We start from the raw sequence: 56,777 nt of genomic DNA on the forward strand, positions 1-56,777 counted from the left end.
CGAGAGATTCGGAACAAGGCGCTTCGCGTTAAGGGGCTGAAGACGCAGATTGAGACGAAGCTCGGGATTGTCTCCGTCGAAAAGCTCCAGAATCTCCAGGAGCTTATCGGCAAATCGAACGCCGCGAAGAAAGTCGCTGACACTGCCGCGGAAGCGTTCCAAAGTGAACCGGGTCAGTTGCCTGGCACTGGTGGCGAGGAGTGGAAGACGCTGTTCGAAGCGGCTCGTGACTTCGCAGCCATCTCCCACGCTGGCCACGAGATTTTTGCTCTTCCGGACGATGCGAAGTGTCCTCTCTGCCAGAACGAGCTGGGCGCAGAAGGTGTAAGCAGGCTCGGTCGCTTCGACGCTTTTATCAAGGACAGGGTCGAGCAAGCAGCGAGGGACGCGCGAAATCTGGCGAAGGAAGCGTACAACGCGATAAAGACTGCGAAGTTCGACTTCTCGATTGACGCTGCCATGAAAGAAGAGCTGAACACGCTGGACGCGCAACTGTTGCCGCTCTGCGAGCAATCGGAAGCCAGTTTGAAGACCCGACAATCCGAAGCGTTGCTCGCTTCCGGCGGCACCCTGCCGTGGGAAAACGTGTCCGCGGCGCAGAACGACGCTGCTGTCCGACTCGGAGAGGTAGCCGACGAGCTGGAAACCCAGGCAAAAACTCTCGAAGCATCAGCCGACGAGGCCGCTCGCGCAAAGCTTGTAGCCGAACGAGCGGAGCTCGACGCAAGGCATAGGCTTGGCGAGGTGAAGGAGGCCGTGCTCGATGCGATTTCGAAGTACGGGTATTGCGCGAAGTTGCAAAAGTGCATCGATGGGACGGATACGCGTGGGATTTCCCGAAAGTCCACCGAGCTGTCCCGAACCCTTGCGAGTAAGGAGCTGGCCGATGCACTGAACGAGGAGCTCAAGAGACTTAAGTGTCATGAACTGCAAGTCTTCATGAAGCCCGAATCGCCCGGCGGCCGCACGCAATTCAAGCTGACGCTTCAACTGCCGGGTAGCGCAACACCGGCTGCAATTCTCAGTGAAGGCGAGCAGCGCGCAATCGCTATCGCGTCGTTCCTCGCTGAAATCAAGCTTGGTGGCGGGCTCGGCGGCATCGTCTTCGATGACCCGGTCTCGTCGCTCGACCATCGCCGCCGTTGGGAAGTCGCGGAGCGCCTGGTCGAAGAATCACTCAAGCGGCAGGTCATCGTGTTCACGCACGACATCTATTTCCTGTGCATTCTTGAGCAGAAGGCCGATGAGCTCAAAGCCACGCTCCAAGCAAACTACATTCGCCGTACCGGCGATGGGTTCGGCGCACATTCCGAGGGACTTCCCTTCGACGTGCTCGGAACGAAGGGCCGCGTCGGCAAGCTGCGTCAGATGCTCGTAGATGTTCGCAAGGCACATGCTGACGGAAACGAAGACGAGCATCGCGCCCTTACGTCGCGTGCGTATGGTGACTTGCGGCTTGCGTGGGAGCGATGCGTGGAAGAGGTCCTTTTCAATGGAGCGATTCAACGCTTTGGCGAGGGCGTATCCACACTAAAATTGAGAGAAGTCACCGTCTCAGACGACGACTATCGTGCGATTGACGAAGGGATGACGAAATGCTCGAAATTCGAGCACGATGCCGCCGTCCGGGTTGGCAGGCTACCTGTTCCGCAGCCTGACGAGCTTGGCGAGGACATTGAGAAACTGGAAACGTGGAGGGCATTGGTTGTCGGTAGACGCAACGCCATCCGCGCGGCGAGAGTTTGAATCTCACTGATACCCCCGAACGCTGCTGAAGAAGCAACGCCGGTGCTGCCCCTTCTGACATCCAAAGGCTAACGTGACATGCTTGAAGAACTCTATAGTCGAATTTCACCCGCCTGCTGCTCCATAACTGTCTTCCTCGACGACGAGAAAATCAGCGAAGGCACGGGATACGCGTACACACCCGAGGGGCAGGTTCTGACGGCAGCACATGTTGTGACCGGACGATTCCCTATTCGGAGGAGCGACTACAGAACCCCAGACCTGAAGATATTCTGCAAATTTCCCGGCGTTCCGGTAGCTGAATACGCGGTAGTTATGTGCTGCCCAGAGATACAGGTCTCGGGCTTTACGAGCAATGTCCAGTTGGACATGGCGGTACTGCATCCGAAGGTTCCATTTTCCCACAATGTTCATTGGATACCAGTCCCACTGGAGACGCCCCGTCTCGGTCAGTGCGTCTTTATGGCCGGCTATTCAGAGGAGTTGCGGCTCCCTTTTGATGTAGACCGACTGCTGTCTCCTACGACAGAAGGAGCCGATGCGTTCAGGGCCGCAATGGATAAAGGATTTCAGGCTGATATGACCGGCCCGCTCATCAAGCAGGGATACATCGGAAACATCAGGCGCATTGTGGCGACGACTGAGGGTCGCGGAACGCTGGAGTGTGACGTCATGTATATCGACAATGCGATGCATACAGGCGCCAGCGGCGGTCCCCTCATTAATGAGAGGGGCGAGGCCATTGGCGTTCTGTCGCAACGAGCCGTAACAACTGTCGATGTTGGCAAAGAGGGAAATACTCGAGTTCCGTCGGGGTGTACGGTAGCCATCAGCCTCATGCCCCTACGGTTTGCTGGCGCGGGGGCCGGCACTGCCGCATAGCCACGCAAAGCGCTCGCACACCGGCGTTGAATACATCTAAGCCTTGAGGTCGCAGCCGCTGAACACTACAGGGAAAAAATGCTTAAACCGAATGAATTCGCGTACTTTGCATATGGGTCCAACATGAGTGCGCCGCGGCTGTCCGACCGCATCAAACCAATTCGGCACATCGCGAACGGCTACCTTGATGGATACCAACTCACGTTCGACAAGGTTTCCAAAGATGGCTCTGGCAAATGTGATTGCAAGCGTACTGGGGAATTGGGTCACCGCGTGTGGGGTGTGCTCTTTGCTATCGATGCTGACAGTTTGGAGGCCCTGGACAAATACGAGGACGCGGGTCGTACATATGAGCGACAGAATATTCAGGTCCCGACTGACCAGGGAGTCGTTGCCGCAGTCACCTACTTCGCGACCAAGTTGGAGCCTGGACTCAGGCCGTACCATTGGTACAAATATCACGTGCTATACGGCGCCCGTGAGGCAAAACTCCCGCCCGACTACATAGCAGCAATCGAGCAGATTGAGGAAATACAGGACCTCGACACGGCTCGAACCAAGAAAAATCTGGCAGTTTATTGCGACGTCCGGGAGTAATCGCACGTAATCCTTCTCCCAGTCGTCCATCACCAGCCGAGAAGGACCCGCAGCCGTGACATAAGCCAGTCCGTTTCGACTACACTGGTCCACCCTTTGCCTTCAATGGCCCGTCTGATGCGCCGCAGCGTCACATCACGCGAATTTTGGGGAAACTTCGCCGCGTCTTTGAGTGCCTTTGGCATCAACTGCTGCGCGAGGTCCTCGCATACCTCCCATCGCTGATAGCGTTCTGGCGCCGTGAGACCGACCACAAACCGTCCTGCAATTTTCCGCCCGGCGAGCTTGGGCTGTGCCCCGGCGAGTGATGCGGGTGTCGTGTCCCAAGGAAAGTCGTTGGGAACCTGTGAACTCAACGTCTCTTCAAGAAGAAGCGGTTCGTAGTCACGCATTAGTCCGCTTACGCGGATGTCCTCGTGAAGTTGGTCCCAATGCAGCTCTGCGCCGGACGCAGAGACCCGAACATCGTTTCGCTGGTCGGGCGTCACTGCTAGCAATCGGGGAAACCATCGCAATGGAATCCGAAATATGCGTCCGTCCCTCAACGAGACGGTGAAGTCCTTGTCATTTACGGTTACTTTGATTGCTATCGGTGGGTTGGGGTCTATCATTTTCTCAGACTCACAGCCGATGGTCAGTGCTTGAGCAGATAAGCGACGACTTGCTTGGCTATGTCAACAAACGTCTTGTGCTCGCCAGCCGCGATTGTTTTCGAGTTGTGCGCAGTGCCCGCCGCAGCGACTATTCGGATTCGAATGCGCTCACCGACGACAAGAATTTGCACGCAAGCTTCCGGTATTGGCGTGGAGTCCCCAACCGCTTGTCGCGAAACGAATAGGGTAAATATCGGAATCACTCGATGTGGGTCTAGCGGCCATTCGTATCCATGCAGGTGAAGCGCTTCGGATGCTCGTGCCCACAGTGGTTTCCTGGGGTCAATTTCCGCTATCGCTGTGTACAGCGGTTCAACATCGCTCGGTTCGAGTTGGTGGTCACCCGCATACAGCTTAACGATGGTGCGCGACCACTCGGCCGCCCACGCCGTAGCTATCCGTCTGACCGATTTGAAATCAACGTCGTCGTCGAGCATCTCAACGGGACGGCGCTCGCCCAAACTACCTCGCTGCGACGTGAGGAAATCAAGGCGGCTCATCGGGTCAGCCGGAACGATGATTCGGCATAGTGTCTGCAATCGCTTGCGATTCAGCAACGGGTCGGCCAACAACGCGGGGAAGTATTCGGTCTCATCGACGTCGACGCCAAAGACACTCCCTTCTTCTATTAGCCGCGCCAGGCGCTTCTCGCTTACACCGATGCGGTTTTTGAATTCAGTTGGTGTCAGCAACTCCCCGCTTGCAATCATTTCGCGCCGAGCGACCGAGGCTTGCTGCCAGAGATGCTCTCGCAATACGTCGCCGCCTACGTCTTCACCCGCCTCGATGTACGATTCGCGAACAATCTGCTCGATGCGAGCAATCACCTCGTCCGGTAACTTCTGGAACTTGCTGCGGTCCGCGGCCGGTAGCCGGAAACCGTTCGCAGCGATTTTGCGCACAAGGGATGACGCTACGAATTGTGGGAGGTCGTACTGCTGGTCGATGTGGCGCATCGCGATATCCCAGCCGCCGCTAGCCATACTAAGCTCCCAGAGTTGAAGACAAGATGACCACGCGCTCGGGCCAACGCTGGTCCGTCGTTTCGTTCCAGGCAAGCGATAGGCCACCGACCACGGGGTGGTAAATCTTGTCAATCCGACCATCCTTGGAGCGGTGGCGCTCGCAGGTCCAGAGTTCGTTCGAGACCGTGACCTGAACAATCTCATCGGCCTCGCTTGCGTCGGCGTATGGCGCGAGATATAGAACGACGGCATCTACGTCGGCCGCTTCCAGGTGTCGCAGCAAATCCTGCACTTTCATGGCTGCCTCCGTATCTTGAGGGGAAGTCCGACGCAATCGGGAGAGGACCTTGAAGCATTACGCTGCCGACAGAAATGCGGCCGTTCGTAGATGAAGAGCTTCGGCGAGGTCGCATGCCTCCGCGGGAGAACATGGGGCAAGCGTCCATGTCTCCATGTTTGAGGTCCAGCGAAAAAGCGCGTCGACCTGAAGTCTCTCGTCCGCGGACACAGAGAGGGCCACCAGCAGATGTTCGACGACATCTGCATCAGGGTGGTCTAGGCCATCAATGCTTTCACCGCGTCTCTCGGCGACTTCACAGCAACAAAAATAGATGGCTTCCCAGGCGCATTTGAGGCGCGTCGCTGGTGACAGCGCGCCACGCTTTGCATCACGCAGATAATCGCGACTCACCGCCATACGCCAGCTATCGCCTTGCTGGCCTATCACAATCGTCTCCCATGTTTTCGGACGCGGCGCAGTTCTTTCGGTACGCCTGACACATTTAGAGCCGCAGGCACATCCGCGGCGGCCAGCGCAAATGCCAGCGCATTTCTTTGTTTGGCCGCCAACGCCACGTCACCGCGCGGATTCAGCAACGCCCTTGAGAACGCGTGGCACAGAAGGCGAAAGACGTTTCGCTTAGATATCCCAGTTTCGCCTCGCCGGGTCAGAGCCTTCCGACGCCGCGTCAGATGTCGCGCCAGCAGACGTGTCAATTCCTTGGCGACCCCGCTCAACGCGTAGGTAAGAACGCGTGATGTCTCGGGACCGACACGGGTCCGACGTCTCTGTCGTTTTGACTTCATGTCAAGCGCTCCGGAGTCGAGGCGTCAGTGTGCGACAGGGAATCAGGCGGTCCGAACATCAACTCGAGGCGGCGAGCGAATAACTGCTGTACGTCTTTGTCGCCAAGGCCGACGCCTTGCTGGCAATGAATCAGATGGGACTCGTAGCCATCAAAGCCTTTGCGGTCGTCGTCGATTGCCAGCCAGCGCTTGAGCTTGTGACGCCGAACAAACCTAAGAACATGGGTTCCTCGCGGTAAGGTCGACCAACCGTCATCCGCTGCGTCGTCGCTTTCGAAGGTGGCGCCCCGCACTCGCGCCTGTAACGAAGCCGTCGGAAGTTGGGCGACGGCAAACGCGTATCCAAGAACATGAACCCATGAGCTGCTGAGGATAATGACGGCTTGTGGATAGGGCGCAAGCAGGCGTTCGAGGATAGGGGTGAATTCGAAGAGCGTGCTGGCGGGCGAACCGGCCGTGAGTCTACCGTCGCTGAGATATGCATCCGTGGCGTGCAGCGTGTGGTCTATGTCGAGAAAGACGACGTTCGCGTGTTCACCGAGGTGCGCTGTCGGGGCCGCTCTCTTCGCAGCGGTATCGTGCCCGTCGGGAGCCCCGGTCATGATTGCTTGTCCTCCGGCGGAGCCCACACGCCCGGCAAGGCTAATGCAGAGACACCGAGGTCGACGTCCTGGGGGTAGTGTCTAAGGAGCCGAGCGGCCATGGTCCGCACTAGTCCCCACATGATTTCATCCTCGGAGGCGAGCAGCGTCTCGAGAAAGTGACGGGTTTCCAAGATGGCCTTGGTTCGTTCTTCAGGCATCGTCATGGCGCGCTCCGCGCAGATACTCTGACGAGACGTCGACGTACCACGAGACGGTGGGTCTTTCCGCGACGGGAGATGAGCTCCAGACCGCCATGGTTAGCCTCCCTCAGCGTCCACTCGCGATTTTCGGTGCGAGTCCAGCTTGTCTATGTTGGGGTGGAAATACGCGGAGGTCACGTCCGAACAACTGCGCACATCGTTTTTCAGACACCACGTTATCCACAGGCAGACTGTGTCGTAGGTCCATCTCGGCTCACCGACGAGTTGATACCTTCGGCCGGAGCTGCTGACGGCGACCATCGCGTGGGCATCGAACTCGCGAAGAGCGGAGGTGACTCGCGCAAGCATTGTGTCGGTTCGCATGCCGACAAGGTGGCGCTCATCGCCCTCTGTCTGCATCACACGCCAGTGCTGCAGCGCTAGCTCCGGTTCGATGTCTACGGAAGGAGGGGGCCAGACTGGCATGGTCTGTCTCCATGAGGGTGCAAACCGTGCAGAGCAACTGGATACACCGACGATTGCGCCAGCGCTCGCTGCTTTAGACGGTTGGGAACGCATCAATTGTTCTGCTTTCGGCGTTCGGCTCGGTGCGACTTTTTTCGCACGTTTTTAGTGTAGATGGGAACTCACGACGCACGCCCAGATGGCGGAATACGGCTTGCGTTTGTCCGACTTGCCTTAGTCGACCGATGTCGCCTTCGCGGCATCAAGGAGGTCTTCGTAGTCGACGTAGCGCTCAAGAGAGTCCGAACCCAGGGCCAGAAGAAGTTGGAGGAAAAGTGCCAGCGGCATATTGCCGGTGGTGATGCTGGCTTCCAACGTTTTCTCGGGCACGGTCGCGCCAATGTTAGCCAGCCGGCGAGCGAGCTCCGAGAAATCGAAGACAGGCTGGCGCGCTAGCTCGCTGCCAATTACCGCTTGCGCCTTCTGTTCCCAAGACCCCTCGGTTCTCAGCGCCGAGGTCCAGCGCTCCGGCGGTGTAGCGCCTGTGATGGAGACAATCTGGAGCAAAAGGCTTAGCTTAAGAGTGCCTCGAGAAATGCGGGAGACCAGCGCGCGTTCGCCGTCTGTGTTCCCCTCTGCAGCAAGTGCATCCACTAGCTCGGCATAGGTGAAGTCCTTTCGCGCCAAGACCACGCGAGCGACTCGTGAGGAGAGCCGTGACCACGGGGTATCCGCTTCGCTCATAAAATCCTTGCACTCGCCAAGATATGGTCTACGATTAAGTGCGAAAAAAAGCGCACTTGATTCGGCGGCTCGATAGAAGCAAAACAGCATTTTTTAGCAACGAGCCCCCATTGCCGAGGTTGCTCTGCGGCATTCCTTGGAGTATATCGCCAGCCTCCGGCATGGTCTCATGCTCGCGCTGAAAAGGTTGCGACGATGGCCTCTCCCTGCATCCTCTACTTGGCGGTCGAAGGGGTTCTGCTTCCGAGAACATTGAGGCCGCCTAAAATGGCCCGCGGTGAAATCTATCTATCAATTGATAGCCCGCACGTTGCGCAGTTGAGCACCTTGCTTGCGGACGAGCGGCATATCGACATTGTTCTGACTTCCAGTTGGGTCAACACTGCGGGCTTTCATTGCCTGCTCGACCTGCTGCCCGAATCGCTACGGGAGCGGGTTGTCGGCGCGACAGTTCCTGGAAACAGGGCGTTGCGCCACAGGTTGAGTCAGAACACCAGCAAAAGCGAACGGCTTGCTGAAGATGTTCGGAGACGAGAGCCGCAGGTCGTGACTGTCCTTGAAAGCGATACCCGCCATGTGCCGGTTCCGTTGCGCGATGAGGCGGTTATTGTTCCCAAAGGGCTTTGGGCGGCGGGGCATGACGACTGGAGTCGGCTGCGACGGATGCTCTCGCGTACCTCGCGCGCGACCTGAGCGCGCTCACGGCCACGGCCGGAGCTGCATTTTAGATATGCAGGCCCACCTTGATGCATGGAGGGGGCGTGCGTGAGCTTGTTAAAACGCTCGGCAGGGCCGACCAGTAAGGCTTTACGACGCCCGATTAAAGGCCGCGCAATGCCTGGAATCTGAAATTTCAGCCCCAGGGCCGGACACCTGTTTTTTTAAGGAGACGTCGTCGCATCGTTGGTCGCAAGCTGATTGATGGGTCGTTTGACGCTACCCACTTACGGCAACAGAGAGGAACACTGAGGCGAGCGCGATAGCGGAGAGCAGGCCACATAAGGCTTTGGCGAACTGCACGGGAATAGGCTGCAAGAAATGCTTGACGAACGCCATCCGCCGAGTAAGATAGTCGGCGAATTTGGTGTTGAACGAAAATATAGCGATGCCCGGTTTATTTTCGCTCAAATTTCAGATATTGGCAAGCCATCGCCCGGCTTTTTCTGTCTGAAATTTGCGTCGGCAAGCTTGGTAGCAAAAGCGAGCTGAGCAAATGGCGCCAATTCATGATTAGCGGCCGGCAGCGCAACGCTCAGCCGCGATGGTGCATCACTCGGGAAAGCAACCTGCCGGTCGCGGCAGTGGCCTTCACGGAGGATGCGTCGAATCAAACCTGCTCGCTCGGCATTTGAAAGCAAGTGAGCTTTAAGTGAGGCCCTATGTCACCGGCCAATTTGAGCATCGCCGACGCATTTTGTCTGTGTTCAGTCCAGCACCTGCCAAAGGTTCGCGCGTGCTTCCGGGTTCAAATCCCGCACCAGCCCGCCCTATCGCCGTCAATCCACGCGCGGATGAGCGTTCCGTGCAACAAAGCGGGCGACACCGCGACGAGGGCGCTGTGATGAGCGACTCAAACGTCCTTCTTGATGGATTGGCTCCGATTATGAATCGGGTTGAGGCATATAACTTCCTTGCTGTCGCGCCCCCGCCTAGGGACAGCGATTTTTGGTCGGGTTCGCTCGAGCAACGGATTGAACACCTCGACACGATAAACGGCGTCTTCGTTCCTAACGACGCCCACTTCAACGTGTTTCGTCTAATGCAGCGAGCGATGAGGGCAGGGTTGAAGCGGCGTGACCCGTCAAGCCCGATGGTCATGGGATTGCTGCATGAAACTGGCGCCGCCGTTGCTCGCAACATCGGACACCTCAATGACCCATGTTTGGTAGCACCTCGAAAGAGCTTTGCTGCCGCAGGTCTCTTTTTGAATGGTCCCACGGGCATTGGCAAGACTACCCTGACCAACCGCTTTCGCGACCACTTACCCGGAGCGCGCGAAATCAAGTCGATTGGTGGGCGTCCTTGCTCGGTCATTCAGATATATGTGGTTCAAGTCAAATGTCCAAGTAACGGAACCATCTTGGGTTTAATGCATGCTTGCCTTCAAGAAATAGACAGACTTACCGGCGATACCAAATACGCCGAGCAGGCGATTCGCAAAAATCTCTCGCGGGATGTATGCGAAGCGCTTCTGATTTCCGTTCTGTTAAGACACTTCGTTGGGTTACTGATTATTGACGACATCCAGTATCTCTTGAAGGTGCCGCATGCGACGGATGTTCTGCTTGGGAGCATCTGTAGCCTCATGGAGACGGCTGGAGTTCCAGTTCTCACCGTTGGTACATATGCTGCGCAGCGAGTTGTCGACGCCAAATCTGCTCTGGGCGCCAAGTTGTTGAGTGAGGCCGATGAACAACTTGACGCGATTGCTCCAGGGAAGTCATGGACGCAGCTTTGCATCGCAATATGGGCCCAACGAGTATCTCATTGGGAGTTACCAATGCCTGATTGGTTTCCGCTGGAGGCTCACTTCCACACCGCCGGAATCGTCCGGGTGTTACGTATTCTGATGAAGCGATTTCTTGGACTTATGGCCGAAGGTCGTATCACGGAAGTCACCGCAGATGCTCTGTCTTCGTGTGCAGAGAAGTGCTTGCGGTCGTATCGCCGGCCGTTGGCTGCGGCACGACGAAGAGAGGTCGGTGACAAGCTCACGGACGATGAGTTGGCAGAGTATGAAGACTTCCTTCCGCCTGACGAGCCGTACATAAAACCATCGAAAGAGCGCAGGGAGCTTCAAAAGATTGCGGATAGGGTTGCTCATGTACGTAAGGCAGAAGCTTCGCGACTTATTGACGAAGAGAAAAAATGGGCAGAGAGCGAACCTCGCCACGAAGGGGCAGAAGCAGCATGAGCAGAAACTTGGCCACGGTTCCGCCTATTCTTCCCGATGAAACAGCGCCCAGTTATCTGAGACGCTTGTCTGAAGCAAACGGATGCTTCTCCTCGCGTCGAGCTGCGTCAGAGGCTCTGCACGCTGCCTGGCGGAAAATGCGTCACGATTTACCACTGTATCTGGGCGAACTTGCGGAGGCAGCTTCCGTGGCATGTGGCGACTCGGATTCCCTACTTCAAGAGCACTCGTCGTGGAACTACAGCATCGTCGGGTTGACGGACGATGCACGCGAAGGTCTTCGGGTTCGGCTGTCTACTGCGCCTCACGGATGCGTGCGTCCCAACAGATTGCCGTTGGCATTTGAGTCCGCCGAGCCAACCGGAAGATATTGCCCTGTCTGCGCTCTCGAAGATAGGAGAGTCTTCGGCGTTGTGTATGTCCACCGTCAGCACATGGTCCCTTTCGTCACCCGCTGCTATCTGCACCATGCATGGCTTTATTCGGAGCGGCCGGGCGATGCACAGATTGACGTCATGAGCAGGGTGCCATGTGGCGGCCCTTCGTACATAAACTCGTGCACCTTCTCGGAAACCTGCGCTGGACTGCTCCAAAACCAAAGAGAGGCCCAATTTAGAAGCCTGGCGCCTCCGAGGCTGGTTGCCTTGGGATACATAACGCCGGCAAATAGGGTTCGGTTCAACAGCCTCGTAACGGATATCGCTTCAGCCTTCGAGCACGGGTTTGAGGACACCCGCCTCACTCAACTTGCTACCGACCACGAGCAGATACAAAGATGGCTGCGAAGCTCGATTCGTACAAATCGGAACACCCATCCGGTGTACTGCGTGCTGCTTCATATTTTCCTTACCCGCGCAGGTGCAAGGAAAAGGAAGGTCGTGGTCAGTACGACGCCGAAAGCGCGCACAAAGTTGGACGACGCGATGGTTTGCAACATGGTGCAGTGCGGTCGGTCGCTGCGAAGCGTCGCGAAGGAATTGCAGGTTGATTCAGCGTCGCTTCGTCCGATTCTTGACCGCCAAAATATCAATTATCGACGCGCCTCGCGGCGTATCAATGAGTCGCTGGCCACTACCGTCAGTGCGAGATTAGAGAGTGGGAATGCAATCGATGTCATCGCAAGTGAGGTTGGCGTATCGATACCGACGGTATACAGATTCTTGCAGGCACACCCAACCACCGCGCTGGCCAGGTCAAACCGCTTGGTCGAGGGGCATCGGGAACACTGTTGTCAGCAGTTGTCGAGCGCAAAGACACGGCAAGAAGCGAGGGACAGGTTCCCGGCCGAGTGGGCTTGGCTATACCGTCACGACCGCGAATGCTTGTTTACGTTTCTCGACGGATTCGCATCAGCAGTCGCGCAGCGGTGTGTAGAGCAAGTCAAGGTGGCACCAGCATTGGCAACCGCCGCCTATCGCGCAGCTAATGTCGACTCGAATGCCGACTCCCGCCCTCTCAGAAGGACCGGCTTGCAGCTAGCTGCGCGCGCCGGAATTTCCGACTACGCCTTTGACAGAGTCGAAGAGATGCTCGGCCCCATCTCTGAATCGTCTCGTCAATACGCATTCAGACGCATCGTCTGGGCCGCTGCGAATGTCAACCGTGGAATATATGCAAGTCCGTGGAGATTGGCGAAGGCCGCCCACGTACGCGTTGAGACAGTTTCTGATGTGCTTGCTCAAGGCAACTACGGAGGTAGCAGACCAAAGTGAATCTTTTCCCAATCTTGGATGATGAGCACGCGGCGGGATGGGAGCAACGCATGTCCATTATCAACGGCATGCGTGGGTCCCAATCGCTCGGCCGGCTATTGAGAGACCGCGTCTCACCCGCTAACGGTTGGTTGCTGCCGGCAAATCTCGCTCTGCTCGTATCCGAATCGCGTGGGACTCTGCCACCTGTTCCAGAAACATTATCCAAGTACAGCCTTTCGCCGCTGGCGTTTCCTTTCCTTGACGACAATTCAAGGGGCGTCGCTGCTCAAATTGTGAACGGCGAACGCGTTCCTGGAGCATCGCTGCGCTCTGGCTTCGGCAGAGTACTGGCTACCGCGGGTTACCGTTTGGCTTGGTGCCTTGAATGTGCAAACGAGGACATCGGCAAACTTGGACACACTTATTGGCACCGGACCCACCTCGTCCCGGGCGTGAAAATCTGCCCTCGCCATCGCTGCGGCTTGGCCGGACCATGCGGTAAATGTCGGTACTCGTCTCCACATAGCAGGTATGCGCGTCTTCCGGCCACTCGGTGTTGGTGCAACGAACCGCTGACAATGATTGAGGAGCATCGCTCAAGCTATGAACGAACGATGGACGAAATGGTAGCTCGTTTCGCCGCCGATTTGCTCGCTAACCCACTTCCATTGCAAGTAGGGCCGCGGATGCTCGGGCAGGCGTATTTGAAAGTCGCGCAGCAACTGGACGTGCCAATAGGTAACAAGTCTGAACTCTCAAACTGGCTTGACCGGAATCTGGACATTGATTCCGTAGTCGAACGGGGCGGACTGGAGGGGAGGTCAACTACCTGGCACCTGTCGGCCCTCAAGGGGAATCGTTGCGCAACGACATTCTTTCAAAATGTCTGTTTAGTGCAAGCGCTGTTCAAAGGCGTATCCGGCTTGCGCCAAAGCCTAATTGCAGAAACCGTTGAGGAGAGGTTGCCTCATGCGGTACCGGTTGAGGTCTTCACTCACGAAGTGGTGGACGTTGCTAAGCGCGACAAAATGCGCCAGAAAGCATGCGAATTCTTGCAAAAGTTTCCAAGTGCGGGAAGGAGGCAGTTCCACGCGAAGCATGGCAGTTTTGCGCGCTGGCTTCGACGCTATGACCACCAGTGGCTGAGCGAGAAAATGCCGCAACGGCCCGCTGGTGCGACCATTGAGGCAAAGGCTTGTCGTCAGATAGAACGTGACACCCGGTTTGATGAGTCGCTGTGTGCCCACATACACGCACGACACAAGATTCTTTCCGAAGAAAAATCAAGACCTCAACGAATTACGGCTACCCGGCTAGTGGCTGGACATAGGCGAGCGAAGGATTGGTCGCTGCTCAAGATGCGTATGCCCCTGACGCGCGACGCACTACCGGCCCTTGTTGAAGGCGACGCGTCGTTCGGACGGCGACTTCACGTTTGGGCTGAAGCAAATCCTTCGATGCTCGGCGGCAAGACGGCGTTGAGATATGTGTCATCCATTTTGAAGATGTCGCAAGTGCAACTGCGTTTGCTCTTGAACCTGAGTTGATACGACAGTGCACATTTCACGGGTTACCTAAACTAAGACGAGAGTGGCGATGACGAAACAACTTGATGTCCTCCATCCATCTGTCTTAACAGCGCACAACAATTTCGGTATTGATGTTGGTTTCTTACTCAAGCCAAAGCAGTCTGTCTTCCCCTTCGACATCCAATTGCCGGAATTCGATTGTCGTCAGGTAGAGCATGGCGCCTCATACAAGCCCCACCTGAAGGCAGGGCGCCAGCGCAAGGGTACGGGGTCGTCCAACTATGGAAGAAAAGTAGAGAGAACAATGGAGTGTCTCTCGTGTCTGGAGCGACATTACCTGCTCGCATTCGAGCACAACAATTTCATCATCGACATCAGAGAGCAATATGCAATGGCAGATGACGCAGTCATACGGAGGCTCGTAGAGGCCAATAGGTCGATTCGTAGGACCGATGTCAAATCTATAGACTTCGTTCTGACGTTGAAGCTCCCTTGGTACCCCGAACTTATCTACATCGGTGTGTCGGTCAAGGAGTTTCGAGAGTTGTGTGAGCCAAAGATAATTACGCGGCACAATTGGGAGAAGCAGGCTTGTGCATCACTAGGCTGGGGATGGCTAACAGCAACAGAAAGGGACCTTGACGCGGTATCAGCCAGAAGTCGAAGCTTTCTCCGGGAGTTTACCCGTCGGACACCGGTCACCGGCTTCGTCCATCTCCTTCCTCACTTTGCGAAGCTAATCCGGAGCACACGACGTTCGTCCACTTTGTCTCAACGCATCGCCAATGCATCAAAAGCGTTAGGCATTGACATGGATGACGGCTTTCGCGCATTTGCCTTCTCGGTGCAATACGGTTACTTGGCTGTAGATTTGTCGCAAGAAATGGGAGAGCGTCGCCTCGTCTCAATTGCGTGAACTCACACCTACTTCAAGATTGCACGAGACCATGCATAATTTTGCAGACAACACGGAACCCAAGGCGCTACTGCAGGCTGACGGCGACCACAAAAATGGAAAATACTACAGGTTCGTACACCGCTGCAATCGCACAGAGTTGACGTACCTTCTCATCGTCTATAAAAACGGTCGGCCCGGGACGACCTTGCCGAAACCGTACTCGCCAGTTGAGGTCGCGGGTATGCGACTGGTGGATGAGGAGATTGCCGACCCACAGATGACGGGTCTCACCGATGATAAGTTGAAGGCCGCCTGGAAGCGCGGCCGCGAAAAGCGTTGGCCTGCAGTCAGAGAGGTTATTCTTAACACCGAAAGAATCCTCACTGACTCTGACTTTGCGGATGTTGTAATTTCGCAAGTCGCACAAAAATTCGGCGTCTCGAAGAATAGTTTGAAGCATTGGGTAACAACCTATTACGCGAACGGTAGCATAGAGAATGGCTTGCTTGAGCGCGGTTGGGCGAGAGGCAAATCGAAGACTGGCGCACGGAAAGTTACGAAAAAACTGGGGCGCAGAAATGCCTTGGAGCTAGATGGATACACCCATCTAGGAGGCGTAAATTCTGAGCGTTTCATCCCGCTCATCAAACAGGCGCTTCTTCTATACTGGATTGGTCAAAATGAGTCATTGCCTCGAACGTACGACCTCATGGTCCAGACGCTTTTAGTCTCGACGACTAAAATCAAAGGTGAGGTTGTTACGAAACCGATGCGGCCGGAGAAAGTGCTGACACTAGGGCAGTTTGAGTACCGAGCTAACCAGCTAATCAAGAACGACCCCGATTTAATGCGGCAAAAGGTCGGAGAGCTTGAATACATTCAGCGCTACGAAGCATTAGCCGGAGCTTCGTCTGACATTGCACTGAGGCCGGGACATGTCCTTGATATGGACGCCACACCGTTTAACTGCGAACTCGTCGCGGACTGGGACACTTCTCGCAATATCGGAAAGCCCTACGTCCTGTTCGCAGTGGACCGGGGGAGTAGTGCAATCTTGGGCTTCTTTATTTGGTACAAGGGTGAGAGTTGGGAAGCATACCGCCAGCTTGTACTCATGGCGCTCTCGCCAAAGGACCAGTTGCTAGCGAAACACAAATTTGAAAAAGACGACTGGCCTCTACATGGAATTCCAGGAGTCTTCTTCGTGGACAACGGCCCAGGTCCCGCGAGTGAGAAGGCGAAGGCGGCCCTGGTTGAACGGTTGGGCGCGGACCGGATGCACGCGCCGGTTCGTCAAGGCCAAGCTAAGGGTCAGGTTGAAAACCATCAGGGCATTGTCCAGCGAGCTATTTCTACCCACAACGGCGCGTTCAAGCGTGAGCGACCGCTGCGGGAAAGAGACAAGCGACGTCGGGCTCGAGCCGAATCGGATGTGGTTCACGATTCGTTTGAACGGGCTCTGTTGGCCGAGGTCATCCAGTTCAACAAGTACACGCAGCTTCCGCAGTATCTTATCGACGATATGCGGATAGACGATGTCAACCCAAATCCAGAGGAAATGTATCTATGGGCCATGAAGAACGGATTCGCTGACGCAGCGCTTAGTTGGGATACGTCGACAACCTATCTGAAGCTGCTAGACCGAAAGCGGAGCACGGTCAGGAAAGGAAAGGTGGAGCTAAATTGTCAGCAGTATTGCTCGCCGGCTAGCATCGCGCTCTATGAGGAATGGAAGCGGTCGCCGAAAAAGAGGCGCGGCGATGGTCCGAAAATTACTACATGCCCGTTGCCGTTTAGGCCAGATAACATCCTTTGGGAACACGATGACGGTACGTTTTCGAAACTCGAGCGCGTTCGAAAGTCGCAGACCGCGTACTCCGGGACTACTTGGAAAGAAGTCGAACGGAAGATTCGTGACGATTCAGGCTCTGCCATCATGGTGCAGCACAGGAGAACCCGGCGGGGCCTCTTGCGGCAGGAGCAAGCTCAGAGGGTCGCTAGGTCCGCCGGCGTGAAAATTCCCTCCAAACCAGCTAGCACACGCGCTGCTCGGGCACTTACACAAGCTAAGCTGACGGCCGAATTGGCCGAGCGCGATGAACAGCTTCTTCCCGTCGAGCGCCCAGCGCCTGCCACGCAGGATGAGCGTCTCCTTAATGAAGCAGAGTCGGATGACGCTGAACTGGACGCCCTTTTCAACGCCAAATTTTTGACTTGATTGGAGAGTTAGGTGCGAACCCATTCCGGCTCTCTATGTCCTTGATTATTAGCTGATTTTTACGTTCAATTGCACTGGATTGCGAAAGCCAATGGTGTGACGTTAGCTGACCCTAACAACGCGCTTTTATGCACCGCCCTTGCGGCAATTGCGGAAGCGAAAAGGCTTATTTATCAAAGGCTTTGGCGTAGCTCGGTGCGAACAATTTGGTCGGCAATTGTGACAACAATTTTTTGTCCGCACACGCGAGGCGACGACTCTAACGAAAGGGCTTCGCGAGAACGCAAGCCGCTCCCCGTTGGATCCAAAACTTCATCCCCGAAACTTGCGCCGCACCCTACAGCGGCGCAATTCACAAAACGCGGCTACAACCTGAATCCATCATCGCGGGTCGCCGTTGCATTCCCTTCCTGCTGCAGTTTCATTCGCTGGTCAAAGTGCTGCCGGGACATATTGAGCTCGTGCGCGTACTTCATCTCCGCAAGGCGTACTCTGAACTCGAGCAGACTCTTCTTATGCGATTTTTCGTCTAGCAGTTTCCTCGAAAGTGCATAACAGAGAAGAGCAATTCCGAGGATGAGCGTGTACGCACATATAAATATCAATATCGAAACGAGCAATTGATACGCCAGATAGACGAAGCCCAAAATTCCAGCGATCACGGTAATCAGTTGAAGCCAAAGCACGATACCTGATACGTGCTCGCTCCTCTTGAGTTTGGCTTCATACAGAGCTTGACGCTGGTCGAAGTCCTTATTCGTGAGCGTGTTGATCCACTCTTCTCGCCCAAATTCGGATAGGTCGGGCGAGCGTGATACCTGGCTTTCCGCGTATTCTCTTGATTCCCGCACGGTAGGCGGGCGGCCTGGGGCGAGCTTGCGTTTCCGTATTTCGAGCAAAGCGAGAACGATCGGCGTCAATGCCGTGATGAGTGTTGCAAGAGAGGTTAGGAAATTCTGCGTTTTTTCTTTGGGATCCTGATTGGCGTTGTAGTCTCCTGATGGCCGTTGTGAGAAGAGCCAGGTCAAAGACGAAGTGCCAGGAGGCCCTTGCAGACCCTCTCTGCCAGGAGGCCCGGCTTCACCCCGGTTGCCCTGTTCGCCACGATCGCCTTTCTCACCTCGTTCGCCCTGTTGGCCACGATCACCTGTCTCACCTCGATCGCCCTTTTCGCCACGGTCGCCTTTCTCGCCGCGCTCGCCACGCTCACCTTTAGCGCCGGTGTCGCCTCTGCTTCCCTGTTCGCCAGCCTTACCGCTTGCGCCTTGAGGGCCCATAAGCCCGGCAGCCCCAGCGGCGCCGGTTGCGCCAGTGTCTCCCTTGTCACCCTTTACAAAGCGGCCAGTTTGGTTTGCATCGCCGTTTGCGTCTTTCGCGCCTGCCAGTAGCATGTTCGTGTTGTACACGTCGCCGACGGGTGCGTTGTCAGGCGTTTGCGTCATGCGATTAGATGGGTCTCGGCTCACGCAGGCCGAAAGGGCTATGCACAATCCAATAGCTGCAGCGCTCAATGACCGATTCATCAGATTGTCTCGATTGTTTACTTCGTCGTTATGGTCAAGCGAATAGCGTGCGCGTCATAAACCGAGTACATGCTATTCATTAAGCACGCACCTGTTTCGGTGGAGCGCAAATAGTCACACGAATAGCATGTACTCGGCGAGATTACGCGGCTATTGCGACTTGCAGACTGGAGTGCTAACAGCATAACGGAATTCCGAAAAGAAAAGCGATGCGTCATTCGTGAGTAAAAGCGTGATTGACTAGGTGCAATGGCGTGCCGGTGCCGAGCCGATATCATCTGTTTTTCCACGATGCCTCGACGGCGCGACGCCACTTCGACTACCCTTTGTCGATATCACACATGGCCTCATCGATACATGAAGACCTCAACCCCCGATTCGCTCACCGCGAAGCTCAAATCGCGAATCGTGTTGCTCGCACTTTTCGTCGGCTCGATGTGGGCGGTGTTCTTTTTGTCGGTTGCGATGCCGTTCCTGAATCTGAACGAGCACGGTGTCGTGCCGCGCTCGCTCGGCGGGCTGCAAGGCATCCTGTTCGCGCCGTGGTTGCATGCGAGCCTTGGGCATATTGCCGCCAACACGAGCGGGCTGCTCGTCCTCGGCTGGCTGTGCATGTGGCCCGACATCGCCGGCTTCTGGCGCGCAACCATCGGCGCGATGCTCGGTGCGGGCCTTTGTGCGTGGTTATTCGGTGCGCCTTACTCGGTGCATATCGGAGCGAGTGGGCTCGTGTTCGGCTATGGGGGCTACCTCGTCGCGCGCGGCTACTACACCCGCAACCTCGTCTCGATCGTCGTGGCCCTGGTCGTCGTGAGCAGTTACGGTCTGAGCATGCTGTTCGGCGTGCTGCCTATCTATCCCGGTGTCTCCTGGCAGAGCCATATCGGCGGCGTGCTCGGTGGCGTTCTTGCGGCGCGCGCAGGGGCCGGTGCGGCCAGCAGGGTGCGCATGCGCTGACCGACATGTCCATTCCTGCATCCGCAGGCCGTCGTGATGCGGCGAGCAGTGCTCGATCCGCCGCCCTCAGCGGCGCACGCGCGCAGCCTGCCAGTTCGATTTACGCGCGAATTCAACGAACGAATGCAGATAGTCGAGCGATGCATCCGCTTCGCGCGTGCCGAGAAAAATCTGCTTTGCGATTCCCGTCTTGCCGAGCTTCACGCTCACCACGGGCATACGGTCTGCGTATTCCTCCGCGAGCCAGCGCGGCAGCGCAGCCACGCCGCGATTGCTTGCGACCATCTGCAGCATGATGTCGGTGGTTTCGATGGTTTTGTGGCGGCGCGGCGCGACACCCGCGGGCCGCAGGAACTGGTTGTAAATATCGAGGCGATCGGTTTCGACCGGATAAGTAATCAGCGTTTCATCGACGAGCTGCGCGGGCTCGACGTAGCGCACCTTCGCTAGCCGATGGCCTTCGGCCACCACGAGCACCTGCTCGTAATCGAACACGGCATCGAAACGCAGCCCTGGCCTCTTGAGCGGATCGGGTGTGACGAGCACGTCGATGTCGTAGCCGAACAGCGCACCAATGCCGCCGAACTGAAAACGCTGCTTCACGTCGACGTCGACGTCAGGCCAGCGCGCGAGATACGGCGACACCACCTTGAGCAGCCACTGATAGCACGGGTGGCATTCCATGCCGATGCGCAGCGTGCCACGCTCGCCGTTCGCGTATTGCCTCATGCGCGCTTCGGCGTGTTCGAATTGCGGCAGCAGCCGCTCGGCGAGCGAGAGCAGATATTGACCCGCCTGCGTGAGCCGCAGGTTACGGCCGTCGCGGTCCCACACCGGTGTGCCGAGCTGCTGCTCGAGTTTCTTGACGGCGTGGCTCAGCGCCGATTGCGTGAGATGCAGCGCGCCGGCCGCGGCCGTCAGCGAGCCCTGGCGGTCCACTTCGCGGATCAGGGTGAGATGAAAGCGTTCGAGCATGATGTGGCGGGCTTCCGGCAGACAGAACGCCTGGCGCGGGAGCCGGGAAGTGAATGAAGAAAAATGAATGAATAAATTTAATGGATGAATGAAATAATGCCATTTTTCTTCATGGAATGAAAACCCTATCATCGCTGCCAGTCTTGGCAATTCTCAATGGATGGCAGCGCTCATGGTTACGACACACAATCTCGGCTTTCCGCGCATCGGCGCAAAACGCGAACTCAAATTCGGCCTCGAACGCTACTGGAAGGGCGAATCGTCGCGTGACGAATTGAAGGCGCTCGGCGCCCAACTACGCGAGCGTCACTGGAACGACCAGCGCGAACTCGATCTCGCACCCGTCGGCGATTTCGCGTTCTACGACCAGGTGCTCGACATGAGCTTTACGCTCGGCAACCTGCCGGCACGCGTGCAGGGTTTTCATGGCGACACGCTCGACAACTACTTCCGCGTCGCGCGCGGTCGCTCGGCGCAAGGTGCCGAAGAGCACGCCGCGTGCTGCGGCGGCGTCGCAGCCGGAGAAATGACGAAGTGGTTCGATACCAACTACCACTACATCGTCCCCGAATTCACGGCCGACACGACGTTCAAGCTCGACCCTTCGCGTCTCGTCGAACAGCTCGCGCAGGCGCGCGCGCAGGGCGTGAAGGCGAAGCCGGTGATCGTCGGGCCGGTCACGTACCTGTGGCTCGGCAAGGCGAAGGACGAATCGGACAAGCTCGCGCTGCTGCCGCGTATCCTGCCGGCCTACGCGGCGCTGCTCGACACGCTCGCGCAACAGGGTGTGGAGTGGGTGCAGATCGACGAGCCGGTGCTCGTCACCGAACTCGATGCTGCATGGAAGCAGGCTTTCGTCACCGCCTACGACGCGCTAAAGACGCGCAAGGTGAAGCTGCTGCTCGCGACGTACTTCGGCCAGTTGCTCGACAACCTCGACCTCGCGTGCGCATTGCCCGTCGATGGTCTGCATATCGACGCGATCAATGCTCGCGAGGAAGTCGCGAAGGCTGCGCAGAAGCTGCCCGCGCACAGCGTGCTGTCGGTCGGCGCGATCAACGGCCGCAACATCTGGAAGACCGACCTGAACGCGGCGCTCGAATGGCTTGCGCCGCTCGCACAGCAACTCGGCGATCGTCTGTGGCTCGCGCCGTCATGCTCGCTGCTGCATGTGCCGGTCGATCTCGCGAGCGAGGAAAAGCTCGACGCGGAAATCCGTTCGTGGCTCGCATTCGCGCTGCAAAAGCTCGCTGAACTGAAGGTGCTCGCGACGGCACTGAACGCTGGCCGCGACAAGGTGGCCGACGAACTCGCCGCGAACGCCGCCGCGATTGCAGCGCGCCGCAACTCGCCGCGTGTGAACAACCCGGCGGTGAAGGCCGCGCTCGCACGCATCGACGCGAAACTCGGCAATCGCCAACATGCTTACGCCGAGCGCGCGCCGAAGCAGGCCGCACTTCTCGAGTTGCCCGCGTACCCGACCACGACGATCGGCTCGTTCCCGCAGACCGCGGAAATCCGTCATGCGCGCAGCCAGTTCAAGAGCGGCGCGCTCGATCAGACCGGCTACCAGGACGCGATGCGTCAGGAAATCGAGCGCAGCGTGCGCGAGCAGGAAACGCTCGGGCTCGACGTGCTCGTGCATGGCGAAGCCGAACGCAACGACATGGTCGAGTATTTCGGCGAACAACTCGACGGCTATGCGTTCAGCCAGTTCGGCTGGGTGCAGTCGTACGGCTCGCGCTGCGTGAAGCCGCCCATTCTGTTCGGCGACATCAGCCGTCCGAAGGCGATGACGGTCGAGTGGATCAGCTACGCGCAGTCGCTCACGAACAAGCCGATGAAGGGCATGCTCACGGGCCCCGTGACGATCCTGAACTGGTCGTTCGTGCGCGACGACCAACCGCGTTCGGTGTCGTGCTACCAGCTCGCGCTGGCGATTCGCGAAGAAGTGCTCGATCTGGAAAAGGCCGGTGTGCGGGTGGTCCAGATCGATGAGGCAGCGCTGCGAGAAGGTCTGCCGCTGCGCCGCGCGCAATGGGGCGAGTACCTGCGCTGGGCCGTGGAATCGTTCCGTATCACCGCGAACGGTGTGCAGGACGAAACGCAGATCCACACGCATATGTGCTATTCGGAGTTCAACGACATCATCGCGTCGATCGCCGAGATGGATGCGGACGTCATCACGATCGAGACCTCGCGCTCCGACATGGAACTGCTCGACGCGTTCGACGACTTCAGGTATCCGAATGAAATCGGTCCGGGCGTCTATGACATCCACTCGCCGAACATCCCGACGCAGGAGCACATCGTGCAACTGATGCAGAAGGCGGCGGAGCGCATTCCGGCGCAGCGTCTGTGGGTGAACCCGGATTGCGGACTGAAGACGCGTCAATGGGCCGAGGTCATTCCCGCGCTCAGGAACATGGTGGCCGCGGCGAAGACGCTGCGCAGCCAGGTTCAGTAAAGGGCAGGCGAGCGCGGGCTGCGCTCGTTCGTTGCTCCCGAACTGTTCGCGCAAAGCGGGTGGTCGATCGCCGCAACCTGCGATCGACCACCCGCTTCAGCCTATAACTCCGGCCGCGCCAGGTCGCTCGTCACGATATGTTCGCCGTACACCTGCGCGGCCGCAATCGCTTCGGGCCGCGTTGCGTGCGGTCCGAGTTCCGGCGCGCCGTCGAACGGAAACAGCACACGGCCGTCGGTCGTGCGCACGACCTTCAGTACGCCGTAAAAACGCCGGTAGCCGGACATCTTCGCGGTCGCCGAAATGGCGAAGTCGTCCTCCGACTTGCCAGGGACATTGGGAATAAATGCGGTCTTGCTCATGGTTGAAACCATCGGTTATTCGTGAGGCCAGTGCAAGTACGAAAGACCGCATCGCAACCGGGGTCCGGGGCGGCAGTGCGCGGACCGCACACATTGTCTCAAATCCCCGCGCAACCAGCAGGCGCTTCTTCACCGCGCGAGCAAATACGTGTAAGCAGCAGGTTGGGCGTTCCGCCCATGGATTTAATTGTGAGATGCCGTGAGTTTCACGGCGATGTCATGGATGCCTCCTAGAGTGTTGCCGCGAATAAAACACCTATTCCTACCGGACAACAACAAAGGGCAACAGACATGTCACACCGCATTGGGTTGCGCACATTCCTCATGGCCGCTTGCGCGGCCTTGATCGCGTTAATCGTGGCCGCTTGCGGCTCGTCGTCCGACGGGCTCAAGGTGACCGGCCAGCAGCAGATCCGCCACGTCTTCGTCATTACGCTCGAAAACGAAAACTACTCGACCACGTTCGGCGCAAACACCAAGGCGCCGTATCTGGCGCAAACGCTCGCCTCGCAAGGCGCGCTCGTGCAGCAGTACTACGGCACGGGCCACGTGAGTCTCGACAACTACATCTCGATGATCAGCGGCCAGAGCGCGACGGTCGAGACCGACAACGACTGCATCACCTATCAGGACTTCAAGCTCACGGGCATGACGTCAGACGGCCAGGCAATCGGCTCGGGCTGCGTGTATCCAGCGAGCGTGAAGACGCTGCCGGACCAGTTGAAGGCGGCGGGCTTCACGTGGAAGGGCTATGAAGGCGACATGGGCAACGACCCGGCTCGCGAAGCAGCCACTTGCGGCCACCCGACGCTCAACACGACGGACCTGACGCAATCGGCCGAAGCGCCGAGCGCAGCGGTGCCGCTCGGCGACCAGTACGCGACGCGTCACAACCCGTTCATGTACTTCCACTCGATCATCGATTCGCCGGACTGCGCGCAGAACGTCGTCAATCTGAACCGGTTGCAGAGCGATCTGCAATCCATCTCGACTACGGCGAACTTCAACCTGATTACGCCGAGCCTGTGCGACGACGGTCACGACGCGCCCTGCGTGAATGGCCAGCCTGGCGGCCTGACGAGCGCGAATACGTTCCTGCAGAAGTGGGTGCCGATTATCACGTCTTCGGCGGCGTTCCAGAAGGACGGTCTGCTCATCATCAACTTCGACGAGAGCAGCTATGCAACCGTGACGCAATCGGCGTCGGGCGAGGATCTGATTTTCTCCGGCTCGACCTGCTGCAGCCAGCAGCCCGGCCCGAACCTGCCGGCCTATCCGGAAACGTCGTCGCTCGCGTATAACGGCCTCACGATCAACTTGACGAAGCAGAGCTTCGGCGGCGATCAGACCGGCGCGGTCATGATCTCGAAGTTCATCAAGCCGGGCACGGTGTCGACGGTGCCGTACAACCACTATTCGATGCTGAAGAGCATCGAGGACATCTTCCAGCTAGACCATCTCGGTTACGCGGGGCAGGCCGGTCTTGTCGGATTCGGCAACGACATCTTCACGAACCTGTAAGCGACTCGATGCCGTTTCCTGTCATGCGACCCACGGCGCGCGCGAGCGCGCGCTGGGCGGGGCTTGCCACCGCGGTTGTCACCGTGCTCGCCACGGTTGCCAGCGGTTCGCTGTCGACCGGCGCCGAGGCTGCGCCCACGCTCGTGCCCACGCCTGCGCCCGCCGACGCCAAGCCCGTCTATAGCGATGCCGCTGCGCTCGGCAAGCTGATGTTCTTCGATCCGTCGCTGTCGGCGTCGGGCAAGATGTCGTGCGCGAGCTGCCATAGTCCCGAGCACGCCTACGGGCCGCCCAACGGGCTCGCGGCGCAACTCGGCGGCGCGGATCTGCGCGAGCAGGGCACACGCGCAGTGCCGAGCCTGCGCTACGTGCTCAACCGCACGCCGATCTGGACGCATGCCCAGGCGGCGAGCCTTTCCGAGCGGCTCAGCGAAACGGATAACGCGCCCGTCGGCGGCTTCGGCTGGGACGGGCGCTTCAACTATCTGCACGAGCAGGCCACTTTCCCGCTGTTCGATCCGAACGAGATGGCTAACAAGGATCCGGCCGCGTTGCTCGCGAAGATGCAGAGCGCGCCGTACGCGGCGCGCTTCAAGGAAGTGTTCGGCCAGAACATCTTTGCCGATCCCACCAAGGCGTTCACGCAGGCGATGTACGCGATCGAGCGCTTCGAACTGGAAGACCCGAGCTTTCATCCATACACGAGCAAGTTCGATTACTACCTCGACGGCAAAGTGCAACTCACCGCACAAGAGTTACGCGGCAAAAAGCTGTTCGACGACCCCGCCGGCGGCAATTGCGCGTCCTGTCACATCGACCAGCCTGGCGTGAATGGCGCTCATCCGCTTTTCACCGACTTCAACTTCCAGGCGCTTGGCGTGCCGCGTAATGCCGAGCTGAAGGCGAATGCCGATCCGAAGTACTTTGATATGGGCTTATGCGGACCGCTGCGCAAGGATCAGGCGGACGACAAAAAGAATTGCGGACTCTTCAAGTCGGTATCGCTGCGCAATACGGCGACGCGTCACGTGTTCTTCCATAACGGCCGCTTCCATACGCTGAAGGACGCACTGCGCTTCTACGTGCAGCGCGACACCAATCCGCAGAAGTGGTATCCGAAGGATGCGCACGGCAAGGTCGACAAGTTCAACGACCTGCCGGTCGCACTGCGCGTGAACGTCGATACGACGGACGAGCCGCTCACGCGCAAGGCGGGCGAGCGCCCGATCTGGTCGGAGCGCGATATCGATGACGTCGCCGCGTTCCTTGCGACGCTGAGCGACGGCTACGACCTCAAGGCGAAGCAGCCGCAGTAGCCAGATGGAGTCCCGGTTGGCCTTGATTTAAAAGACAAAAATTGTGAGGCGAGCGGTGTCGGGAGGTGCAACGGGACTATAATGCGCGGATTGCCCGTTACACTCCGTCCCCGTTATGAGCCGGTTACTTTGCCTGTTCGTGCTTTCGTTCGGTCTGATGCAAACTGCGTCAGCCGACGAAAACACCGACCGAATATCCGCGTATCTAACGCAGAAGTTCGGTTTGGCCAAGGACAAAGCTCAAAAGATTTCCGAAGCGGTGCAATCCTCCGCCTCCAAATACTCTCTCCCTCCGGCGCTCCTGCTCGCCATCATCTCGATCGAATCCCGCTTCAAGGAAAAAGCCCGCGGCGCCAACGGCGCGACGGGGCTCATGCAGGTCGTGCCGCAGGCGCATCGCGGGCTCCTGCGCAACGTCAAGGACCTCACCGAGCCGGGCACGAATATCGAAGCGGGCTCGGCGATCCTGTACGGCTATATGCGCTCGGCCAACGGCGATCTGAATGCCGCGCTCAAGAGTTACGGCGGATCGAAGGCATATGCGCAGAAGGTGAACTTGCGCGTTGAAGACTTCGTGTCGATCGCCTCGCCGCAGGGCGGCGCTTCGCGTGCGGACGGGCAAGCCATGCCGTGCGAGGCCGACCGCTGCGTCGAGGCGGATCAATGGGCCGGCGTGTTTAGCGTGCCGGCGGTCGGCGCGCCCGCGAGTGCGGCGGCGTCTTCCGCCTCTTCTTCGGCTTCGGCTTCGGCTTCGGCGTCCGGCCGAGGTTTGGGCCCGGCTTCGGGCGCGGCGCGTACGGCGTCGAACTAACTGCGTCCATGCGGTTTTTTGCTGGTTTCCACTTGCTTTCCGGTTTGCGACTTTGCTGCTTTGCCGTTGTATCGTTCTGCCGTTGTGTTGCTGTGGCGTTGTGGCGGTTGCGATTGCCACCGTATTACCGCCGCATCTTCGCCACATCGCCCCAACCTTCGCCAGCCCAGCCCCCTTCCACCACGCGCCGTATCGCCAGGCTGTGCAAACGCTGCACGCCTTTTACGCATACCCGGCCACCCGCTCTACAATGCATTCCCATTCGCGCTTATGTGGCGCTCCTTGCACTTCGACCATGCAGATCCCGTTTTTCAGAACCACCGCCTCGGCCCTGTTCGGCCTGCTGGCCCTCGCGGCATGCAGCAGCACGCCGAAACCGGAATTCCAGCAGGAATTGTTTGAAACCGGCGCGAGTCCTTACGCGCGCAATTTCAATTCGAGTACGACCGATGCCTGCGAAGCCGCGCGCCGCGCGCTGCTGAGCCAGGGCTATCTGACGACGATGGCGCGCCCCGACACCGTCGACGGCACGAAGAATTTCCAACCGACGAGCGATACCCACGTGGTCGTCGAATTTCACGTGGTGTGCACGCCTGGAGAAGAGGCGGCCAACACCAGCATCGTCTATGTGAATGCGGTGCAGAACGGCTTTGCGCTGAAGAAAAGCGATACCTCGGCAAGCGTCGGGCTCAGCATTCTCGGCTCGCTGTCGTTGCCGATCCGCTCGAATAGCGACGCGATGGTCAAGATATCGAGCGAGACGATTCCGTCCGGCAAGTTCTACGACCGCTTCTTCGGCCTTGTCGATCATTATCTGCAGACCGTCGTGCGCACGCAGCCGGTCGCGAACAACCCGATCGAAACGCAAGCGCTGCCGATGCCCGCACCAACGCCCGTGCTGGCACCTGAGCCGGCGTCGGCACCGGTTCAGGGGATGACGCCCGCGGCGGCTCCTGCTCTGGTTCCTGGGTTGGCTCCCGCGTTGATCCCCGCGGCGACTCCTGTTCTGGTTCCTGCGTTGACTCCCGCGTTGACCTCTACACCCGCCGCGCCGGCAGTCGTTCCCGCTCTGGCTCCTGCGGCGGTTCCCGCGCTCGTTCCGGAATTGCACGACGCGATCGGACAAGCGGCGGCCATTCAGCCGGCGAGCGGAGCGAGCCTCGTGCCGTGATACTCGCGCCGAGGCTCGGGGGTTCGGGCTGATCGAAGATCTGCTCAGTTCGTCATCTCGGCGCGCAGCGGTGGTTATCCTATGTTTTTTACTTCATACGTATACGTATGTAGTAGTAGTTAACAAGGGTTTACCCGTTCTGTGGATAACCCGGAAATCCCCCGCCGCATCAGCATCATGCAAAACTCATAACCTTGCGGGATACGTCTGTAGAAAAACTACATAAGTGGGATAAGTCTGAACGGACGCTGGTCCACGCCCGTCCTTATCAAGATTTCGCGCACACGCTGTTCTATGCGCTATCCCGAAGTTATTCATAGGCCGGTGTGGATAACCCGGCTCCCCGAAACGCTTCTCCACAGACCTTCGCGTGACGCGAAGCGCTCGCCAACGCACAGACTCTCACACAGCGGACGCGCACATTAGAGCCACGGCACGAAGATTGCGCGTTTTCTTTTTGCAAGCGCAACTGTTGCTATTTAGTCAAAAACGTTTGGGCACCTAGCAATCCGGGCATAGAGTTAAAGTGTTTTCTGAGGTTCCTGGTGCAGTGCGGGGGGATGTATGAAACGCAGATCAGCACGACAGCTAGTCCGTCTTCTCTCGGACCTTCGGCATGCGGCCCATTGCAGTACCTTAAGGGCGGCCGCGACCAATCGGACGATGGCGCTTGCCGCCGCCGAGGCTGACGAAGATGCAGCCGGCGACGATAGTTCCGAGTCCACGCGCGACGCGCACCAGGACAAGCCGATCCGGAGCGGATCGTGAGAGCCGCGAGCGAACAGTCGTTGCGGTTTCTGGTCGAGAAATGGCTCGCGCCGTCGCCTTCCTTGCCGGTTTACGTCACGGAATTCAGCCGCACGCGGGTGGGTGGCCGGCGTTATGTGCGAGTGGAGACGTCATCGGAAGAGGGCGGGCGGGGGTTGTTCTTCTTTCGTCACGACGACGGCTGCTGGTGCGTGTTTCCGCCTACCGCCGATACACCGAGCCTGTTCGCGCATCCGCGCGCCGCGTGACGGGGCGTGCACTAGCGCGACTAAAGTCGCCTGGCGCGCCACTCACAACGCATGGGGCAGACGCTCACGGCTGCGTCGCCAGCCCGGCAGCACCTGGCACACGATCAACCCCGCCAGCATCAGCGCGCAACCGAACAGCGCGCGAGCCGTCAGCGTCTCGCCCAGCACCAGCCAGCCGGCGAACGCCGCGAACACGCCTTCCATGCTGAAAATCACCGCCGCGTGCGATGGCGCCGCATACTTTTGCGCGACCACCTGAATCGTATACGCGATGCCAACCGACAGCGCCCCACCGTACGCAATCGTCGGCGCTGCGCGCGCGATCATCGCAACGCTCACCGGCTCGACGGCAAGTCCAACCACGAGACACACCAGCCCGCAGATCACGAACTGCACGAGCGCGAGCATCAGCGTGTCGTGGCGCGCGGCGAAGCGCCCGACGAGCATCATCTGCACGGCAATCACGAGGGCGCCCGCAAGCTGATACCAGTCGCCGTACAACATCGAGAAATGTTCGTCGACGCTCAGAAAATACATGCCGACGGCGGCCAGCACCGCGCCGAGCCATGTGCCGAGGTTCGTCCTGTGCCGGAACAGCACGCCGAGCAGCGGCACGATCACGACATAGAGCGAGCTGATGAAGCCGGCATTCGCGACCTTCGTGTATTGCAAGCCGATTTGCTGCAACGAAATCGACACGGCCAGCACGATGCCGAGCAGCGCGCCGGCGCCGAGCAGTTCACGGGCGCCGCCCGGTTCGCGCCGGGTCAGTTCGGCGAGCGCGGAGCGGCGCACGCAGACGATCATCGTCAGCACGACGAGTGCGCCGAGCAGGAAGCGCAAGCCGGTAAACATAAACGGGCCGATCGCATCGAGGCTCAGTCGCTGCGCGACGAACGCGGAGCCCCAGATCATCGCGGCGATCAGCATCAGCACGTTGGCGCGTAGGTGTTGGCGGGTATCGGGATTCAAAGGTTTTTCTGATTTCTGGTGTGGATCGTGCCGGCGGGGGCGGCATCCGCATGCGATGGCGCTCGCGGTTTATCGATGCGCGCTGTGGCCCAGGTGCAGCGTACGGTGCCCAGCCGCTTACGAATGGCCCACATGATACGCGAGCATCCCGTGACCGGACAGGCAAGCGGCGCGAGTCGCGCGATAATCGCGCAACGGCCGCGCGAACCCCGCCGGAGGCCAACTATCGGGCCAACTGCTGGGCCAAACCGGGCTAATTATCTGGCCAATTATCGGGCCAATTACGAGGCCACCTACAGGGCCGATCGCCGGCCCCGCTTTGCCACGGGCAAACATCATGGACGACAAGGACTGGATCGCGGGCGCCGCGAAAGCGCTCGCGATCATCGAAGCATTCGACGAAGAGCACGCGCGCATGACGCCGACGATGGTCGCCGCTCGCGCCGGTCTGTCGCGCACGGCGGCGCGCCGCTATCTGCTGACGCTGCGCGAACTCGGCTACGTCGATACCGACGGCAAGCTGTTCTGGCTCGCGCCGCGCGTGTTGCGGCTCGGCCAGTCGTACCTCGATTCGGCGCGCTTGCCGCGCACCGTGCAGCCGTTTCTGCAGCGCATCACCGCAACCGTGCAGGAAACCGCGCTGGTCGCGATCCTCGACGAACACGACGTCGTGTACGTGGCGCGCAACGGTGTCAATCGTGCGATGGCGGTCGGTTTCGTGACCGGCTCGCGCGCGCCGGCGCCGTTGTCATCGGCGGGGCTCGTGCTGCTCGCGTTTCAGGCGCCCGAGAGCATCGACCAGTGGCTCGCGTCCTATCCGATCAAGGTCTTCACGCCGCACACCTACTCGACTATCGAACGGCTGCGCGAAGTGCTCGGCGAAATTCGCCGCAATGGCTACGTGGTCACCGATCAGCAACTCGAGGTGGGTGTGCGCGGTATTGCCGTGCCGCTGCGCGACCGGCACGGCGCTGTGGTCGCGGCGATCAGCGTGAGCATGCCGATCGGCCAGGAGTCGGCAAACGCCGCGCTGCACCGCGTTCTGCCGACGCTGCAGGAAACTGCCAGCCTGCTGCGCAATCTCGTTTGAGCCGGGTTTTGGCGCAATCGGCTAGCTTGCGGCGAACGACGCAGCAGGGTCACTGGTGCGGTATTCCTAATGATTGAAAGCGTGTCGAAAGCTGTCTGTCTCTCAGAAAATACATATCGAGTTTTGGGCATGACAAACCGCCTACGCTTGGGTAATACTCTCCCGCGGGGAGCAGGAGGCGCCGTGAAGCCCTGTCTGCTCTACCGTACAGGTATCTTCATTTCACATTTGACTCAGTCGTCTGGTTTGGGGAACAACACATGAAAAAAGTCATCATCTCGCTCGCAGCCGCTTCGATCGCGCTGGTTTCCGTTCAGGCATTCGCACAGGCATCGGACGCAGCCGCTGCGCCGGCAGCTGCCGCCAGCGCACCGAAGAAGCATCACATCAAGAAGCTGAAGACCCACGGCAAGCGTGCTCCGGTTGCTGCGGCAGCTTCGGCAGCTGGCACGAACGACAAGGGTACGACGAACTAAGCTGCTGCCCGTTCATCGGGCACGCCGGTTCCACTGCATTGCACCGCCAGCCGGTCATTGCAGCCGGGCGCGGCGAAGCGTTGCCAGCAAAAAGGCCAGAGCTTGTGCTCTGGCCTTTTTGCATGCGCGGAAGATTCCTGCCTGGTTTTCGACTTCTGCGCGAGCTTTGCGCGCAGGCGCGCGGAAAATCAGCCCGCGAGGCCGCGCCTGATGACTTCGTCCAGCAGGCCGTTCATGCCATCCGGGTGAGCGGCGGCGCGCGTTTTCAGTTCTTCCACGAGTTCGTTGTTCAGCTTGCATGCGAAGGGGACGAGACCCTGCGCCTGATCGAGCTTGCGCTGCTCGCGCCGGTGGATTTTCGGCTCGGCCGCGGCACCTTTGCCGGGACGGCCCGCACCCGCCTGCTTCATTGCGTTGTTCAGTTTCAGCGCCTTGTTCTTTTCAAGGTCGGTTTTTTTCATCGCCATATTTGAAGGTCTCTGCGAGATAGGTAATCCCGCATTGTACGCAGCGCGCCGTCAGCCCGCGCGCTCCGGCGCCCCGGCCGCAACACTGTCGATCAGCGCGCGCATCTTTTGCCAGTGCGTGCCTTCCCAGAAGACGCGTCCGCACACGTCGCAGGTGACGAAGCGGCTATGCCGCTGCAGCACACCGTGCGGCGCGCGCTGGCCGACTTCTTCTCTCGCGATGCGCCGCAGCGGCGCATTGCACATCAGACACAGGCGGAACGGCTGCGCGCTGCGCGCCAGATCGAGCCGTTCGAACACTTCGCGCAACTGCTCGCGTGGCCGCAGTGCGCGCACATAGCAGCCATGCGTGATGTTGCGGCGTTTCAATAGCTCGCGGTCGCGGGTTAGCACAATGCGCTGTTGCGCGGCGGCGAGCGCTTCGATATCGGCGTCGGGATAGTGGTTGTCGTAGAGCGTATCGAAGCCGGCCAGCCGCAGGAGCGGGGCGAGGCCGCCCAGGTGGGCATCGGCGATGAAACGCGTCACGCGCAGCGGCCGTTCGCGCACGCGCAGCAGCGGCTGGATGTCGAGCGCTTCAAACTTCGGATAAACGGCGACGCGCTCGCCCTCCGCGAGCAGGTGACCGAAACCGGCCGACTCGCCGTTCACGAGAATCAGCTCGACCTCGGTATGCGGCACGCCAAGCACTTCGATCATGTGCTTCGTCGTCGCGCCGCGCGCGCAGACGCAGGGGAACTCGTGCCGGCGCAGCGGCCGGGCGAGAAAATCGTTCAACTCCTCGTAGAAGCGGAATGTCGCGGTGACCATGTAAGCAGTATCGCACCGGTTATGTTGGGCGTTGTCCTGCGCGTGTCGCATGAGTGTGTTTTACTGCGGGTTCTTTAGAAGACGGAGCGATAGATGGACATCGGTTTTATCGGTCTCGGCGAGATGGGCGCCGCGATGGTTGCAAACATTCTGAAAGCCGGGCACCAGGTGCGCGTGTGGAACCGCTCGCCGGAAAAGGCGCAGGCGCTTGCCGAACTGGGCGCGCAAGTGGTCGCGACGCCGGCCGAAGCGTTTGCGGGCGACGCCGTGTTCTCGATGCTCGCCGACGATCACGCGCTGCGCGAGGTCATCACCGCGTCATTGCTCGAGCATGCGCCGCGCGGGCTGATCCACGCGAACATGGCGACGATCTCGGTCGCGCTCGCCGAGGAACTGGCGACCGCGCATGCGTCGCGCGGCGTTCACTATGTCGCCGCGCCGGTGCTCGGACGGCCCGACGTCGCGGCGGCCGGCAAGCTGACGATCGTCGCGGGCGGCCCGGCCGAATCGATCGACCAGATTCAGCCGGTTTTCGACGTGATCGGCCAGAAGACCTGGCGCATCGGCTCGCTGCCGCAGCAGGCGAACGTGATGAAGCTCGCCGCGAATTTCATGCTCGGAGCGGCGGTCGAGACGCTCGGCGAAGCGGCTGCGCTCGTGACGGGGCACGGTCTCGCGATGCAGGATTTCCTCGACGTCATCACGAGCGGGCTGTTCCCGGGACCGGTGTATTCGGGCTACGGCAAGCTGATCGCCGAGCAGCGTTTCGAACCGGCGCTGTTCAAGGCGCGGCTCGGCCTGAAGGACGTGCGTCTCGCGCTCGCCGCCGCCGATGCCGTGACGACGCCGATGCCGGTCGCGAGTGTGGTGCGCGACAGCCTGATCGAAGCGGTCGCACACGGTGATGGAGAAAAGGACTTCGCGGTGCTGGGCCAGGTTGCGGCGCGCCGCGCCGGCCGCTAACGCTTAACGCCTCAACACCCCGACGCCCCCACGCAGTTTTTCCCAAAGCCGCGTACGGCAGCGGCGGGCGGCGGGGCATAATAGCCGCCCGATTCCCCATTACCTCGATTCCGATGACTCTGCATACCTGGTGGCTGTTCGTCGCCACCGTCTTCGTCGTTTCCGCGATTCCCGGTCCGAACATGCTGCTCGTGATGACGCACGGCGCCCAGCACGGCCTGCGCCGCGCCAGTTCGACCATGGCCGGTTGCCTCTCGGCGCTCGTGCTGCTGCTGGCGGTATCGGCGGCGGGGCTCGGGGTGTTTCTCGCGGCGTGGCCGGCCATGTTCAACGCGCTGCGCATGATCGGCGCGGTCTATCTCGTCTATCTGGGCATCAAGGCATGGCGCGCGCCAGCGGACGAAACCGCCGCGCAGAACCTCGACGAACTCCCGGCACCCCCCGCGCGCTCGCGTTTCGCGCTGTTTCGCAACGGCTTTCTCGTGGCGAGCAGCAATCCGAAGGCGATCCTGTTCGCGGCCGCGCTGTTGCCGCAATTCATCGATGCCGCGCAGCCGAAGCTGCCGCAGTTCGGCGTGCTCGTCGCCACTTTCGCGGCGATCGAGGTGAGCTGGTATCTCGTGTACGCGGGGTTCGGCACGCGCATCGGCGCGAAACTCAAGAGCCGCAACGTCGCGCGGATGTTCAACCGGCTGACGGGTGGCGTGTTCGTCGGTTTCGGCGCAATGATGGCGCTGGTGCGCCATTAGGGCCGGGCACAGCACAGCGGGCTGGCGGAGAAAAGCAAGGCACAGCGAATGCGGCTGTTGTATGTTTGCAACATAGAGGGTCAACCCTAATTTCCATGTTGCGACGCACCAAGCGGTTTGCTATAGTACGTCTTGTCTCCTCCATGTCTCCTCTGATATGGATTCAGCCCGCCAACTTAGGCGGGCTTTTTTTTTGCCCGGAATTTGCCGGTGCAGCGAATCTGCGTCGCGTTTCCCCGTCATCCTCGATGAACCATAAAAAGCCGGTGGCCCCTTGTGTGGGCGCGCCGGCTTTGTCGTTTCTGGCGCCGGGTCGTGCCGGCGCCGAACTCAGAACTTGTATGAGAGCGCGACGAAGGAAATGATCGGGTTGGCGCTCAGATCCGCTTTCGACACCCCGAGCTCCGTGCCGTCCGCCGCCTTGATGATGACCGACGACGTCGTCTTCAGCGGAATATAGGTCACCGACGCGATGAGCCCCCAGTGATTGGTGATGTTGTACGCGAGCCCCGCGTTGAACACCGGCGCCCACGACGACGACGCCTTCGCCGACACCTGCGTCTGCCCCGGCTTGCCCGCGCCGGCCGCGAGCACGGCGCCGAGGTTGTTCTGCGTCGACTGCACGAAACCGTTGCTGAGCTGGATATCGGAGAACCAGTTGTACGACACGCCGATGCCGACGAACGGCCGCAGCTTCGCGGTCGGTTCGTTGAAGTAGTACTGGAACAGCAGCGCCGGGCTCCACTGACGCACGTTCTTCACGATCGGATTGGCCTGCGGATCGCCGAGATCCTGCTGGCCGAGCGCGCCGGCCGGCCCCGGCGGCTTGATCGTGCCGTGCCCGTAGATCTTGAACACCGGCGGCACGCCCGCGACCGTCGTCACCGCGATGTGGTCGGTCAGGTAATGACTGATCACGAGGCCGACCGTGTTGGCGCTGTTGGTCGACAGCCCCGTGCCCGCCGACGTGAACGCGTTCGGCAGACGCAGCGGCGTGTTGATCGGCGTGGGCGCGACGTGGGTCGTGAGCGGCGTGCTCGAATCCTGCGGCATCACGTGGAACCAGCCGAGCGCGACGACGTTGTCGCCGGCCTGCTGGGCATATGCGCTGGCCGACAGCAGCGTCGCCAGTATCGCGAGACCGAATTTTTTCATCTTGTTTCTCCTCTGGCGCCCGTGCGGCCTCACGTTTGCGACGAGTGGCGACGGGCGGCGGCGGGCGTCGGCCCGGCCGCTGCGATGGATGGTCGTGGAGCGCCGGCCGCCGCATTACGCGATGCCCGGCCGGACACGGCAGTCGGGATGCAGCGCCTCCAGACAGGACGGCGCTGCATGGCCGAGCCCATTACTGGACGAATGCGCCGATCGTGAAATACGGTGAGGCGGCGTTGGTCATATCGAGGTAGCCGAACACTCCGCCCGTGAAGATCATCTTTCCGGTCGGCGTCGTGCCCGTGGACGCGCCGACATGCGTGGTCGTCACGACGCCCGGCACCGTTTGCGCGAAGTCCAGATTCAACGCCGTCGCGAGCGAAGCCTGCGATGCGTTGAACGGATCGAGCAGGGTGGCCTCGGTGCCTTCGAGCGCGGTGGTGCGATAGTCGAACTGGCTATCCACGCCGATGTACTCGCCGTTCTGCGCGTTCACCGTCGTCGCGGTTTGCGGCGACAGGATCGAGATGCCCGATTCGTCATCGGCATAGGGGCCGAGTGCGCCGTTGACCGGAACGGTTGCGGACGGATTGGCCGCACCCGTGCGCACGAGGATCGGCACCACTTGACCGCGCAGCTTGCCGACGATCATGTAACCGCGCGCTGCCGGCGTCGTTGCGCTCGTCGGCTTCGCCTGGCCCAGGAAGTTGTTGGTCTGGAATGCGCCGCTGTTGTCGGCCGACGGCGCGAAGTTGGTCCCCGGCTGCTGGCACGTACCGGCGTGGACGCCGGTGTTGTCGCACTCGGTCCACGTGCCGTCGGCGTTGATCGTGATCTTCGAATCGACCGCGACCGGCGCGAAGTTCTGCGACGGCACCTGGTGATAGCCGACCTGGTTGTAGGTGCCGGCCACGTTCGCGAGATTCGTCTCGATCGACGAGAAGCCGATGAACGGGTAGTACGGGAACGTCGTGTCGGGCACCGCGCCTACGCCGAGCACGCCGCCAAAGGAGATTTCCGCGCCCGGGATCGTGCCGCCCGCGACGCCCTCGCCGACGAAAATCCGCGCGGGACGACTGGCATCGAGACTCGCGCCGTTCAGACGGAACGCGCACTGGTTGAGCTTGTTGGTCGGCAGCTGGGTTTCCTGAGTCAGCGTGCCGCTCACGGTCTGGCCCGCGCGCGTCGGGACGACGGTGCCGGTGGTGGCCGGAATCGGCGATTCGACGTAATTGATCTGCCACGTCATCTTCGTCGTATCGAGCTGCAGCTTGACGAGTTCGCCGTCGCCGCCGCCGCCCGTGAAGACTGTGTTGTAGTCGAGCGCGGCAGGACACAGACGGGTTTCGGTCACGGGCCCGTCGCCGCTCCCTCCTCCGCCGCCGCCGCACGCCCCCAGCAACGGTGCGCAAAGTGCGAGCACCGAAATGATTCTCCAATTCATACCGCCTCCCTGATGTTCTCGTTGTATGTGGCCGGCTCCATCATTCCGGCCACGTTCTGCCTGATATGTCGCGTGCCTGCCGCGGGTCCGCCGGGCGATTGCGCCCGGGTCTGCGGCCGCCGTTTTCCTTCAGCCCGGCCGCTATTTGCTGATCTGCGCGCCGATGCCGAAGTACGGCGCGCTCGGCGTATCCGGATTGGCCGAGGTCGACGTGATGCCGCCGTTTTCCGAGCCCTGGATCACGATCGCGTACAGTCCGCTCGATGCGATCGCGAGGCCCGTTTTGCCGTTCGAGTCCTGCACGTTGACGAGGCCGGGGCTCGTCGCGCCATAGCTCAGACCGACCGAGTCTTCCGCGGCGGACGTCGACGGGTTGAGGAAGGTGGCGGCCGCGCCCTGGACCAGCGTCGCGGTGTACTTGAAGTTCGAATCCGCGCCGACGTAGCCGCCGTCGAAACCACCCGAGGCGAGCGGCGTCGCCGCGGCGAGCATCGCGATGCCGGATTCGTCGTCGACTTTGGCGGCGAGCAGATTGCTCGTGTCGACATAGCCGGTGCGGACCACGAGCGGAATCGTCGCGCCGTTGAGCTGGCCGAGAATCATGTGCGCGGTGCCGTAGTTGCCGGTGCGGAACGGGTTGGTGGTGGCGCCGGTGCTCGGCACGATCTGCGGCGGGTTCGCGCTGTCGAAGTAGCCGTTGCTGTTGAGCGTCAGCGCTTTGCCGGTGGAGAGGCAACCCGTCGAACTCGACGACGTGCAGTTGCCGCTCGCGTCGAACGTTTCAATCGAATTCGTCGCGATGGTTTCGTAGTTCGCGGTTGGTGAGAGGTGGTACAGCAGCGCGTTGTAGGTGCCCGGCAGCTTCGTGATGTCGGTGGTCGTGCTCGCGAAGCCGAGGAACGGATAGAAGTCGAAGTGCCGCTTGTTGACCGCGCCGAGGGTTGTGACAATCAGGTTGACGCCCGCGTATTCGATCGTCGCGCCGGGAATGCCGCCACCCGCGACGCCCTTGCCGATCAGGATCATCGGCGGGTTCGGGTTGTTGACGAAGTCCGGCGTCGTGTAGGTCGTGCCATCCGACGCGGTGCCGGTGCCCGCGCCGAGAATGAACGCGCAGCGCGTCTGCTCGGCGGTCGGCAGCGTGCCGGTGGGCGGATGAATCACCGCGCCGGTGATCTGCGTGCCCTTGCGTGTCACGGAGACGCTTGCGCTCGTGAGCGGAATCGGCGACTCGAGCCACTTGAGCGTGTACGTCATCGCTGTCGCGTCGATGTTCAGCTGCACGATTTCGCCGCTGCCCGCGCCACCGAGGTAGGTGCTTTTGACGATGTCGGCGGTGTCGGGGCACAGCGTCGGCGTGCTTGCGCTTGGCGTCGGCGCACCCTGTGTGCCGCAGCTCGAGCCCGAGCATTGCGGGGCGTTGATGGGGGCCGGATCGTCGGCCTTGCCGCCTCCGCAAGCAATAAGAAATGGCGCTGTGGCAATAGCCATTGCCAGGCCGCGAGTGATGGCATGCGACATGCTGCTGTCTCCCTTCATGTAATTGTGCGGAGTAATTTTGCTGTGCGTTTAATGGCTGTCAATTGAATGAGCCGTCTAAAAAGGCCGATTCAAACAGCAAGAATTTCAGCGCACACGCACTGCACGGACACTTGCGGTCCTTTTAAACAGAAAAGGATTTTTCGCGCCGGACGCGGCATCGTTGCTTTGCCGCAGTCCCTTGTGGGGCAAGCATTGCGGCAAAAAGGCTCTATGATCCTGGCACGATCGTTCGCAAAAAATCCGGAGTTTCCCTATGCGGAAAACTATGCTCCATGGGTCGATTGCGGGAATGAATTACCGGTTTTCGATTAACAATCCGATTTTTATATTTCTGGTAATACGGGCTACTACTAATCAGGCTTTTCGCGCGAATTAAAATTCGCTGGTATTAAAAAAAGAAAAGCCGGTCTGTAAAGACCGGCTTTTCGATGGATTGCGGACGATTGACGGCGTGTCACCGTCCGCGGGGTGATTCGCTTAGCGTTTCAGGCCGCTGTCTTCGGCTGCGCCGATCGCGAGGTTCATGCACTGGATCGCCGCGCCCGAGGCGCCCTTGCCCAGGTTGTCCAGGCGCGCGACGGTCACGAAGCGCTCCTCGTTGCCGAACACGAACAGGTCGACGCGATTGGTGTCGTTGTTCGCCTGCACGTCGAAGAAGCCGCCGTCGAGATTCGCCTCGGCATTGAACGGCGCGACGTGCACGAAGGCTTCGCCCGCGTAGTACTCGGCGAAGAGCGCCTGCACATCCTGCGGCGTGGCCTTCTTCGCAAGCTGGCTCGGCGAGAAGTACGTGGTGACCGCGAGACCCTTGTAGAAATCGCCGACGATCGGCGTGAAGACCGGCGCCGACTTCAGGCCCGTATGCGCGGCCATTTCCGGCAGATGCTTGTGCGTGAGAGCGAGCGCGTACGGGCGCGGGCTCTTGAGTCTGTCGTTGCCGCCTGCTTCGTAGTCGGCAATCATCTTCTTGCCGCCGCCGCTGTAGCCGGTGATCGAATAGGCGTGCGCCGCGAACTCGGGCGCGACGACGCCGGCTTCGACGAGCGGACGCATAGCGAGCACGAAGGCCGACGCGTGGCAGCCCGGCACGGCGATGCGTTTGGCCGTGCGCAGACGTTCGCGCTGCGGGCGGGCCAGCTCGGGCAGGCCGTAGGCCCAGTCGGGCGACGTACGGAACGCGGTGCTCGCGTCGATCAGCACGGTGTGGTCGTTCGCGACGAGCGAAGCGGATTCGCGCGAGGCGACGTCGGGCAGGCACAGGAACGTGACGTCCGACGCATTGATGAGACGGCGGCGCTCGTCGAGGTCCTTGCGCTTCGCTTCTTCGATACGCAGGATTTCAACATCGGCGCGCTGCGACAGGTATTCAAAAATCTTCAGGCCGGTCGTGCCTTCCTGTCCGTCGACAAAAACTTTCGTGCTCATCTCTATCTCACTCGCTGGAAAACGGGGGCGCGACGCCGCGCCAGAACGCTATTTTAAGACCTCATCGCCGTGCACGTGCGGCGCAGCGCGAAAAAACGACGATGCGCGCGGAAAGTGACATCGGCGTGACCTGTTGCGTAGCGGATGCGAGCCGCTCGCTCCTATCCGCGTGCCGCGATCCAGCGTGCGGTGACGTCCGCGATGCGCACGCCGAATATCCGCGCCGTTTCGAGATCGCCTGGGGGCGGCGCTTCCTCGGGCGACGCGTCGGCCGCCGACTGCGTGAGCAGCCCCGTAAAGCCGCCGACATAGTTCAGATCGTTGCGGGTCGCCGCCCTGGTGTTCGACGGCATCATGCCGGTGCCCGCCCAGATCATGCCGTGCTGCATCGCCAGCGTGACGAGGTACTGGATCGTCGAGAACTTGTCGCCGTTCATGGTCGCCGAGTTGGTGAAGCCGGCCGCGATCTTGTCCTTCCACGCCTGGCTGAACCACGGTTTCGAACTCGCGTCGGCGAACTTCTTGAAGTCGGCCGACGGACCGCCCATGTAGGTCGGCGTGCCGAAGATCAGCGCGTCGGCGGCGGCCAGTTCGTCCCACGAGGCGTCGTCCATTTCGCCGACCGGCATGAGCGTCGCCTGCGCGCCGGCTTCGAGCGCGCCCGCGAGCACGGCTTGCGCGACTTTCTTCGTGTGGCCGTAGCCACTGTGATAAACGATGACGATCTTCGACATGCAGTGCTCCTTCAGCAGAGTGATCGGGTGAAGTGACGAGAGGCTGCGGCGCGACGATGTATGCGCGATGACGCGTGTGCAATGAAGCATGCGATTGGCGGGCGCGGCATGACGGACGGCATCGTCTCGCTCACGGATGCGAACGGAACAGGCGAAACAGCCGCGCCGAGCGACGCTGGTATCTAACGTCCGTAATTGACGACGAGCCGCGCGCTCCCGATCGCGGCCGTGCCGATCTCATGATCGAACATCAATGCGGGGCGTCCTTGCGCGAGCCGCAGATCGGCCGAGTTCAGCGCATACACGGTGATGATATAGCGATGCGGTTTGCCAGGCGGCGGACATGGGCCGCCATAGCCGTCGGTGTCGAAGTCGTTGCGCGCTTCGACCGCGCCGAGTTTCTTCAGGAAGCCGGAGGCACTGGCGTTCTCGGGCAGACTGTCGGCGCTGGCCGGAATGCCCGCGACCGCCCAGTGCCACCAGCCGCGCCCGGGCGCATCCTCGTCGAACATCGTGACCGCGAAGCCGCGCGTGCCGGCCGGCGCGTTGTGCCACGTCAATTGCGGCGAACGGTTCGCGCCTTTGCAGTCGTTCTGATCGAAAACCTGCGCGGCCTGGACGGTGCCGCCCGCGCGGACACTTGTGCTCGTCAGCGTGAATATTCCGTCGGCGCGCGCGCGGGGGCTATGCGCCGCGCACAGCGCGAGCCCGAGCGTTACGCAGATAAAGAGCGATTGACGCCACCAAGATGAAGCCAGCCAAACAACCAGGCAACGCGCGCGCATGTGCCGGTTCTCCTGTCAGGGCGCGAGGCGTGTGTCCTCGCAATGGTTGTTGTCCTTGATCGTGCCCCAAGGTCGAATCAAGTCTACTAACATTAGCTCTGCGATGCATTATTGTTCGCAGTCTGCCGAATTGGCTGATGGGAAATCAGATATAGTGCAGACAATTCTCGCGCGACCCTCACTGCGTTTTATCCGTTGAAGTAATCAGCATGGAAAGAGTGTTGGAAGTTATGGAGACCGGTTTATCTGTAGAAAGAGGCGCGATGCAAGGTTCACTCAGGGTCGTGTTTGCGGATGACCATCCGGTCATTCTGTTTGGTGCGGAACACGCGCTGCTTAAGTTTCCCGGTCTGCAGGTCGTGGGGAGCGCGCGGCAATCAACGGAACTCGTCAAGATTCTGCAAACCATCGCCTGCGACGTGCTCGTCACCGATCTTGCCATGCCGGGCGGCCAATATGGCGATGGCCTGCAACTGATCGGCTATTTACGCCGCAATTTTCCGGCGCTGCGAATCGTCGTGCTCACTATGCTCGAGAATGCCGCGCTGCTCAAACGGCTCGGCGAACTTGGCGTGACGGCGGTCGTCAACAAATCGGACGATCTGAGTCATATTGGGCACGCGGTACAGCATGTCAGCCGTAATCTCGCCTACACGAGTCCGTCAGTAAAAGCGGCGCTTGATGCATTACGAATAACTTCCGGCGGCAAGCGTGCTGAAGTGATGTTGTCGAGGCGCGAACTGGAGGTCGTGCGTCTGTTCGTTTCCGGCATGACGATCAAGGAAATTTCGGAGCTCCTGAGCCGCAGCATCAAGACGATCAGCACGCAGAAAAATACGGCGATGCGCAAGCTCGGTATCGATCGTGACTCCGAACTGTTCCAGTATGCGCAGAGCAATGGCCTGCTGAATCTGTCGTCGCATGTGTCCGACGACATTGCCGACGAGTCCTGACTTCGCGCAGGGTTTTGCCAGTAATCGGCGATGAACCAAAGAAAAGCCGCCTGTCTTTCGACAGGCGGCTTTTTCATTCATTGCGCATCAATCGCGGATTAACCGGCTGCGCTTATTGCGGCGCGGAGGTGGCGCCACCGTGCGCTGCCGACCATTCGGCCGGCGCGTGCAGGAATTTTTCCACTTCGTCGATCGTCTTCGTGTCGAAGTAGCTGTTTTCCTTCGCGACGCGCAGCACGTCCCACCACGTAGCGAGCGCGTGCAGATCGACGTCGATGTCTTTCAGCACCGAGACGCTTTCCTTGAAGATGTTGTAGTGGAACAGCACGAAGCAGTGGTTCACCGTCGCGCCGGCGGTGCGCAGCGCATTGATGAAGTTGATCTTGCTGCGGCTGTCCGTGGTCAGGTCTTCGACGAGCAGCACGCGTTGGCCTTCGGTCAGCAGACCTTCGATCTGCGCATTGCGGCCGAAACCCTTCGGCTTTTTGCGCACGTATTGCATCGGCACCATCAGGCGGTCGGAGAGCCATGCCGCGAACGGGATGCCGGCGGTCTCGCCGCCGGCGACCGCGTCGATCTGCTCATAGCCGACGTCGCGCAGGATCGTTGCCTCGGCCATTTCCATCAGACCGCGGCGCACGCGCGGATACGAGATCAGCTTGCGGCAGTCGATATAAACCGGGCTCGCCCAGCCGGACGTGAAAATATACGGTTTCTCCGCGTTGAAATGCACTGCTTGCACTTCGAGCAGCATTTTGGCGGTCGTGTCGGAGATCGTCTGGCGATCGAAGCCTGTCATGGGCGGATCCTTCGGAGTGAGCGGGGGAGAAGCGGGCGCGCGGCCCGGTGGCGCAGCAAGCGAGGTAGACCGCGCCATATCGGGCGGAATACGCGTCCGGCGAGTGGCGTGCCGCGTGAGTACGTACAGGCCGGTTTTTGCTGCGCGCGTGGGCGGCTATTTTACCTGAAATGGGTCTTTCCGAGGAGGGCGTCGTGCGCGGCGCGCGGCGTTCGCATGTCCGGCTGCATGTCCGACGGCCGCGCCGGACGGGCGTTGCGGGGCCTTCCCGGCGGTGCCGAGATCAGTGAGACCGGCGCACGCGGCTACCCGACGTCGGGCAAGCCGTCTTGTGACCAGCCCTGGCCGCCTTTACACTCACGCGACTTTCCCGGGCGCCGCCTCGCGCAGGCCGCCTTTTGACCTACGGAATGCTTTCAATGAACGCCGCTCCTCCCGCCTCCGCAACCGACACCCGCTCCACAGCAAAACAAGGCTATGCGGGCCGCGCGCTGCTTGCCTCGGTGCTCGGCTACGCGATGGACGGCTTCGATCTGCTGATCCTCGGCTTCATGCTGCCGGTGATCGCCGTCGATCTGCATCTGAGCTCGGCACAGGCGGGCGCGCTCGTGACATGGACGCTGATCGGCGCGGTCGCCGGCGGCGTGATCTTCGGCGTGCTGAGCGACTATTTCGGACGCGTGCGCATGCTCACGTGGACGATCTTGATCTTCGCCGTCTTCACCGGTCTATGCGCGCTTGCGCAAGGCTACACGGATCTGCTGATCTACCGGACCATCGCCGGGATCGGTCTGGGCGGTGAGTTCGGCATCGGCATGACACTCGTGGCCGAAGCGTGGCCGGCGTCGCAGCGGGCGCGGGTGTCGTCGTATGTCGGGCTCGGCTGGCAGCTCGGCGTGCTCGCCGCCGCGTTGCTGACGCCGTTGCTGCTGCCGGTGATTGGCTGGCGCGGCATGTTCGCGCTTGGACTGCTGCCCGCGGTCGTATCGTTTTTCGTACGCCGCCGCGTCGAGGAGCCCGCGCTTTTCAACGAGCGCGTCGCGCGCGGCATGCGCAAGCTGCCGCTGAAACTGCTGGTCGCCGATGGCCGCACGACGCGCGCGAGCATCGGTGTCGCGATTCTCTGCTCGGTGCAGAACTTCGGGTATTACGGCCTGATGATCTGGCTGCCGAGCTATCTGTCGAAGACCTTCGGCTATTCGCTGACTAAATCCGGACTGTGGACCGCGGCGACGATTCTCGGCATGGCGGCCGGCATCTGGCTGTTCGGCATCGCCGCGGACCGCTTCGGCCGCAAGCCGACGTTCCTGTTCTATCAGGCGGGTGCGGTGGTGATGGTCTTCGTGTATGCGCAGCTCACCACGCCGGTCGCGCTGCTGATCGGCGGCGCGGCAATGGGCGTATTCGTGAACGGGATGATCGGCGGCTACGGCGCGCTGATTTCCGAGCTTTATCCGACCGAGGCGCGCGCTACCGCGCAGAACGTGCTGTTCAATGCGGGCCGCGCGGTGGGCGGTTTCGGACCGGTCGTGGTGGGCGCGCTGGCGGCGCGCTATTCGTTCGGCGCCGCGCTTGCGCTGCTTGCGTCGATCTATCTGCTCGACATCTTCGCGACGCTGTTTCTGATTCCCGAGCGGCGCGGCGTGGAACTCGAATGAGCGGCGAAGCAGCGACGAACGAACGCTGAACGAGCGCTGACGGCCTGAGCAAGGCATGGGCACTGCGGCATAAGAAATACTGTGTATATGTGGCGTCGCAGCATTTTCGAGCCCATGTTTCGCTAATGGTGAGTCCTGTTAACCACTCAGTGCATCGACGCATCCGGGGTGTACACTAACCGACCCGCGAAGCACTCCGCATCGTCCTGTCCTTCGTCGAGGTAAGCCATTGCGCCCAACCGGCGCGTGCGAAAACCGCCTCGGTCGACTATCCGTCCGACAGATGCAAGCGACGCCGACGTTGTGGTGCGCCGGGCCCAATTACTTACGTCTCGCAGGCCTAGAAATGGACGAACAACTCAAGCAAAGCGCTCTCGCATATCACCAGAATCCGAAACCCGGCAAGATTTCGGTGACGCCCACCAAGCCGCTGTCGAACCAGCTCGACCTGTCGCTCGCGTATTCGCCGGGCGTCGCGGCAGCCTGCATGGCGATCTACGACACGCCGCTCGACGCGCAGAAGTACACGTCGCGCGGCAACCTGGTCGGCGTGATCACGAACGGCACGGCGGTGCTCGGCCTCGGCAACATCGGCCCGCTCGCCGCGAAGCCGGTGATGGAAGGCAAGGGCTGTCTCTTCAAGAAGTTCGCGGGCATCGACGTGTTCGACATCGAGCTCTCCGAGTCCGATCCGGACAAGCTCGTCGAAGCGATCGCGATGCTCGAGCCGACGCTGGGCGGTATCAACCTCGAAGACATCAAGGCGCCCGAGTGCTTCTACATCGAGAAGAAGCTGCGTGAGCGCATGAAGATTCCGGTCTTCCACGACGATCAGCACGGCACCGCGATCATCGCGTCGGCGGCGATCCTCAACGGCCTGAAAGTGGTCGGCAAGAAGCTCGACGAAGTGAAGCTCGTCTGTTCGGGCGCGGGCGCGGCGGCCATCGCGTGTCTGGATCTGCTCGTCAATCTCGGCCTGTCGAAGAAGAACATTCTCGTCACCGACTCGAAGGGCGTGATCTACGAAGGCCGCGGCAACCTCGATGCGTCGAAGGAGCGCTACGCGGTCAATACCGACGCGCGCACGCTCGCCGATGCGATCCGCGGCGCCGACGTGTTCCTCGGCTGCTCGAGCGCCGGCGTGCTCAAGCCGGAGATGGTCGCCGAAATGGGCACCCAGCCGCTGATTCTCGCGCTCGCGAACCCCGAGCCGGAAATCCGCCCGGAAGAAGCGCGCAAGGTGCGCCCGGACTGCATCATCGCGACGGGCCGTTCGGACTACCCGAACCAGGTCAACAACGTTCTGTGCTTCCCGTTCATCTTCCGCGGCGCGCTCGACGTCGGCGCGACCACGATCACGGAAGAAATGAAGCTCGCCTGCGTGCGCGCGATCGCCGAGCTGGCCGAGGAAACCGACCAGGGCGATGAAGTCGCGAAGGCTTATGAGGGCCACTCGCTCGAATTCGGTCCGGAATACCTGATTCCGAAGCCGTTCGATCCGCGCCTCATCATCAAGATCGCGCCGGCCGTCGCGCAGGCGGCGATGGATTCGGGCGTCGCGACCCGTCCGATCAAGGACATGGACGCGTACCGCGAAGAACTCAGCACCACCGTGTATCGCTCCGGCATGGTGATGCGTCCGGTGTTCGCGGCGGCGAAGTCGGAGCCGGCTCGCATCGTGTTCGCGGAAGGCGAAGACGAGCGCGTGCTGCGTGCCGCGCAATTCGTGCTGCTCGAAAAGATCGCCAAGCCGATTCTGGTCGGCCGTCCGTCGGTGATCGAGATGCGTCTGAAGAAGATGGGCTCGAAGCTGAAGTGCGGCGAGGACTTCGAGATCGTCGATCCGGAAGACGATCCGCGTTATCAGAAGTGCTGGCAGGCGTATCACGAACTCGGCGCGCGCGAAGGCGTGACGCCCGACGTCGCGAAGGCCGCGATGCGCAAGTTCAACACGCTGATCGGCGCGATCCTCGTGCGTCTCGGCGAAGCCGACGGCATGATCTGCGGGATGATCGGCCAGTACCACACCCACCTGGACTTGATCGACCAGGTGCTCGGCAAGGCGGACGACGTGCAGAACTTCGCCGCGATGAACCTGCTGATGCTGCCGGGCCGCAACCTGTTCATCTGCGACACGTACGTGAACGAAGTCCCGACCGCTGAGCAGCTCGCCGACATGACGATGCTCGCCGCGAGCGAAATCGAGAAGTTCGGCATCACGCCGAAGGTCGCGCTGCTGTCGAATTCGAACTTCGGCAGCGCGCCGTCGTCGTCGTCGCAACGCATGGCCGCGGCGCGCAAGCTGATCGCCGAGCGTGCGCCGTCGCTGGAAATCGACGGTGAAATGCACGGCGACGCGGCGCTCTCGGAGACGATCCGCAAGGCTGCGTTCCCGGGCACGACGCTCGCCGGCGAAGCGAACCTGCTGATCATGCCGAACGTCGAAGCGGCGAACATCGCGTACAACCTGCTGAAGGTGGTCGGCGGCGAAGGCGTGACGGTCGGGCCGTTCCTGCTCGGCGCGAAGAAGCCCGTGCATATCCTGACGCCGGCCGCGACCGTGCGCCGGATCATCAATATGACGGCGGTGGCTTCGGCGAACGCGCGCAAGCCGGTGAACGCAAAGTGATGCCGAGGTAGTGCCGCAGTAATGCGCATGGCGCAAGGTTGACGCGGGCGCGGTTGCTGTAACGCGTGCGCGCCGACCGCGGCTTGTGCAAAACGCCACGGAATTCCGGTTCCGTGGCGTTTTTTGTGGGCGTAAAAAAGGCGGCGGTCCGTGAGGACCGCCGCCTTTTCCAATGGCCAAAGCTTGATTGCAAAGCTCCGCTCGCCAGGCGCGGCGCCGATTCAATCCATCAAATCGGCTGCGCGTTCAAACCGGGCTCAAACACCCCACGCGCTCATCACGCCGCGTGCTGCGTTTTTCCAGCATTGGGCGAACGCCAACGCGCAAGCAATTCGTTCCACCTGATACGCACGCCCTTCAGGTTGTTCTCCTTCACGTGACCATAACCGCGGATGCCGTCCGGCAGATTCGCGAGTTCGACCGCGAGCTCACGCTTCTGCACAGTCAGCGCGCCGATCAGCTCACGCACGAGCGCCTCGTATTCGCCGATCAGCGCGCGCTCGGTGCGGCGCTCCTCGGTCTTGCCGAATACGTCGAGCGCGGTGCCGCGCAGGAACTTGAACTTCGCGAGCATGTGCATCGCGCGGAACATCCACGGGCCGTACTTCTTCTTCATGAGATGGCCCTGCGCGTCTTTCTTCGATAGCGTCGGCGGCGCGAGATGAAGATGCAGCTTCCAGTCGCCTTCGAACGTCGCGTTCAGCTTTTCGATGAACGCCGGGTCGCTGTACAGACGCGCGACCTCGTACTCGTCCTTGTACGCCATCAGCTTGTGCAGATTCTTCGCGACCGCTTCGGTGAGCGGCAACTGGCCGTCGGCGGAATCGAGCGCTTCCTCGGCCGCCCGCACCTGCGATACCAGCGCGCGATAGCGCTGCGCATACGAGCGGTTCTGCCACGCGGTGAGGTAGTCGGCGCGCTTGTCGATCAGCGTGTCGAGCGCCTTCGGCGTATGCAGCGCGATGATCTTGCCGCTCGCGCTGTCGGCCGCCTCGCCGCGTCCCTGTGTTTGCGCGATCTTGCGCACTTCGGCCAGATCGTGCGCGGCGCGGCGGCCCCACTCGAAGGCCGCGCGGTTCTTCTCGACCTGCACGTCGTTCAGCTCGATCGCGCGAATCAGCGACTGATACGTGAGCGGCACCCAGCCGCGCTGCCACGCGTAACCGAGCACGAACGGATTCGTGTAGATCGCGTCGCCGAGCAGCGCGACCGCGAAGTGATTCGCATCGACGGTCGCGACGTGGTCGTCGCCGGCGGCGGCGCGCACGTCGGCTTCGGTGCTGCTGCCGGGGAAGCGCCAGTTCGGGTTCTTGATGAGTTCGGCAGTCGGCGTGTGTGCGCTATTCAGCACGACGCGCGTGTGGCCCGCCTGCATGCGCGACACGCATTCGTCGCTCGCGGTCACGATCGCATCGCAGCCGATCACGAGGCTCGCTTCGCCCATCGCGATGCGGGTCGCGTGGATGTCGGCAGGCTGGTTCGCGATCTGCACGTGGCTCATTACGGCGCCGCCTTTCTGCGCGAGGCCGGTCACGTCGAGCACGGTGACGCCCTTGTTCTCGAGATGCGCGGCCATGCCGAGCAGCGCGCCGATCGTGACGACGCCCGTGCCGCCAACGCCCGTCACGAGCACGCCGTACGGACGCGCGATAGCCGGTAGTTCCGGCTCCGGTACCGGCGGCATCGCGTCGGCGCCGGCGCCCGAGGCCGCCTTCGGCTTGCGCAACTGACCGCCCTCAACGGAGACGAAGCTCGGGCAGAAGCCGTTCACGCACGAGAAGTCCTTGTTGCAGGTCGACTGATTGATCTGGCGCTTGGTGCCGTACTCGGTGTCGAGCGGCTCGACCGACAGGCAGTTCGACTTCACCGAGCAATCGCCGCAGCCTTCGCAGACCGCCTCGTTGATGACGACACGCCGCGCCGGGTCCGGATAGGCGCCGCGCTTTCTGCGGCGGCGCTTCTCGGTTGCGCAGGTCTGGTCGTAGATCAGGATCGTGGTGCCGGGAATTTCGCGCAACTGGCGCTGCACGTCGTCGAGCTGGTCGCGATGATGAATGTCGATGCCGGGCGCGAGGCCGACGTTCGCCGCGTACTTCTCCGGCTCGTCGGTGACGATGACGATTTTTGCCGCGCCCTCCGCAGCGAGCTGATGCGTGATCTGCGGCACGGTCAGCACGCCGTCGACCGGCTGGCCGCCCGTCATCGCGACCGCGTCGTTGTAGAGCAGCTTGTAGGTGATGTTCGCTTTCGACGCGATCGCCGCGCGAATCGCGAGCAACCCCGAGTGAAAGTAGGTGCCGTCGCCGAGATTGGCGAACACGTGCTTGTCGTTCGTGAACGGCGCCTGGCCGATCCACGCGACGCCTTCGCCGCCCATCTGGCTGAACGTGCTGGTGCTGCGGTCCATCCAGACCGTCATGTAATGGCAGCCGATGCCGGCCATCGCGCGCGAACCTTCCGGCACGTTGGTCGACGTGTTGTGCGGGCAGCCCGAGCAGAACCACGGCTTGCGCTCGACTTCGACGCGCGGGCGCGCAAGCGCCTTTTCCTTCGCCTCGATCACCGCGATGCGCGCGGCGATGCGCGCGCGCACGTCCGAGGGCAGATCGAACTTGTCGAGCCGCGTGGCGATCGCCTTCGCGATGATCGCGGGCGAGAGCTCGTAATGCGCCGGCAGCAGCCAGTTACCCATCGGCACCGACCATTCGCCGCCCGCGCCGTCCTTTTCGTCGAACTTGCCGAACACGCGCGGGCGCTGCGCGTCGGGCCAGTTGTACAGCTCTTCCTTGATCGCGTATTCGAGGATCTGGCGCTTTTCCTCGACCACGAGAATTTCGTCGAGGCCGCGCGCGAAGGCCTGCGCGCCTTGCGCTTCGAGCGGCCACACGCAGCCGACCTTGTACAGGCGGATGCCGATGCGCGAGCAGGTTTCGTCGTCGAGACCGAGGTCGGTCAGCGCCTGGCGCACGTCGAGATAGGCCTTGCCGCCGGTCATGATGCCGAAGCGCGCATGCGGCGAATCGATTTCGACGCGGTCGAGCTTGTTCGCGCGCACGTAGGCGAGGCCGGCGTACCACTTGTAGTCGAGCAGACGCGCTTCCTGCACGAGCGGCGGATCGGGCCAGCGGATGTTCAGGCCGCCGTCGGGCATCAGGAAGTCTTCCGGCAGGATGATGTTCGTGCGGTGCGGGTCGATATCGACCGACGCCGACGATTCGACCACGTCGGTCACGCACTTCATCGCGACCCACAGGCCCGAGTAGCGGCTCATCGCCCAGCCGTGCAGGCCGAAGTCGAGATATTCCTGCACGTTCGACGGAAACAGCACCGGCAGGCCGCACGCCTTGAAGATGTGTTCGGACTGGTGCGCGAGTGTCGAGGATTTGGCCGCGTGGTCGTCGCCGGCGAGCACGAGGACGCCGCCGTGGCGCGACGAGCCGGCCGAGTTGCCGTGCTTGAACACGTCGCCGGAACGGTCGACGCCGGGGCCCTTGCCGTACCACATCGAGAACACGCCGTCGTATTTGGCGCTTGGATACAGATTGACCTGCTGCGAGCCCCACACGGCGGTGGCGGCGAGATCTTCGTTGACGCCGGGCTGGAACACGACCTGGTGGGCGGCGAGGTGCTGCTTGGCCTTCCACAGCGACAGATCGAGTCCGCCGAGCGGCGAGCCGCGGTAACCGGAGATGAAGCCGGCGGTGTTGAGGCCGGCGGCGCGGTCGCGTTCCTGCTGCAGCATCGGCAGACGCACCAGCGCCTGGATGCCGCTCATGTACGCGCGGCCGCGTTCGAGGGTGTATTTGTCGTCGAGCGTGACGGAAGACAACGCGGCTTCGAGCGAGGCTCGCTGACCTGCGTCTAGCGGGGCATTCATTATGTGTACTCCTCCACTCAGCTTGGGATCACCAAAACTTTTCTGGGCCCCGGCATCTTGTGAATGCTGGGGCCGGGCCCGCCATATTGACGGGTTTTAAGCGATGGTAGCACTGGTGAAAACCCGCCGCAGTGGCTCGAAAATTGCTGCGATGCAGCTCGCGTTCGGGACGGATCGCCGCACGTTGCGAGGAGTTTCCATGCATTTGCCCTCCAATTCCCTTGTATTGCGATTTCGCCTGTAACAAGCTGTAAAACCTACAAAATCGCGGAACCGTAGTGAAAATTACTGTCTAATCCGCGACCTGCGTGCAATGTCTGTAACGCTTCGCATTCGGTGGAGCTTCATGACAGCAGGGCAGTCAGAAAGGAGTACGCATGAACACTAGAAACATCCAGACTTTCCTCATGGTCTCGGCCGCCTTTTTTGCGATGAGCGCACCGGTGCGTTCGAACCCGGGCAGCACCGGAGCGCTATCGAACGCGATCAGCCGCACCGCGCAAGTCGCGCCGGCAAGGCTGGCGACGAGCCAGACCTCGCGTTCCGTCAGGACGGACGAGGATCCGCAGAATTCGTGATGCACCGCGTTTCGCGGGGTGTCTTTCGACAACCGGCCGCAGCTCCGATGAGGGCGGCGGCGTAAGCAAATAAAAAGGGCGAGGATCCTACGATCCTCGCCCTTTTTTCATGGCTGAACGCGCTGGCTGCGCGAGGCCATCAGGTCTTGTCTTGCACCACGCCGCGGCGAATCTGATCGAGTTCGATCGATTCGAACAGCGCCTTGAAGTTGCCCTCGCCGAAGCCCTGGTTGCCTTTGCGCTGGATGATCTCGAAGAAGATCGGGCCGATCTGGTTTTCGGTAAAAATTTGCAGCAGCAGATCGTTTGGCGCGCCGTCGATCAGAATCTTGCGCTTGCGCAGTTCGTCAAGCGGCTCGCCGTGGCCGGGCACGCGGCGATCGACGAGTTCGTAGTAGGTGTCGATCGTGTCGAGCAGCGAGATGTTCGAAGCGCGCAAACCGTCCACGGTGCGGTAGATGTCGCCGCTGCCGAGCGCGATGTGCTGAATCCCTTCGCCGTGGTACGCGTCCAGATATTCCTGGATCTGGCCGGCGGTGTCCGAACCTTCCTCGTTGATCGGAATACGGATCTTGCCGCACGGCGAGGTCATCGCCTTCGACTTCACGCCCGTCACCTTGCCTTCGATATCGAAGTAACGCACTTCGCGGAAGTTGAACAGGCGCTCGTAGAACTCCGCCCATTCCTGCATGCGGCCACGATGCACGTTGTGCGTGAGGTGATCGATATAGGTCAGGCCGTGGCCGACCGGATTCGGGTTCGCGCCCGGAATCGGCTCGAAGTCGACGTCGTAGATGTCGATGTCGCCGATGCTATTCGGCGCCGCGCCGTTCTTGCCGCGCCAGCGGTCGACGAAATAGATCAGCGAATCGCCGATGCCCTTGATCGCCGGAATATTCAGCTCCATCGGGCCAGTCTTGTTGTCGAAGCCCCATGCGCCTTTCTCGAGCGCCTGGCTGTAGGCCTTCGCGGCGTCCTGAACGCGAAATGCGATCGCGCAGATCGACGGGCCGTGCTGGCGCGCGAAGCGCTGGGCGAACGAATGCTTTTCCGCGTTGACGATGAAGTTGATGTCGCCCTGACGATACAGCGTCACGTCCTTGTGACGATGCCGCGCGACGGCGGTGAAGCCCATCTGCTCGAACAGCTTGCCGAGCGCTTTCGGGTCGGGCGCGGTGTATTCGATGAATTCGAAGCCGTCGGTGCCGACGGGGTTTTCCCAAGTTGAAACCTGCATTGTCTGTCTCCTTGTCGATCGGAGTTGGCGCTTTAGTGCTTACTCCGATCCCATGCAAGATGGTTGCCGAGGTGCGCTGGCGGTCAGCGCGGGACGGCCGGCTGATTGCGACCGGATGACGCAAGTGTAGGATTGTCCGAGGGGCGAAAACTTGCGAATTTAATCGTACATGGCTACGCTTGAGCCAGTTTATGACTCACTTGGAAGGATACGCAGCATAAAATGGCTAACTCCGAAATAGATGCGATCGACCGGCGTATTCTCGCCATCCTTCAGGAGAATGGCCGGCTGTCGAATCAGGAAATTGCGGAGCGGATCAATCTGTCGCCGAGTCCGTGCCTGCGGCGCATTCGCCGGCTCGAGGAAAGCGGTGTGATTCGCGGCTATGTCGCGCTGCTCGACGCGCAGCGGCTGGGGCTCGACCTGCTCGCGTATGTCAGCGTGCGACTCGAGAAGGGCGGCGGCCGCGCGTTCAGTCCGCACGGCGAGGCTACGCACGCCGATCTGTTCGGTGCGGCCGTGCAGACCTGGCCCGAAGTGGTTGCCTGCCACGCGATGACTGGCGAGATGGACTATCTACTGCGCGTCCAGGTGGAGGACATGGCGCACTTTTCGCGCTTTGTGCAGGATCAGCTGCTGAGGCATCCGTCGGTGATCGACGTGAAGTCGAGCTTCTCGCTCGAGAAGATCAAGGAAACGACTGCGTTGCCGATTTTATGAAGGCGCACTGTGAGTGTTGCCAGCATCCAATGCCAGCGGCGTGAGGGACGCGACGTTCACGCAGGTAGAAAAAAGGGCGACCTTGCGGCCGCCCCTCTCTCATTTCCCCGTAGCGATTATTAGGCAGCGGCAGCCGCCGGCATGAACGACTCGAATAGTCGCGATGCCTGGCGCGCCTGGCGCTTGAGTGCGTAGTCGAACACGGCGGCCTGTTCCTGCAGCATCTCGGTGAGGATGCTCGACTGGTCCGCCGGCGGCAGCGTCAGATAGGCGTCGGCTTCGCCGTACGCGTATTCGATCTTCATGCCAGCCTTTTTCGCGATGTGCATCATCGTCGAATTGCGCGACAGGCAGTGAATGTACAGCATTGTGACGCGCGTGTTGCGACTGCGGATGGCGGCGCGCTCGAACAGCTTCGTGCCGATCCCTTGGCCGCGTGCGCTTTCGAGCACCGACACGCCGAATTCGGCGGTGCGCTTGTCGCCTTCGGCCGGCAGGTAGGCCAGGTGGCCGACGCCGGTGAGTTCGAGCTTGCTGTTGAAGACGCCGAACACGGTGTCGCGGGTGAAGTCGATGGTGCGCACGTAGTTTTCGATCACGCGGTTCGGCACGACCTGGCCGAAACGCAGCAGGCGGTCGTCTTCTCCGAGCTCGAGGAAGTGGGCGAGCAGGCGGTCACGGTCGACCGCTGTGAGTTCGCGGACCAGAACGGGCGCACGTCCGTCAGACAACGACAGACGATCGTGCGCGACGATCGGCTCGGCGGTGCGGGGTGTCAGCATATTCATGGTCGGGTTCTCCTTTTGATCAAGCGGCGTGGTGCACCGCAAAATCGATTCTAACGGAAACCCGACACGATCACTAGGGAAAACCCGTATCAAAACTTGAAGTGAATACCTGGAATGCTCGTGTTCTATTTTTAAGTAATTGATTTATATGAAAAATTCAAAATTGAACGAGCGTTCGTGACAAGATGCCACATGCATGAGGCTTGCGTATTCGGTGGCTTTGGGTGTTGTTGCTTTGCGTCATGCGGAAGTGCTTCCCGCAGCCTGGGTTCGCTGTCGAACCTGCTGATCTGCTGGCTCGAACCGCCACCTCACTTCGGCCGAGCCGAGCCAAAACCGTGCTCGAGCACGTCCACCACCTGCTCGGCGAACTCGCTGTAGCCCATCCGTCCGTCCGGCTTGAGCCACGTGAATGTCCAGTTGATCATGCCGAACACCATCATCGTCAGCGCGGTCTGGTTGTCGCGGGTCGCGCGCTCGGGGTAAGCGCGCGCGAGCTGGCGCGCGAAGGCCGCGACCACGTCGCGCTGGCGGTTCAGAATGATTTCGCGCTGGTTGTCGACCAGATACTTCACGTCGTTCAGCAGTGCGACGTGCCGGCTGTGCGACGTCTCGTACTCGGACAGGAATGCGCGGATCAGCTCGGCGAAGGTTTCCCGCTCGCTCAGTCCGCGCCGCTGGCTCGAGCCTTCCACCTCGGCGATGATCAGCATCAGCCGCTTCGTGTAGCGATCCAGCAGGTCGAACAGGATCGCTTCCTTGCTCGCGTAGTAGTGATAGAGGCGCGCCTTCGACGTGCCGCTCGCCGCGGCCAGATCGGCCATCGAGGTGCTCGGATAGCTGGTCTGCGCAAATTTCGCGGCGGCCAGTTCGAGAATCTGCTCGCGTTGGGATTCGTGGTCGGGTGCTCGGGTGCGGGCCATAGAGTGGTCGGTTTATCGATGTGAGCAGGGGATGAGCGCCGCGCACAACTCGAGCGAGCGCCATGCGTTCGCGTCGCCGCGCAAGCGGATACGCCGCCTTGCCGCCAGTTCGCGCATACGCCACAGCACGATGCTGTCGCTGACGAGGAACCAGAGTTCAGCGACCATCACTTCGGCGGCGACCCGCGCGGTGGGCTGCCAGTCTTCGGTGACGCGCTCGAGGATCAGCGCGTCCAGCTCGGCGAAACTGCTGCTCGTGAACGTGTTGTCGCGCCAGCGCCGCGTTTCGCCGTTCGCGTGCTTGACTTCCTGCCATTCGAGCGCGAGCCGGCTGATGCGCAGCACGGAAATCGGCGCTGCGTCCGGCAGACGCGCCTGCAGCACGTCCGGCGCGAACATGCCGACCGACGTCGCGCGGTCCTTGCGGGTGTGCGCCCACGCAAGCGGATCGGTGAGATCGGCAATCGACAGACGCACCTCGTTCAAACGCTGCGGACTATTGCGCAGGTAATAGCAGACGCGCCGCAGCATCAACTGGTCGGAGGCGCTTTCGCCATGCCAGACCACGAGATTCGCGGTTCCGTTCGCGATGCTGTTCAGCGCCGCCGCCTGATCGCGGAATTCCCGCAGGAAATCGCGCCGCGTGTCCGCGCTGACGCGCTCCCAGAAGTCGGCGCGCACGGTCGGACCGTCGTCGACGCCGCGCAACGGG

Annotated in this window: 50 protein-coding genes and 2 pseudogenes (2 of these 52 only partly in view); 27 read left to right on the top strand and 25 right to left on the bottom strand. The window is 60.8% G+C overall.

Translation table 11 applies throughout. From position 1 onward, the window contains the following. The 3 genes from B9Z01_RS12655 to B9Z01_RS12665 form a co-directional block, all read left to right on the top strand. A protein-coding gene (locus tag B9Z01_RS12655) for an AAA family ATPase (protein ID WP_085483358.1) crosses the window boundary here: on the top strand, window positions 1-1,746 show its 3' portion. It extends 867 nt beyond the left edge of the window; the window shows 1,746 of its 2,613 coding nt (coding positions 868-2,613); its start codon lies off the left edge, out of view; the stop codon is at window positions 1,744-1,746. Between the two features lie 78 nt (window positions 1,747-1,824). Continuing rightward, window positions 1,825-2,628 (top strand): S1 family peptidase, encoded by an 804-nt coding sequence (locus B9Z01_RS12660; protein ID WP_085483359.1) that lies wholly within the window; start codon window positions 1,825-1,827, stop codon window positions 2,626-2,628. 78 nt (window positions 2,629-2,706) lie between these two features. Beyond that, window positions 2,707-3,225, top strand: coding sequence for a gamma-glutamylcyclotransferase family protein (locus B9Z01_RS12665; RefSeq protein WP_085483361.1), 519 nt, complete (start codon window positions 2,707-2,709; stop codon window positions 3,223-3,225). A gap of 29 nt (window positions 3,226-3,254) precedes the next feature. On the opposite strand, the gene B9Z01_RS12670 is transcribed toward B9Z01_RS12665, so the two are convergent. The 7 genes and pseudogenes from B9Z01_RS12670 to B9Z01_RS12700 form a co-directional block, all read right to left on the bottom strand. Beyond that, a complete protein-coding gene (locus B9Z01_RS12670) occupies window positions 3,255-3,617 on the bottom strand; it encodes a hypothetical protein (protein WP_085483553.1) in 363 nt (120 codons plus the stop codon). Between the two features lie 6 nt (window positions 3,618-3,623). After that, window positions 3,624-3,836: pseudogene (locus tag B9Z01_RS35855) on the bottom strand (DUF2442 domain-containing protein); the annotation flags it as partial. Between the two features lie 23 nt (window positions 3,837-3,859). Then, window positions 3,860-4,861: a hypothetical protein gene (locus tag B9Z01_RS12675; RefSeq protein WP_085483363.1), complete on the bottom strand. Its 1,002-nt coding sequence runs from the start codon at window positions 4,859-4,861 to the stop codon at window positions 3,860-3,862. A 1-nt stretch (window position 4,862) separates the two neighbouring features. Continuing rightward, entirely contained in the window at window positions 4,863-5,141 is a 279-nt protein-coding gene (locus B9Z01_RS12680; RefSeq protein ID WP_085483365.1) for a hypothetical protein, read from the bottom strand. 784 nt (window positions 5,142-5,925) lie between these two features. Further along, window positions 5,926-6,531, bottom strand: a complete 606-nt coding sequence (locus B9Z01_RS35515; RefSeq protein ID WP_085483367.1) for an HAD domain-containing protein — start codon at window positions 6,529-6,531, stop codon at window positions 5,926-5,928. After that, window positions 6,528-6,737, bottom strand: coding sequence for a BPSL0761 family protein (locus tag B9Z01_RS12690; RefSeq protein WP_085483369.1), 210 nt, complete (start codon window positions 6,735-6,737; stop codon window positions 6,528-6,530). The genes B9Z01_RS35515 and B9Z01_RS12690 overlap by 4 nt, the downstream gene beginning before the upstream one ends. Window positions 6,738-7,412: 675 nt before the next feature. Next, a complete protein-coding gene (locus tag B9Z01_RS12700; RefSeq protein ID WP_143808907.1) occupies window positions 7,413-7,922 on the bottom strand; it encodes a DUF6471 domain-containing protein in 510 nt (169 codons plus the stop codon). A gap of 195 nt (window positions 7,923-8,117) precedes the next feature. Between B9Z01_RS12700 and B9Z01_RS12705 the strand changes: the two genes are divergently transcribed. The 8 genes and pseudogenes from B9Z01_RS12705 (at window position 8,118) to B9Z01_RS12735 (ending at window position 17,175) form a co-directional block, all read left to right on the top strand. Next, window positions 8,118-8,615, top strand: a complete 498-nt coding sequence (locus tag B9Z01_RS12705) for an HAD domain-containing protein (RefSeq protein ID WP_167387467.1) — start codon at window positions 8,118-8,120, stop codon at window positions 8,613-8,615. A 345-nt stretch (window positions 8,616-8,960) separates the two neighbouring features. Then, window positions 8,961-9,131 carry a hypothetical protein gene (locus tag B9Z01_RS35520; protein ID WP_167387468.1) on the top strand — a complete coding sequence of 57 codons (171 nt, stop codon included), beginning with the start codon at window positions 8,961-8,963 and terminating at the stop codon, window positions 9,129-9,131. A gap of 352 nt (window positions 9,132-9,483) precedes the next feature. After that, entirely contained in the window at window positions 9,484-10,836 is a 1,353-nt protein-coding gene (locus B9Z01_RS12715; RefSeq protein WP_085483379.1) for an AAA family ATPase, read from the top strand. Further along, window positions 10,833-12,548: a TnsD family Tn7-like transposition protein gene (locus tag B9Z01_RS36895; RefSeq protein WP_167387469.1), complete on the top strand. Its 1,716-nt coding sequence runs from the start codon at window positions 10,833-10,835 to the stop codon at window positions 12,546-12,548. Before B9Z01_RS12715 ends, B9Z01_RS36895 begins: the two co-directional genes overlap by 4 nt. Continuing rightward, window positions 12,545-13,003 (top strand): annotated as a pseudogene (locus B9Z01_RS36900) (TniQ family protein); the annotation flags it as partial. The gene B9Z01_RS36895 and the pseudogene B9Z01_RS36900, both read left to right, overlap by 4 nt. 105 nt (window positions 13,004-13,108) lie before the next feature. Then, a complete protein-coding gene (locus B9Z01_RS36205; RefSeq protein WP_244195998.1) occupies window positions 13,109-14,077 on the top strand; it encodes a TnsD family Tn7-like transposition protein in 969 nt (322 codons plus the stop codon). A 49-nt stretch (window positions 14,078-14,126) separates the two neighbouring features. Further along, window positions 14,127-14,975, top strand: a complete 849-nt coding sequence (locus tag B9Z01_RS12730; RefSeq protein ID WP_085483384.1) for a PDDEXK family nuclease — start codon at window positions 14,127-14,129, stop codon at window positions 14,973-14,975. Window positions 14,976-15,006: 31 nt separating this feature from the next. After that, window positions 15,007-17,175 carry a hypothetical protein gene (locus tag B9Z01_RS12735; RefSeq protein WP_085483386.1) on the top strand — a complete coding sequence of 723 codons (2,169 nt, stop codon included), beginning with the start codon at window positions 15,007-15,009 and terminating at the stop codon, window positions 17,173-17,175. A 365-nt stretch (window positions 17,176-17,540) separates the two neighbouring features. Here B9Z01_RS12735 and B9Z01_RS12740 read toward each other — a convergent pair whose 3' ends face one another. Further along, window positions 17,541-18,617: a collagen-like protein gene (locus tag B9Z01_RS12740; protein ID WP_208625970.1), complete on the bottom strand. Its 1,077-nt coding sequence runs from the start codon at window positions 18,615-18,617 to the stop codon at window positions 17,541-17,543. A 438-nt stretch (window positions 18,618-19,055) separates the two neighbouring features. Here B9Z01_RS12740 and B9Z01_RS12745 point away from each other — a divergent pair, with 438 nt between their 5' ends. After that, complete coding sequence (locus B9Z01_RS12745; protein WP_085483390.1) at window positions 19,056-19,655, top strand: rhomboid family intramembrane serine protease; 600 nt, start codon at window positions 19,056-19,058, stop codon at window positions 19,653-19,655. A gap of 66 nt (window positions 19,656-19,721) precedes the next feature. Here the strand turns inward: B9Z01_RS12745 and B9Z01_RS12750 are convergent, their stop codons facing one another. Next, window positions 19,722-20,630, bottom strand: a complete 909-nt coding sequence (locus B9Z01_RS12750; protein WP_085483392.1) for a LysR family transcriptional regulator — start codon at window positions 20,628-20,630, stop codon at window positions 19,722-19,724. Window positions 20,631-20,802: 172 nt separating this feature from the next. Here B9Z01_RS12750 and metE point away from each other — a divergent pair, with 172 nt between their 5' ends. Next, a complete protein-coding gene (metE, locus tag B9Z01_RS12755; RefSeq protein ID WP_085483394.1) occupies window positions 20,803-23,097 on the top strand; it encodes a 5-methyltetrahydropteroyltriglutamate--homocysteine S-methyltransferase in 2,295 nt (764 codons plus the stop codon). A 101-nt stretch (window positions 23,098-23,198) separates the two neighbouring features. Here the strand turns inward: metE and B9Z01_RS12760 are convergent, their stop codons facing one another. Next, window positions 23,199-23,459, bottom strand: coding sequence for a DUF6723 family protein (locus B9Z01_RS12760; protein WP_085483395.1), 261 nt, complete (start codon window positions 23,457-23,459; stop codon window positions 23,199-23,201). A gap of 291 nt (window positions 23,460-23,750) precedes the next feature. Between B9Z01_RS12760 and B9Z01_RS12765 the strand changes: the two genes are divergently transcribed. The 5 genes from B9Z01_RS12765 (at window position 23,751) to B9Z01_RS12785 (ending at window position 29,294) form a co-directional block, all read left to right on the top strand. After that, complete coding sequence (locus tag B9Z01_RS12765) at window positions 23,751-24,980, top strand: alkaline phosphatase family protein (RefSeq protein WP_085483397.1); 1,230 nt, start codon at window positions 23,751-23,753, stop codon at window positions 24,978-24,980. A gap of 23 nt (window positions 24,981-25,003) precedes the next feature. Further along, complete coding sequence (locus B9Z01_RS12770) at window positions 25,004-26,296, top strand: cytochrome-c peroxidase (protein WP_085483399.1); 1,293 nt, start codon at window positions 25,004-25,006, stop codon at window positions 26,294-26,296. Window positions 26,297-26,411: 115 nt separating this feature from the next. After that, window positions 26,412-27,107, top strand: a complete 696-nt coding sequence (locus B9Z01_RS12775; RefSeq protein ID WP_085483401.1) for a lytic transglycosylase domain-containing protein — start codon at window positions 26,412-26,414, stop codon at window positions 27,105-27,107. Between the two features lie 295 nt (window positions 27,108-27,402). Further along, window positions 27,403-28,278: a DUF2242 domain-containing protein gene (locus B9Z01_RS12780; RefSeq protein ID WP_085483403.1), complete on the top strand. Its 876-nt coding sequence runs from the start codon at window positions 27,403-27,405 to the stop codon at window positions 28,276-28,278. 764 nt (window positions 28,279-29,042) lie between these two features. Then, window positions 29,043-29,294 carry a hypothetical protein gene (locus B9Z01_RS12785; protein WP_085483405.1) on the top strand — a complete coding sequence of 84 codons (252 nt, stop codon included), beginning with the start codon at window positions 29,043-29,045 and terminating at the stop codon, window positions 29,292-29,294. Between the two features lie 42 nt (window positions 29,295-29,336). On the opposite strand, the gene B9Z01_RS12790 is transcribed toward B9Z01_RS12785, so the two are convergent. Then, a complete protein-coding gene (locus B9Z01_RS12790; protein ID WP_085483406.1) occupies window positions 29,337-30,266 on the bottom strand; it encodes a DMT family transporter in 930 nt (309 codons plus the stop codon). A 337-nt stretch (window positions 30,267-30,603) separates the two neighbouring features. On the opposite strand from B9Z01_RS12790, the gene B9Z01_RS12795 reads away from it, so the two are divergent. Both B9Z01_RS12795 and B9Z01_RS12800 read left to right on the top strand, forming a co-directional pair. Then, window positions 30,604-31,356 (top strand): IclR family transcriptional regulator domain-containing protein, encoded by a 753-nt coding sequence (locus tag B9Z01_RS12795; RefSeq protein ID WP_085483408.1) that lies wholly within the window; start codon window positions 30,604-30,606, stop codon window positions 31,354-31,356. Between the two features lie 260 nt (window positions 31,357-31,616). After that, entirely contained in the window at window positions 31,617-31,832 is a 216-nt protein-coding gene (locus B9Z01_RS12800) for a hypothetical protein (protein ID WP_085483410.1), read from the top strand. Window positions 31,833-32,020: 188 nt separating this feature from the next. Here B9Z01_RS12800 and B9Z01_RS12805 read toward each other — a convergent pair whose 3' ends face one another. After that, entirely contained in the window at window positions 32,021-32,299 is a 279-nt protein-coding gene (locus B9Z01_RS12805) for a hypothetical protein (protein WP_085483412.1), read from the bottom strand. 51 nt (window positions 32,300-32,350) lie between these two features. Then, window positions 32,351-33,109 carry a Mut7-C RNAse domain-containing protein gene (locus tag B9Z01_RS12810; RefSeq protein WP_085483414.1) on the bottom strand — a complete coding sequence of 253 codons (759 nt, stop codon included), beginning with the start codon at window positions 33,107-33,109 and terminating at the stop codon, window positions 32,351-32,353. 93 nt (window positions 33,110-33,202) lie between these two features. On the opposite strand from B9Z01_RS12810, the gene B9Z01_RS12815 reads away from it, so the two are divergent. Together B9Z01_RS12815 and B9Z01_RS12820 are read left to right on the top strand one after the other, a co-directional pair. After that, complete coding sequence (locus B9Z01_RS12815; protein WP_085483416.1) at window positions 33,203-34,072, top strand: NAD(P)-dependent oxidoreductase; 870 nt, start codon at window positions 33,203-33,205, stop codon at window positions 34,070-34,072. A 113-nt stretch (window positions 34,073-34,185) separates the two neighbouring features. Beyond that, window positions 34,186-34,821, top strand: coding sequence for a LysE family translocator (locus B9Z01_RS12820; RefSeq protein WP_085483418.1), 636 nt, complete (start codon window positions 34,186-34,188; stop codon window positions 34,819-34,821). A gap of 330 nt (window positions 34,822-35,151) precedes the next feature. On the opposite strand, the gene B9Z01_RS12825 is transcribed toward B9Z01_RS12820, so the two are convergent. The 6 genes from B9Z01_RS12825 to B9Z01_RS12850 form a co-directional block, all read right to left on the bottom strand. Then, entirely contained in the window at window positions 35,152-35,976 is an 825-nt protein-coding gene (locus tag B9Z01_RS12825; RefSeq protein ID WP_085483420.1) for an OmpW/AlkL family protein, read from the bottom strand. A 190-nt stretch (window positions 35,977-36,166) separates the two neighbouring features. Further along, window positions 36,167-37,417 carry a DUF2957 domain-containing protein gene (locus B9Z01_RS12830; RefSeq protein WP_085483422.1) on the bottom strand — a complete coding sequence of 417 codons (1,251 nt, stop codon included), beginning with the start codon at window positions 37,415-37,417 and terminating at the stop codon, window positions 36,167-36,169. Window positions 37,418-37,558: 141 nt separating this feature from the next. Next, window positions 37,559-38,938, bottom strand: coding sequence for a DUF2957 domain-containing protein (locus B9Z01_RS12835; RefSeq protein ID WP_085483424.1), 1,380 nt, complete (start codon window positions 38,936-38,938; stop codon window positions 37,559-37,561). A gap of 498 nt (window positions 38,939-39,436) precedes the next feature. After that, window positions 39,437-40,384, bottom strand: a complete 948-nt coding sequence (gene argC / locus B9Z01_RS12840; RefSeq protein WP_085483426.1) for an N-acetyl-gamma-glutamyl-phosphate reductase — start codon at window positions 40,382-40,384, stop codon at window positions 39,437-39,439. 161 nt (window positions 40,385-40,545) lie between these two features. Continuing rightward, the gene (locus B9Z01_RS12845; RefSeq protein WP_085483428.1) at window positions 40,546-41,118 is read right to left on the bottom strand and encodes a flavodoxin family protein; all 573 of its coding nucleotides are present in this window, start codon (window positions 41,116-41,118) and stop codon (window positions 40,546-40,548) included. Between the two features lie 182 nt (window positions 41,119-41,300). After that, window positions 41,301-41,903: a YbhB/YbcL family Raf kinase inhibitor-like protein gene (locus B9Z01_RS12850; protein WP_085483430.1), complete on the bottom strand. Its 603-nt coding sequence runs from the start codon at window positions 41,901-41,903 to the stop codon at window positions 41,301-41,303. A gap of 263 nt (window positions 41,904-42,166) precedes the next feature. Between B9Z01_RS12850 and B9Z01_RS12855 the strand changes: the two genes are divergently transcribed. After that, window positions 42,167-42,856 carry a response regulator gene (locus B9Z01_RS12855; RefSeq protein ID WP_085483431.1) on the top strand — a complete coding sequence of 230 codons (690 nt, stop codon included), beginning with the start codon at window positions 42,167-42,169 and terminating at the stop codon, window positions 42,854-42,856. 112 nt (window positions 42,857-42,968) lie between these two features. Here B9Z01_RS12855 and B9Z01_RS12860 read toward each other — a convergent pair whose 3' ends face one another. Beyond that, window positions 42,969-43,655, bottom strand: coding sequence for an orotate phosphoribosyltransferase (locus B9Z01_RS12860; protein ID WP_085483433.1), 687 nt, complete (start codon window positions 43,653-43,655; stop codon window positions 42,969-42,971). 419 nt (window positions 43,656-44,074) lie between these two features. Here B9Z01_RS12860 and B9Z01_RS12870 point away from each other — a divergent pair, with 419 nt between their 5' ends. Then, complete coding sequence (locus tag B9Z01_RS12870; RefSeq protein WP_085483435.1) at window positions 44,075-45,313, top strand: MFS transporter; 1,239 nt, start codon at window positions 44,075-44,077, stop codon at window positions 45,311-45,313. A 346-nt stretch (window positions 45,314-45,659) separates the two neighbouring features. After that, a complete protein-coding gene (locus tag B9Z01_RS12875) occupies window positions 45,660-47,942 on the top strand; it encodes an NADP-dependent malic enzyme (RefSeq protein ID WP_085483437.1) in 2,283 nt (760 codons plus the stop codon). Window positions 47,943-48,219: 277 nt separating this feature from the next. On the opposite strand, the gene B9Z01_RS12880 is transcribed toward B9Z01_RS12875, so the two are convergent. After that, entirely contained in the window at window positions 48,220-51,819 is a 3,600-nt protein-coding gene (locus B9Z01_RS12880; protein ID WP_085483439.1) for an indolepyruvate ferredoxin oxidoreductase family protein, read from the bottom strand. Between the two features lie 377 nt (window positions 51,820-52,196). Here B9Z01_RS12880 and B9Z01_RS12885 point away from each other — a divergent pair, with 377 nt between their 5' ends. Next, entirely contained in the window at window positions 52,197-52,397 is a 201-nt protein-coding gene (locus B9Z01_RS12885) for a hypothetical protein (protein ID WP_085483441.1), read from the top strand. A gap of 139 nt (window positions 52,398-52,536) precedes the next feature. Here the strand turns inward: B9Z01_RS12885 and hppD are convergent, their stop codons facing one another. Then, window positions 52,537-53,634 carry a 4-hydroxyphenylpyruvate dioxygenase gene (gene hppD / locus B9Z01_RS12890; protein WP_085483443.1) on the bottom strand — a complete coding sequence of 366 codons (1,098 nt, stop codon included), beginning with the start codon at window positions 53,632-53,634 and terminating at the stop codon, window positions 52,537-52,539. A gap of 222 nt (window positions 53,635-53,856) precedes the next feature. Between hppD and B9Z01_RS12895 the strand changes: the two genes are divergently transcribed. After that, window positions 53,857-54,354, top strand: a complete 498-nt coding sequence (locus B9Z01_RS12895; RefSeq protein WP_085483445.1) for an Lrp/AsnC family transcriptional regulator — start codon at window positions 53,857-53,859, stop codon at window positions 54,352-54,354. A 119-nt stretch (window positions 54,355-54,473) separates the two neighbouring features. Here the strand turns inward: B9Z01_RS12895 and B9Z01_RS12900 are convergent, their stop codons facing one another. The 3 genes from B9Z01_RS12900 to B9Z01_RS12910 all read right to left on the bottom strand — a co-directional run. Continuing rightward, window positions 54,474-55,142 carry a GNAT family N-acetyltransferase gene (locus B9Z01_RS12900; protein ID WP_085483447.1) on the bottom strand — a complete coding sequence of 223 codons (669 nt, stop codon included), beginning with the start codon at window positions 55,140-55,142 and terminating at the stop codon, window positions 54,474-54,476. Between the two features lie 311 nt (window positions 55,143-55,453). Further along, the gene (locus B9Z01_RS12905) at window positions 55,454-56,065 is read right to left on the bottom strand and encodes a TetR/AcrR family transcriptional regulator (protein WP_085483449.1); all 612 of its coding nucleotides are present in this window, start codon (window positions 56,063-56,065) and stop codon (window positions 55,454-55,456) included. A 12-nt stretch (window positions 56,066-56,077) separates the two neighbouring features. Beyond that, window positions 56,078-56,777, bottom strand: partial view of a DUF1835 domain-containing protein gene (locus B9Z01_RS12910; RefSeq protein ID WP_085483451.1) — the 3' portion only. It continues 116 nt past the right edge of the window; only the last 700 of its 816 coding nucleotides appear in the window; its start codon lies beyond the right edge, outside the window; it ends in the stop codon at window positions 56,078-56,080.

Source organism: Paraburkholderia susongensis, from assembly GCF_900177725.1.
Classification (GTDB): Bacteria; Pseudomonadota; Gammaproteobacteria; order Burkholderiales; family Burkholderiaceae; genus Paraburkholderia; species Paraburkholderia susongensis.

Excerpts from the sequence above, each read along its gene's own strand:
- B9Z01_RS12745 (WP_085483390.1), top strand. The coding sequence starts at position 19,056 with ATGAAGACCTCAACCCCCGATTCGCTCACCGCGAAGCTCAAATCGCGA.
- B9Z01_RS12850 (WP_085483430.1), bottom strand. The coding sequence starts at position 41,903 with ATGCGCGCGCGTTGCCTGGTTGTTTGGCTGGCTTCATCTTGGTGGCGT.
- B9Z01_RS12845 (WP_085483428.1), bottom strand. The coding sequence starts at position 41,118 with ATGTCGAAGATCGTCATCGTTTATCACAGTGGCTACGGCCACACGAAG.
- B9Z01_RS12770 (WP_085483399.1), top strand. The coding sequence starts at position 25,004 with ATGCGACCCACGGCGCGCGCGAGCGCGCGCTGGGCGGGGCTTGCCACC.
- B9Z01_RS12905 (WP_085483449.1), bottom strand. The coding sequence starts at position 56,065 with ATGGCCCGCACCCGAGCACCCGACCACGAATCCCAACGCGAGCAGATT.
- B9Z01_RS12855 (WP_085483431.1), top strand. The coding sequence starts at position 42,167 with ATGCAAGGTTCACTCAGGGTCGTGTTTGCGGATGACCATCCGGTCATT.
- B9Z01_RS12800 (WP_085483410.1), top strand. The coding sequence starts at position 31,617 with ATGAAAAAAGTCATCATCTCGCTCGCAGCCGCTTCGATCGCGCTGGTT.
- B9Z01_RS12775 (WP_085483401.1), top strand. The coding sequence starts at position 26,412 with ATGAGCCGGTTACTTTGCCTGTTCGTGCTTTCGTTCGGTCTGATGCAA.
- B9Z01_RS12750 (WP_085483392.1), bottom strand. The coding sequence starts at position 20,630 with ATGCTCGAACGCTTTCATCTCACCCTGATCCGCGAAGTGGACCGCCAG.
- B9Z01_RS35515 (WP_085483367.1), bottom strand. The coding sequence starts at position 6,531 with ATGACCGGGGCTCCCGACGGGCACGATACCGCTGCGAAGAGAGCGGCC.
- B9Z01_RS12665 (WP_085483361.1), top strand. The coding sequence starts at position 2,707 with ATGCTTAAACCGAATGAATTCGCGTACTTTGCATATGGGTCCAACATG.
- B9Z01_RS12715 (WP_085483379.1), top strand. The coding sequence starts at position 9,484 with ATGAGCGACTCAAACGTCCTTCTTGATGGATTGGCTCCGATTATGAAT.
- B9Z01_RS12670 (WP_085483553.1), bottom strand. The coding sequence starts at position 3,617 with ATGCGTGACTACGAACCGCTTCTTCTTGAAGAGACGTTGAGTTCACAG.
- B9Z01_RS12830 (WP_085483422.1), bottom strand. The coding sequence starts at position 37,417 with ATGAATTGGAGAATCATTTCGGTGCTCGCACTTTGCGCACCGTTGCTG.
- B9Z01_RS12675 (WP_085483363.1), bottom strand. The coding sequence starts at position 4,861 with ATGGCTAGCGGCGGCTGGGATATCGCGATGCGCCACATCGACCAGCAG.
- B9Z01_RS12875 (WP_085483437.1), top strand. The coding sequence starts at position 45,660 with ATGGACGAACAACTCAAGCAAAGCGCTCTCGCATATCACCAGAATCCG.
- B9Z01_RS12825 (WP_085483420.1), bottom strand. The coding sequence starts at position 35,976 with ATGAAAAAATTCGGTCTCGCGATACTGGCGACGCTGCTGTCGGCCAGC.
- B9Z01_RS12760 (WP_085483395.1), bottom strand. The coding sequence starts at position 23,459 with ATGAGCAAGACCGCATTTATTCCCAATGTCCCTGGCAAGTCGGAGGAC.
- B9Z01_RS12870 (WP_085483435.1), top strand. The coding sequence starts at position 44,075 with ATGAACGCCGCTCCTCCCGCCTCCGCAACCGACACCCGCTCCACAGCA.
- B9Z01_RS12740 (WP_208625970.1), bottom strand. The coding sequence starts at position 18,617 with ATGACGCAAACGCCTGACAACGCACCCGTCGGCGACGTGTACAACACG.
- hppD (WP_085483443.1), bottom strand. The coding sequence starts at position 53,634 with ATGCAGGTTTCAACTTGGGAAAACCCCGTCGGCACCGACGGCTTCGAA.
- B9Z01_RS36205 (WP_244195998.1), top strand. The coding sequence starts at position 13,109 with ATGATTGAGGAGCATCGCTCAAGCTATGAACGAACGATGGACGAAATG.
- B9Z01_RS12690 (WP_085483369.1), bottom strand. The coding sequence starts at position 6,737 with ATGACGATGCCTGAAGAACGAACCAAGGCCATCTTGGAAACCCGTCAC.
- B9Z01_RS12835 (WP_085483424.1), bottom strand. The coding sequence starts at position 38,938 with ATGTCGCATGCCATCACTCGCGGCCTGGCAATGGCTATTGCCACAGCG.
- B9Z01_RS12780 (WP_085483403.1), top strand. The coding sequence starts at position 27,403 with ATGCAGATCCCGTTTTTCAGAACCACCGCCTCGGCCCTGTTCGGCCTG.
- B9Z01_RS12680 (WP_085483365.1), bottom strand. The coding sequence starts at position 5,141 with ATGAAAGTGCAGGATTTGCTGCGACACCTGGAAGCGGCCGACGTAGAT.
- B9Z01_RS12885 (WP_085483441.1), top strand. The coding sequence starts at position 52,197 with ATGAACACTAGAAACATCCAGACTTTCCTCATGGTCTCGGCCGCCTTT.
- B9Z01_RS12815 (WP_085483416.1), top strand. The coding sequence starts at position 33,203 with ATGGACATCGGTTTTATCGGTCTCGGCGAGATGGGCGCCGCGATGGTT.
- B9Z01_RS12860 (WP_085483433.1), bottom strand. The coding sequence starts at position 43,655 with ATGACAGGCTTCGATCGCCAGACGATCTCCGACACGACCGCCAAAATG.
- B9Z01_RS12735 (WP_085483386.1), top strand. The coding sequence starts at position 15,007 with ATGCATAATTTTGCAGACAACACGGAACCCAAGGCGCTACTGCAGGCT.
- metE (WP_085483394.1), top strand. The coding sequence starts at position 20,803 with ATGGTTACGACACACAATCTCGGCTTTCCGCGCATCGGCGCAAAACGC.
- B9Z01_RS36895 (WP_167387469.1), top strand. The coding sequence starts at position 10,833 with ATGAGCAGAAACTTGGCCACGGTTCCGCCTATTCTTCCCGATGAAACA.
- B9Z01_RS12730 (WP_085483384.1), top strand. The coding sequence starts at position 14,127 with ATGACGAAACAACTTGATGTCCTCCATCCATCTGTCTTAACAGCGCAC.
- B9Z01_RS12880 (WP_085483439.1), bottom strand. The coding sequence starts at position 51,819 with ATGAATGCCCCGCTAGACGCAGGTCAGCGAGCCTCGCTCGAAGCCGCG.
- B9Z01_RS12820 (WP_085483418.1), top strand. The coding sequence starts at position 34,186 with ATGACTCTGCATACCTGGTGGCTGTTCGTCGCCACCGTCTTCGTCGTT.
- argC (WP_085483426.1), bottom strand. The coding sequence starts at position 40,384 with ATGAGCACGAAAGTTTTTGTCGACGGACAGGAAGGCACGACCGGCCTG.
- B9Z01_RS12805 (WP_085483412.1), bottom strand. The coding sequence starts at position 32,299 with ATGGCGATGAAAAAAACCGACCTTGAAAAGAACAAGGCGCTGAAACTG.
- B9Z01_RS12795 (WP_085483408.1), top strand. The coding sequence starts at position 30,604 with ATGGACGACAAGGACTGGATCGCGGGCGCCGCGAAAGCGCTCGCGATC.
- B9Z01_RS12810 (WP_085483414.1), bottom strand. The coding sequence starts at position 33,109 with ATGGTCACCGCGACATTCCGCTTCTACGAGGAGTTGAACGATTTTCTC.
- B9Z01_RS12895 (WP_085483445.1), top strand. The coding sequence starts at position 53,857 with ATGGCTAACTCCGAAATAGATGCGATCGACCGGCGTATTCTCGCCATC.
- B9Z01_RS12660 (WP_085483359.1), top strand. The coding sequence starts at position 1,825 with ATGCTTGAAGAACTCTATAGTCGAATTTCACCCGCCTGCTGCTCCATA.
- B9Z01_RS12765 (WP_085483397.1), top strand. The coding sequence starts at position 23,751 with ATGTCACACCGCATTGGGTTGCGCACATTCCTCATGGCCGCTTGCGCG.
- B9Z01_RS12705 (WP_167387467.1), top strand. The coding sequence starts at position 8,118 with ATGGCCTCTCCCTGCATCCTCTACTTGGCGGTCGAAGGGGTTCTGCTT.
- B9Z01_RS35520 (WP_167387468.1), top strand. The coding sequence starts at position 8,961 with ATGCTTGACGAACGCCATCCGCCGAGTAAGATAGTCGGCGAATTTGGT.
- B9Z01_RS12700 (WP_143808907.1), bottom strand. The coding sequence starts at position 7,922 with ATGAGCGAAGCGGATACCCCGTGGTCACGGCTCTCCTCACGAGTCGCT.
- B9Z01_RS12900 (WP_085483447.1), bottom strand. The coding sequence starts at position 55,142 with ATGAATATGCTGACACCCCGCACCGCCGAGCCGATCGTCGCGCACGAT.